Annotated in this window: 41 protein-coding genes; 25 read left to right on the top strand and 16 right to left on the bottom strand. The window is 47.6% G+C overall.

All coding sequences use genetic code 11. From position 1 onward, the window contains the following. Positions 1–411: 411 nt before the first annotated feature. Positions 412–1,452, top strand: a complete 1,041-nt coding sequence (locus AB1797_01790; GenBank protein MEW5766345.1) for a glycosyltransferase family 2 protein — start codon at positions 412–414, stop codon at positions 1,450–1,452. A 272-nt stretch (positions 1,453–1,724) separates the two neighbouring features. Here AB1797_01790 and AB1797_01785 read toward each other — a convergent pair whose 3' ends face one another. After that, on the bottom strand, positions 1,725–3,284 hold the full coding sequence (locus AB1797_01785; GenBank protein MEW5766344.1) for a putative metalloprotease CJM1_0395 family protein: 1,560 nt from the start codon (positions 3,282–3,284) through the stop codon (positions 1,725–1,727). A gap of 322 nt (positions 3,285–3,606) precedes the next feature. Between AB1797_01785 and AB1797_01780 the strand changes: the two genes are divergently transcribed. Further along, positions 3,607–4,509 carry an ATP-binding protein gene (locus AB1797_01780; protein MEW5766343.1) on the top strand — a complete coding sequence of 301 codons (903 nt, stop codon included), beginning with the start codon at positions 3,607–3,609 and terminating at the stop codon, positions 4,507–4,509. A gap of 126 nt (positions 4,510–4,635) precedes the next feature. On the opposite strand, the gene AB1797_01775 is transcribed toward AB1797_01780, so the two are convergent. The 3 genes from AB1797_01775 to speD form a co-directional block, all read right to left on the bottom strand. Next, positions 4,636–4,881, bottom strand: a complete 246-nt coding sequence (locus tag AB1797_01775) for a hypothetical protein (protein MEW5766342.1) — start codon at positions 4,879–4,881, stop codon at positions 4,636–4,638. A 125-nt stretch (positions 4,882–5,006) separates the two neighbouring features. Further along, entirely contained in the window at positions 5,007–5,879 is an 873-nt protein-coding gene (gene speB / locus AB1797_01770; protein MEW5766341.1) for an agmatinase, read from the bottom strand. Between the two features lie 85 nt (positions 5,880–5,964). Further along, positions 5,965–6,393 (bottom strand): adenosylmethionine decarboxylase, encoded by a 429-nt coding sequence (gene speD, locus AB1797_01765; protein ID MEW5766340.1) that lies wholly within the window; start codon positions 6,391–6,393, stop codon positions 5,965–5,967. A gap of 320 nt (positions 6,394–6,713) precedes the next feature. On the opposite strand from speD, the gene AB1797_01760 reads away from it, so the two are divergent. The 11 genes from AB1797_01760 to AB1797_01710 all read left to right on the top strand — a co-directional run bounded on the left by AB1797_01760 (position 6,714) and on the right by AB1797_01710 (position 24,982). Next, positions 6,714–7,904: a glycosyltransferase family 4 protein gene (locus AB1797_01760; protein MEW5766339.1), complete on the top strand. Its 1,191-nt coding sequence runs from the start codon at positions 6,714–6,716 to the stop codon at positions 7,902–7,904. Between the two features lies 1 nt (position 7,905). Next, the gene (locus AB1797_01755; protein MEW5766338.1) at positions 7,906–8,373 is read left to right on the top strand and encodes a hypothetical protein; all 468 of its coding nucleotides are present in this window, start codon (positions 7,906–7,908) and stop codon (positions 8,371–8,373) included. Next, on the top strand, positions 8,366–8,848 hold the full coding sequence (locus AB1797_01750; GenBank protein MEW5766337.1) for a metal-dependent hydrolase: 483 nt from the start codon (positions 8,366–8,368) through the stop codon (positions 8,846–8,848). The genes AB1797_01755 and AB1797_01750 overlap by 8 nt, the downstream gene beginning before the upstream one ends. Next, the gene (locus AB1797_01745; GenBank protein ID MEW5766336.1) at positions 8,832–9,107 is read left to right on the top strand and encodes a hypothetical protein; all 276 of its coding nucleotides are present in this window, start codon (positions 8,832–8,834) and stop codon (positions 9,105–9,107) included. The genes AB1797_01750 and AB1797_01745 overlap by 17 nt, the downstream gene beginning before the upstream one ends. Before the next feature lie 78 nt (positions 9,108–9,185). Continuing rightward, complete coding sequence (locus AB1797_01740; GenBank protein MEW5766335.1) at positions 9,186–9,470, top strand: hypothetical protein; 285 nt, start codon at positions 9,186–9,188, stop codon at positions 9,468–9,470. Between the two features lie 118 nt (positions 9,471–9,588). After that, complete coding sequence (locus AB1797_01735; protein ID MEW5766334.1) at positions 9,589–11,028, top strand: radical SAM protein; 1,440 nt, start codon at positions 9,589–9,591, stop codon at positions 11,026–11,028. Between the two features lie 156 nt (positions 11,029–11,184). After that, complete coding sequence (locus AB1797_01730) at positions 11,185–12,309, top strand: NAD-dependent epimerase/dehydratase family protein (protein ID MEW5766333.1); 1,125 nt, start codon at positions 11,185–11,187, stop codon at positions 12,307–12,309. Between the two features lie 706 nt (positions 12,310–13,015). Further along, complete coding sequence (locus tag AB1797_01725; protein MEW5766332.1) at positions 13,016–13,225, top strand: hypothetical protein; 210 nt, start codon at positions 13,016–13,018, stop codon at positions 13,223–13,225. Between the two features lie 233 nt (positions 13,226–13,458). Further along, the gene (locus AB1797_01720; protein ID MEW5766331.1) at positions 13,459–13,584 is read left to right on the top strand and encodes a hypothetical protein; all 126 of its coding nucleotides are present in this window, start codon (positions 13,459–13,461) and stop codon (positions 13,582–13,584) included. Positions 13,585–13,882: 298 nt separating this feature from the next. After that, positions 13,883–23,236, top strand: coding sequence for a right-handed parallel beta-helix repeat-containing protein (locus AB1797_01715; protein ID MEW5766330.1), 9,354 nt, complete (start codon positions 13,883–13,885; stop codon positions 23,234–23,236). Between the two features lie 702 nt (positions 23,237–23,938). After that, positions 23,939–24,982 (top strand): phosphatase PAP2 family protein, encoded by a 1,044-nt coding sequence (locus AB1797_01710; GenBank protein MEW5766329.1) that lies wholly within the window; start codon positions 23,939–23,941, stop codon positions 24,980–24,982. Positions 24,983–25,007: 25 nt separating this feature from the next. Here AB1797_01710 and AB1797_01705 read toward each other — a convergent pair whose 3' ends face one another. Beyond that, positions 25,008–25,910, bottom strand: coding sequence for a LysR substrate-binding domain-containing protein (locus AB1797_01705; GenBank protein MEW5766328.1), 903 nt, complete (start codon positions 25,908–25,910; stop codon positions 25,008–25,010). 415 nt (positions 25,911–26,325) lie between these two features. On the opposite strand from AB1797_01705, the gene AB1797_01700 reads away from it, so the two are divergent. Beyond that, positions 26,326–26,481: a hypothetical protein gene (locus tag AB1797_01700; GenBank protein ID MEW5766327.1), complete on the top strand. Its 156-nt coding sequence runs from the start codon at positions 26,326–26,328 to the stop codon at positions 26,479–26,481. 148 nt (positions 26,482–26,629) lie between these two features. On the opposite strand, the gene cobS is transcribed toward AB1797_01700, so the two are convergent. The 5 genes from cobS to AB1797_01675 all read right to left on the bottom strand — a co-directional run bounded on the left by cobS (position 26,630) and on the right by AB1797_01675 (position 30,959). Next, the gene (gene cobS / locus AB1797_01695; GenBank protein ID MEW5766326.1) at positions 26,630–27,361 is read right to left on the bottom strand and encodes an adenosylcobinamide-GDP ribazoletransferase; all 732 of its coding nucleotides are present in this window, start codon (positions 27,359–27,361) and stop codon (positions 26,630–26,632) included. A gap of 474 nt (positions 27,362–27,835) precedes the next feature. Further along, complete coding sequence (gene cobT / locus AB1797_01690) at positions 27,836–28,903, bottom strand: nicotinate-nucleotide--dimethylbenzimidazole phosphoribosyltransferase (GenBank protein ID MEW5766325.1); 1,068 nt, start codon at positions 28,901–28,903, stop codon at positions 27,836–27,838. A gap of 36 nt (positions 28,904–28,939) precedes the next feature. Further along, positions 28,940–29,200, bottom strand: coding sequence for a hypothetical protein (locus AB1797_01685; protein ID MEW5766324.1), 261 nt, complete (start codon positions 29,198–29,200; stop codon positions 28,940–28,942). 126 nt (positions 29,201–29,326) lie between these two features. Next, complete coding sequence (gene cobU, locus AB1797_01680) at positions 29,327–29,965, bottom strand: bifunctional adenosylcobinamide kinase/adenosylcobinamide-phosphate guanylyltransferase (GenBank protein ID MEW5766323.1); 639 nt, start codon at positions 29,963–29,965, stop codon at positions 29,327–29,329. A 121-nt stretch (positions 29,966–30,086) separates the two neighbouring features. Next, positions 30,087–30,959 carry an ARMT1-like domain-containing protein gene (locus AB1797_01675; protein MEW5766322.1) on the bottom strand — a complete coding sequence of 291 codons (873 nt, stop codon included), beginning with the start codon at positions 30,957–30,959 and terminating at the stop codon, positions 30,087–30,089. A gap of 413 nt (positions 30,960–31,372) precedes the next feature. On the opposite strand from AB1797_01675, the gene AB1797_01670 reads away from it, so the two are divergent. The 5 genes from AB1797_01670 (at position 31,373) to acpS (ending at position 35,124) form a co-directional block, all read left to right on the top strand. Next, a complete protein-coding gene (locus AB1797_01670) occupies positions 31,373–31,579 on the top strand; it encodes a hypothetical protein (GenBank protein ID MEW5766321.1) in 207 nt (68 codons plus the stop codon). A gap of 260 nt (positions 31,580–31,839) precedes the next feature. Next, positions 31,840–32,253 (top strand): response regulator, encoded by a 414-nt coding sequence (locus AB1797_01665; GenBank protein ID MEW5766320.1) that lies wholly within the window; start codon positions 31,840–31,842, stop codon positions 32,251–32,253. Then, positions 32,226–33,827, top strand: coding sequence for an HD domain-containing phosphohydrolase (locus tag AB1797_01660; protein MEW5766319.1), 1,602 nt, complete (start codon positions 32,226–32,228; stop codon positions 33,825–33,827). The genes AB1797_01665 and AB1797_01660 overlap by 28 nt, the downstream gene beginning before the upstream one ends. Before the next feature lie 5 nt (positions 33,828–33,832). Then, positions 33,833–34,702 (top strand): energy transducer TonB, encoded by an 870-nt coding sequence (locus AB1797_01655; protein MEW5766318.1) that lies wholly within the window; start codon positions 33,833–33,835, stop codon positions 34,700–34,702. Then, positions 34,699–35,124 (top strand): holo-ACP synthase, encoded by a 426-nt coding sequence (acpS, locus tag AB1797_01650; protein MEW5766317.1) that lies wholly within the window; start codon positions 34,699–34,701, stop codon positions 35,122–35,124. Before AB1797_01655 ends, acpS begins: the two co-directional genes overlap by 4 nt. Here the strand turns inward: acpS and AB1797_01645 are convergent. Next, entirely contained in the window at positions 35,121–35,264 is a 144-nt protein-coding gene (locus AB1797_01645; GenBank protein ID MEW5766316.1) for a hypothetical protein, read from the bottom strand. The genes acpS and AB1797_01645 overlap by 4 nt on opposite strands. 64 nt (positions 35,265–35,328) lie before the next feature. Between AB1797_01645 and rfaE1 the strand changes: the two genes are divergently transcribed. The 4 genes from rfaE1 (at position 35,329) to AB1797_01625 (ending at position 44,847) form a co-directional block, all read left to right on the top strand. Next, on the top strand, positions 35,329–36,309 hold the full coding sequence (gene rfaE1 / locus AB1797_01640; GenBank protein MEW5766315.1) for a D-glycero-beta-D-manno-heptose-7-phosphate kinase: 981 nt from the start codon (positions 35,329–35,331) through the stop codon (positions 36,307–36,309). A 68-nt stretch (positions 36,310–36,377) separates the two neighbouring features. Next, the gene (locus AB1797_01635) at positions 36,378–37,487 is read left to right on the top strand and encodes an MraY family glycosyltransferase (GenBank protein MEW5766314.1); all 1,110 of its coding nucleotides are present in this window, start codon (positions 36,378–36,380) and stop codon (positions 37,485–37,487) included. A gap of 33 nt (positions 37,488–37,520) precedes the next feature. Further along, entirely contained in the window at positions 37,521–39,860 is a 2,340-nt protein-coding gene (locus AB1797_01630) for a tetratricopeptide repeat protein (protein ID MEW5766313.1), read from the top strand. 715 nt (positions 39,861–40,575) lie between these two features. Beyond that, positions 40,576–44,847: a right-handed parallel beta-helix repeat-containing protein gene (locus AB1797_01625; protein ID MEW5766312.1), complete on the top strand. Its 4,272-nt coding sequence runs from the start codon at positions 40,576–40,578 to the stop codon at positions 44,845–44,847. A 229-nt stretch (positions 44,848–45,076) separates the two neighbouring features. Here AB1797_01625 and AB1797_01620 read toward each other — a convergent pair whose 3' ends face one another. Next, a complete protein-coding gene (locus tag AB1797_01620) occupies positions 45,077–45,328 on the bottom strand; it encodes a hypothetical protein (protein ID MEW5766311.1) in 252 nt (83 codons plus the stop codon). A gap of 26 nt (positions 45,329–45,354) precedes the next feature. On the opposite strand from AB1797_01620, the gene AB1797_01615 reads away from it, so the two are divergent. Next, a complete protein-coding gene (locus tag AB1797_01615; protein ID MEW5766310.1) occupies positions 45,355–47,154 on the top strand; it encodes a histone-lysine N-methyltransferase in 1,800 nt (599 codons plus the stop codon). A gap of 19 nt (positions 47,155–47,173) precedes the next feature. Then, a complete protein-coding gene (locus tag AB1797_01610) occupies positions 47,174–48,436 on the top strand; it encodes an NYN domain-containing protein (GenBank protein MEW5766309.1) in 1,263 nt (420 codons plus the stop codon). Positions 48,437–48,442: 6 nt separating this feature from the next. Here AB1797_01610 and AB1797_01605 read toward each other — a convergent pair whose 3' ends face one another. The 4 genes from AB1797_01605 to AB1797_01590 form a co-directional block, all read right to left on the bottom strand. Further along, entirely contained in the window at positions 48,443–51,088 is a 2,646-nt protein-coding gene (locus AB1797_01605; GenBank protein MEW5766308.1) for a glutamate synthase, read from the bottom strand. Positions 51,089–51,291: 203 nt separating this feature from the next. Further along, positions 51,292–52,737 carry a glutamate synthase-related protein gene (locus tag AB1797_01600; protein ID MEW5766307.1) on the bottom strand — a complete coding sequence of 482 codons (1,446 nt, stop codon included), beginning with the start codon at positions 52,735–52,737 and terminating at the stop codon, positions 51,292–51,294. Position 52,738: 1 nt separating this feature from the next. Beyond that, the gene (locus AB1797_01595) at positions 52,739–54,118 is read right to left on the bottom strand and encodes a glutamate synthase-related protein (protein ID MEW5766306.1); all 1,380 of its coding nucleotides are present in this window, start codon (positions 54,116–54,118) and stop codon (positions 52,739–52,741) included. Between the two features lie 18 nt (positions 54,119–54,136). Further along, the gene (locus tag AB1797_01590; protein ID MEW5766305.1) at positions 54,137–54,568 is read right to left on the bottom strand and encodes a hydrogenase iron-sulfur subunit; all 432 of its coding nucleotides are present in this window, start codon (positions 54,566–54,568) and stop codon (positions 54,137–54,139) included. Between the last annotated feature and the right edge of the window lie 194 nt (positions 54,569–54,762).

Below are 54,762 nucleotides of genomic sequence, written 5' to 3'. Positions count from 1 at the left end.
AGACAAGGAAAAGACTTTTACCCCCCATAGTTGTGGAGATAATAACGTGATTGAGGCGAGGCATAATGTTCTCCAAACTGTTACCAGTTTTTCAGCCCTTTTTTAGGGGATTTGGGACAATGCCGGACTTTGTTCTCTGGTAGGTTTCATGCTTCTTTGCCTCCTGCTGTTTTTGGGGTTGTGGTTATTGCTTTTAATCCAATTATACCACAGGAGGCAGGAATTTGCAAGTAATTTATTTGCAGTTAATTACATCTCTTGTTTTGGCTGGCCGAGCATTTTCATGAAGGATAACTTTTAACTCTAATTAATCAAGGCTGTTTTGCAGATTCTGGAATTATCAGCAAATGAATTAGATAGAAATTAATAGAGAAGTGATATCCAAGCTGGCAGATATGGAGGACTATCTATATGGCATATTATAAGTTACCGTCTGTTTCCATCATCATCCCCTGTCGAAATGAGGAAAGGTTCATCGGCAAATGCCTTGACTCCATTATTGCCCAGGATTATCCAAAGGACAAACTTGAGGTCTTGGTTGTTGATGGGATGAGTGAGGATGAGACGAAAAAGGGTGTGAGTGAATACTCTCAAAAATATCCCTTCATCAGATTGCTGGAAAACCAGAAGAGAGTTACTCCTGTGGCAATGAATATAGGAATAAAAAATGCAAAGGGTGATCTAATCGTGATGATTAACTCCCATGCCGTTATTGATAGCGATTTTTTAATAAATGGAGTCAAATACCTAAATAAAACCAATGCAGATGCTGTAGGTGGAATGTTGAACACAATAAATGAAGGGGATGATATCGTATCCCGAGCAATTCCTTTTGCGGCAGATTCGATTTTTGGTGCTGGAGGTAAAAGATACAGAAGTAGAACAAATGAAGGTTTTGTTTCGGACACTCTCCCATATTGTCTCTATAAGAAAGAAGTGTTTTCCAAAATCGGATTAATTGATGAAGAACTTATCCGTGATCAGGACGAAGAGTTTAACTATCGGTTGATTAAGAACGGTGGAAGGATTTATTTTTCACCATTGATTAAATCGCACCTTCACTTAAGACCTTCATTAAAAAAATTATGGTGTCAGCATTACCAATACGGGTACTTTAAACCCCTTGTAGCTCAAAAAGTAGGAGCAGTACTTACCTGGCGACAGTTAATTCCTAGTGTCTTTGTAGGTAGTTTAATTATGTGTGGAATACTTTCGTTTCTGATAAAACCATTTTTGTGGATATTTCTTTTAATTATCTTAAGTTATTTAACTGCAAATCTGGGGTTTTCCCTTTTGTTATCAGTTAAGAGAGGCTTAAAGCATTTAATGGTTTTACCGATAGCTTTTGTGACGCTTCATCTTAGCTATGGTGTGGGATATTTGAAAGGTATAGTGGATTTTATTGTATTAAAGAAGCATAAAAAGATAGAAGATGTCCCCTTGACAAGGTGAGGAGATAATGCAATACGAAAGTAAAATAAATCGCTCGATGTTCGAGTTTTTTTCTAATGAAGTTGGCATACTTTTGACAATAATTTGATATTAGTTTTTTAAGTAGTTAATAGTAAATAATTTTCTGCCATTAGTTAAAATATCGTAGGGTTTTTCTCCTTCTGTTCTCTGACCTCTGTTCTCTATCTTCTGTCCTCTGCTATCTACTATTTATCCGTGCTAATCCGTGTTAATCCGTGGCTGAATAGTTACAAAAAAACTTGAACATCGAGTTATACGTAAAGGTTAATGTTGCCACCTACTTCTGGTCGAGTCAGCCGGGCATAAGGGGCAAAGCCGCCGTACCCATTATTGGCGTCCTTTGTTTCTGAGGAATTATCAGACTCTTTCTCCTCCGTTATTTGAGACAGAGGCCCATCTTCTTTTTCGTTGTTTGTTATTTCAGTTAGGGGGTTCTCCTCCACTCCTATTTGCAATAAAGAACCGTCTTCTTTTTTGCTTACTATTTCGTTTACAAGGCTTTCAACTCCGGCTGATGTCCTGGTATTCGAAGATTCTTCATCCTCTCTGGAGTTAGAGGTTTTTTTATTGTCTGTTTCCGGCTGAGCAATCTTTTCATTATCATCTTTCTGTTCGATCTGGTGGTTATCATCTACCTTCTGAGTATTCTTGCTCTCTTCTGATTTACTCTCTTCTCCTGCCTCTTTAACTTCCTCTCGCGCCTCTTCGGCCATCTCCCTCCGGGCCTGCATTTCCATTTTGGAAGCCTGAGCGGCTACACTTCTGTCCTGGGATGAAGGGTCTTTTGGGGCTAAAGCCGCCCGCCGGATTACCTGGGCCTTTCGGGCGGTGGCCTCAGGCGTGGATTCAGAAGAGGTGTCGATTGAAACCTCGCCCCCCACCGCATAGCGTTTATTATCCGGCCCCGTTTCATATTCATATTTTGCCCCCCCGCGGATATACTGTCCGCCTGCCGCTATATGGGCTTGCTCATGCTGGAGGACTTCCCGGTCTCTTTGCTTTAACTCCTGAACTTCTTCTTGCTCTTCCTCGGATAAGTCTTGCTCAGATGTTGTCCCTACCTTTTTCTCTTTCTCCTCCTCTTCTTCCTCCTCAGTTTCAGCTTCTTCTGAAGCGGATTCTGATTCTTCAGCCGTGGCTTCAGTCTCATTTCCAATTGCGGATTGCGGATTGCGGATTGCGGATTGCGCACCCACTTCGTGGGTACCCGGGATGGCGGATGGTGAATTGGTCTCTACCCCAGGTTCTTTCCCTGCTAATTCAGGCTCAAAATCATCGCCCGGCAGTTCTTCGATTGCGGATTGCGGATTGCGGATTGCGGATTGTGAATCGGTCTCTACCTCAGGTTCTCTTCCTGCCAATTCAGGCTCAAAATCATCGCCCGGCAGTTCTTCGATTGCGGATTGCGCACCCACTTCGTGGGTACCCGGGATGGCGGATTGCGAATCGGTCTCTACCCCAGGTTTTTTTCCTGCTAATTCAGGCTCAAGATCATCGCCTGGCAGTTCTTCGATTGCGGATTGCGCACCCACTTCGTGGGTACCCGGGATTGCGGATTGCGCACCCACTTCGTGGGTATCCCGGATAGCAGAAGTGTTTGCTTCAGTCTCTTCACCTGGCAACGGCGGTTTGAAATCGGAAGGATGATAGGTGCCTTTCTCTGTCGGCTCTTTAGGACCTTTTTCCCAGCGGTCGATTATTTCTTCTCCTCTGGGAGAAGCATAAGGCTGCGGGATATTTTCTAGAAATGCTTCCCTGCCTAGGAAGGGGGATATTTCATAGTTAGTAGGGTTAATCCCATTTAATGCCATTGACCTACTCCTTTAGATGCGGAAATCCATTTATCTGGTCACTTTTCAAGTTATCGATTTGATATATATTTCGGCAATTTAGAGGCTAATATTTAGCTCTATATTCGATGCTACAGGATGATTGATAGGCATAATCCTGGATTATCTCTCCTTCTTAGCTAAATTTAACTCATTATCTCTGTTTTTCGAGAAACATTCTTCTGAGGCTCCGGCAAAAAGTCCCAAGGGAACAAAAGCCTGGCAATCTCTTGACACCCTGCCTGAATTATGGTATCATCACGTAAATCAGCGTTAATCTGTGTCCTTATTGGGGGTATTTTCGATGAAGAGAAGGCGTAAAATAAAGGTAATGGTAAGATCACGGCTGGCCATACTTCCCGAGTTGATATTATTTATAGTCTTTGGGGTGTGGCTCTTTATCCTCTTCAGTCAGACTAAATCTATATTTACCTTTGTCGGCAGTATTTTCTTAACGGGCGGGCTTTTCGCCTACTTCTGGTATCTTTTGTTCAAGACCAGGCAGGAGGAAGCTGAAGCTCAAGATGATGAGCGAATCAACTATATTAGTCTCATGGGAGGCGGCCTGGTGCATGAGATAAAAAATCCGTTAAACTCTCTCAATATAAATCTTCAGCTGCTCAGGGAAGCACTGAAAAGAACCGGAAGAGAAGAGGGGGAGGCACATAATTTGATTTCTGAAATCCAAGAAGAGCTAATTCGCCTGGATGAAATTCTAACAGAGTTTTTGAGGCTTGCCCGACCACCGGAACTTAGCTTGAAGGAGGAAAACTTGAACTACGTTTTAGAAGAAGTTATCCGATTCGTAGAGCCCGAATGCCTTTGGGCTAAGATTCAAATAAATAAAGCCTTTCAGAATCCACTGCCCCCTGTTCTCCTGGATAAACGACAATTCAAAGGGGCCATCCTCAATCTTATTCTTAACGCCAAAACAGCTATGGATAAGGGAGGGACACTAAGCATGTCTACGGGGAGCAAAAGAAGGGAGGTTTCTCTTACTATATCAGATACTGGTTCTGGTATCCCCAAGGAAAAACAGGCGAGAATATTTGACCTCTTTTATTCCACTAAAGAGGCTGGAACCGGCCTTGGATTACCTATTGTCCAGCGAATCATCCATGACCATAATGGAAAAATCGAGTATCAAAGTGAAGGAGGTAAAGGAACTACCTTTACCATTATTTTACCTGTAGCAGATAAAACCTAAAACTCAAAAAGGGAGTAGAAAGGGGTAACCTTTCTTCCTCCCTTTTTTATGGGTGACACAGGCATCCTGCCTGTGATTTTCATAGACTGGAAGTCTGTGTTACTTGAAGTTTACCTGAAGGGCAGATTATTCGGGGGCTTTTTCTGTTGGTTGGGCTCCCATCTCACCACCCTCAGGGGCATGTTCCACTTCCCCTGCCGGGGCTTCCTCTACGGCCGGGGCCTCCTCTACGGCCGGGGCCTCCTCTACGGCCGGAGTAGTCTCCTCTATGGCCTGTTCTTCAGGGGCGGCAGTTTCTTCAGGCTTAGGCGTGCAGCTAATCAACACACCCACCAGGAAAAAAAGACCTATCCCTAATATGAAACGTTTCATCGTTTCACCTCCTTTATGGTTTTGGTAATATATAACTCCTTATCTTCCCCTATTTTTCTCTCTATCACCTCCTCTCAAATTAGTGGATAGACTGAAGGCTGATCAGGTGAATAGGCTGAAGGCTTTTAGGGACAAAGGCTATATCCTAACACCCGATAAACTAATTTAGCCGCCAGGAAATCCGGAGAAATATCCCCTGGTTGGGGACATAACTCCATTACATCTAATCCAACTATTTCACGGCGGCAGGCTACATCTCTGACTAAATCAATAAGTTGATACCAGGAAAGACCTCCTGGCTCCGGTGTCCCCACCGCTGGCATAACAGAAGGATCCAGGATATCTAAATCAATGCTCAAATAAACCCGCCCTGAAAGAGCGTCAATCAGTTGATTTACCCAGGAAGAGCGTTCCATCATCATTCTTGCCCGATAGGTTTCTATCCCCGACCGGCTGATGTAATCCGCTTCTTCTTTAGATAAACTTCTAAGACCGGCCTGAATAAGAAAAACGCCTTCTTCCCTAATCCTTCTTCCCACACAAGCGTGGCTGTATGGAGTGCCCTGGTAATTATCTCTAAGATCAGCGTGGGCATCTAAAAAGAGAACCGATAAATCATCATATCGCTTTTTAAAGGCCCGAACGGCGCCTAAAGTAATGGAATGTTCTCCCCCAATCATTACCAGGAATTTTCCCGCCTTTAGGTGGCCATCAACCTCTTCTTCTACTACCTTGATCATTGCCGGCGGCCCACTTATTATCGGAATAAGTTCATCCAAGGTAGCAATACCTGCCTGGTAAGTTTCCCTCTCCAGTTCTTCATCAAATAACTCCAGGTTTCTTGAAGCCGTTATGATAGCCCTGGGACCATCTCTTGTCCCTGCCAGGTAAGAAGTCGTTTGATCATAAGGAACAGGGAGAATCACCACCCTCGAAGTCTCATAAGAGGAAAACTGTTTCGGTAGAGCCCCAAAGTTATACGGAAGTTGACACGCCATTAATTAATGAAATAATGAAATCGGTAATCGGTGAGGGGGAAGCAGTAATTGATTACCGATCACTGATCACCCCTTACCTAAACAGTTACTTGGATGCTATCGCCCTTCGTTCTTCTAAATTAATTATCTGAGCCTTTGTTAGATCAAAAGGATAATCACGACCCCGCTCTATAAGGTTCGTCTCCAGACGCTTAATCCCAAAGGTTTCCTTAATAAAAGAAGTCGCTTCCTCCGGATTAAATCGAGTGCAGGAAAATATATCCACACTCAAAAATTTACCTTCCGGAAAAGTATGAATGCTAATATGGCTTTCCGCAATGAGAACAAAACCAGAAAGTCCCCACTTTTCAGGGATCTTACCATAGTACCGAAAAACATAAGGAGGCATAATCTTGGTCATCCCTATTTTGGCTGGAAATTCATCCAAAACTTGATAAATAAGTTCGAGGTCCTCCAGCTTGGAACGAGGACAATCATAACCATCAATCGTAAGATGTGGGCCCAAAACAGACATCCGAGTCTATCCTCCTTAAGTCGATAGAATTACACCACCACCCCCTGCGTGGATTTAACCAAAGGCCTTCTTTTTTATTAAATGTTAATATACTCATAATATCCCCTCTTGTCAAGAAAAATATGTTTGACAGGAAAAGAATTTTGTGATAAAATATATATATAACGGTAGGAAACTTATTAGAGCCCGTTTCAGGACGGTCAGTTAAGGCCAGGAGACGGGCTATTTTTTATGGGTGGCTGGTTATGGGTAGTCTCGGGTAGTCTAATCGGCTTTTATTATCCACCAAACAACCAGACACCAGATACCCATTATAAGATATGCAGAAGATCTTGGTGCTGGCTCCTTTTGATATATTCCCGCCTGTTCATGGTGGAAGCACTATAGTTTACAGTTATGCTAAGTATTCCTCAAAACGAAATAAACTCTGCCTTGTTATTACGCACCTTCACTCTCAGGGTGGAGCAGTGGATATTAAAAACGAAAATATTAAGGTCAGTTATTGTCCTTCTTCTTTCTTTGATCGCCTGAGGGTTTTCTCTGTCTTATTTAACCCCTTTTATCTATGGACGGCTTATCAGGCTATGCTTGAACTCAAGGCTGACCTTATTCAATGTGAACCCCTCTGGTCGGCTATATCGGGGATATTTTTGAAGACCATATTTAATCGCCCTCTGGTGCTGATTGAACAAAATGTCGAGTACCTTAAATTCAAAGAGATGGGAGGGCCAATTCATTTTTTATTGGGACGAATAATAAAGGTAGTCGAACATCTGGCTTGTTGGAAGGCTGACAAGATTATTGTTTTATCTGAAGTAGATAAAGATCAGTTAGGCCGGCTTTATCACCTCCCAGAAGATAAATTAAAAGTCATTAGTCCGTGTATTGATCTGGATAATATTAAATGTCGGGAGGGCGCCCCGGAAAAAGTAAGGATAAAATACGGACTTGAGCCTCATACGCCTCTTTTGGCTTTTATGGGTAACCTTAAATACGGACCCAATATTGAGGCGGTGGAACATATTGCCAACACTATATCTCCTCAGGTCATTAAAAAATACCCGGAGGCAAAATTCATCATTATTGGTCAGGGGGGGGACAACCTCAAGAAATATCAAAGACCGGGCTTAATATTTGCTGGTTATTTGGAAAGACCCGATCTATTGGCCCATCTGGCTGCTTCTGATATTGTGCTTGTCCCTATTACTACGGGCTCAGGCGTGAGGATCAAGATATTTGAAGCGGCTGCCTCCGGCAAATCTATTGTCTCCACCCAAAAAGGGGTAGAAGGACTATCTTTTATTCATGGAGAAGAAATATACATCAGCCAAGGGGTAGACAGTGATTTTATCCAGGGCATTTTTGAGTTACTGGAAAACGATGATCTGAGAAAGTCAATGGGGGAAAAAGCCAGGGCGCGAACTGAATCTGATTATGGCTGGGAGAGAAGAATGCAGGACTTTGAAGAGGTGTATGAGGAATTGCGGAGGGCGGATTCTCTGGAGCACTAAAGTGTTTTCGAATAAAAATCGAGGGTTGAAAATTTCTTTTCTTAGCGGACTCATCGTGCTGGGTTGTTTATATGGATGGCAAGCCCGTCCTAAATGTGAAACATGGTTCCAGGACGGTTTAGCCGAACCAGAACGGTTTGACGGAAAAGAGGTAGTGGCTTTTACTAAGAAGGTCAAATTTTTAAGGAAAGATGGCTTTCAATTAAAGGATGGGAAAGATGAAATACCGGTAAGGGGTCAAATACCAGGCCTTAAAGAGGGAGATTACCTCAGCCTTACCGCTATCTTTCATCGTGAGGGATATCTGGAGCTTAAGCGCTTCCATATCCATCACGGCCGGCAACTCAAACGGGTAGTTTCCCTGCCCCCCTTTTTATTGATCCTGATTCTCTTTTTCAAGCAATACCACTTCGATTGGAAACGAAAGGTCTTTGTCCCACGAAATCGAAATAAATCTGAAGATGCCTGATCTGGTCACCCACAGCGGGGTAGCTTATCTTATTTATAGATTATTGGTGAAGAGAGGATACTTGATTATCTTCCTGGTAGGGACAATCTTGCCTGATGTTATTACCCGTATTCCTTTCTTTCTGCTTGAATCCAAATTTTATTGGCTGTTTCATCCCCTTCATACCCCTGGTGGAATCACTTTAGTCTGCCTGTGGTTAAGCTATTTCTTTGAGGAGGACGAGCGTAAAACAATTTTTATTAGCCTGTGGTTAGGAAGTATCTTACACCTGGGGATGGATCTTCTCCAGTATGGAATTATATCCCAACATCTTTTACTTTTCCCCTTTTCTCTAAGAAGGTATGAAATCGGTCTTTTTTCATCGGAGGCGAGTATGTATACTATCCCACTCTGGGTGGGCCTGATAGTGGTGGTGGAATGGGCTCTCCGAAACCCAGGACGGTTAAGGAGGATTGAGCATGCCAGTCATAACTGATCAGGCTATTGTTTTGGAGCATATCAATGTTATTGAGAGAAAGCTGGAAGATATCCATTCTGATCTCAAAACCCAGAATATATTTATCTCGAGCTTAGGAAACGAGCGATTGATTTTAAAGCAACCCCTCTTAGTCCAGGTAGCGGAAGATGAAGGTGGTTATATAGCTCATTATCACGACGTTGAAACAGTTGGTTTTGGCGATAACGTTTCTGAGGCCTTAAATAACTTAAGAGAATATAGTAGAATTATATTTTGATCTAAAGGAAGATCCTGACAATCTGGGGCCACTACCTAAAAAATGGCTTATTAGCCTAAAGGAGTTAATCGCTGAAAGATGAGTAGAATTTACCTTAAGCAGGAGGTGGTAGCCGTCCTTGAAAACAAGTTGGCTATAAACTTTCGGGTTACAAAAGAGGTAAATGGATGGTTTGTCTACGAAGGGAAAAAGATAGGGAGAGTAACTATCCCAAAGGGACAAGGAGAGCTAAGAAAAGGCACTCAATCTTCAATTGTTAATCAACTTAAGCTGACAAACAAGCTATTTTCTCAGTTAATAGAATGCCCCTTGGGTTGCGAAGAATATATGCAGATTCTGAAAGAAAAACAGTTACTCCCTTGAACTTGCAATTAAACAAAAAGTAGGGGGAGGTAAGCTAAATCGTAGATAACTGCTTTAACTATAAATAGTTAAGAAAAAAATTTTGATAATACCATTAATTATACGAGGAGGATAAGAAATGAAGGTTTTAGTAACCAATCCACCCTGGCCAGGGCCTGGCTATGGGCTTAGATCAGATGTGCGGTGGCCGCATCGGAGAAAAGATAAGTTTATTGAGTATCCGACTTATCTGGCTTATGTCTGTGCTATTCTTAAGAAGGTCGGCATAGATGTGGTCTTTGTCGACGGAATCGTGGAGGAGCTTTCCATTGACGATTTTGCCGAACGGGTTCAACAGATAAGGCCGGATATGATGGTGATGGAGTGTTCCACGCCTTCTATTGATTACGATCTATTAACCGCCAGGACCGTCAAACAAAAATCTCCGAACACCTTTATACTTCTGGTGGGTTCTCATCCGACTGTCTTTCATGAACAAATTATGAAAGATCATGAATCAGTTGGGGGTATTTGTCGAGGTGAATTTGACTACACGGTAAGAGATGCGGCTCTGGCCATAGCCAATAAGGGGGGGTTGGGCAAGGTTCCTGGGTTAACCTATCGAGAGAATGGCCGGATCAAGATAAACGAAAATAGAGCCTTGATCGAAAATTTGGACGAAATTCCCTTTCCTGATCGAAATCTGGTCCGCATCCCTAACTATGTTTCGGCCCATTATTCTGGCAAGAATGCTACCTTTATTATCAGTTCACGTGGCTGTCCTTATGGTTGTATCTTCTGTCTCTGGCCCCGCACCTTATATGGCCGAAAGACACGATTTAGAAGCCCGGAGAATGTAATAGAAGAGATTGCTCAACTGAAAGGTGATTTTGGGGTAGAGGAGCTTTATTTTGACGATGATTGTTTGGTCCAGGATAGAGAGCGGTTGATTAAAATATGTAAGCTCATGATAAATAAGGGATTAACCCTGAAATGGTTCTGTCAGGCCAGGGTTACGGTAGACGAAGAAATGTTGAGGTATATGAAGGAGTCTGGCTGTCATACTATCTTCTTTGGGGTTGAATCCGGTGACCCGGAGATGCTTAAGCGGATGAAAAAGGGAATTACCCTGGATCAGGTGAGAAATGCCTTTAAGCTCGCCAGGAAATTAGGGATAAAGGCTCAGGCCTTCTTTATGTTCGGCCTGCCTGGCGAGACCGAAGAATCCCGGCAGAAAACAATTGAGTTTGCCAAGGAAATTAAGCCTTATTCAGCTCAGTTTGCCACCGCTGTGCCTCATCCGGGGACAGTTTTGTATGATATGTGTATGAAAAAAGGCTGGCTCAAGTTTGATTCCTGGGAAGATTTTGATGCCTGTAATTTCCTGATCGAAACCCCGGAATTCAACCGGAAGGTCATTGAACAAGCCAGAGCAAAGGCCTATCGGAGTTTTTATCTGAGGCCGGGTTACATGCTTCAAACCGCCTTGACTATCAAAGACTGGCCTGAAGCGAAGCGGGTCATAAATAGTGGCCTGAGCATTCTTAATCGGTTGCGCCTTTTTAAAGAGGCCAACTAATCGATGGCAGATGGCGGATGGCGGAATGTAACTACTTAGCCACAAAGCCACTAAGGTTAGTGGCTGAGTAGTTACGGTGGTATTAAATGACCAGCCACGGCACCAAAATCCGAAATCCGCCATCCGAATTCCGAAATCTAAAGGGGGAGGTTGGAGATGAGTTGTAAGATTCTTGTTACTGGCGGGGCAGGCTTTATTGGTTCTCATTTGGTTGATGCTCTTATAGGGACGGGACATCAGGTCAGGATATTTGATAACCTTGACCCTCAAGTTCATGGCCCTGAACAGAAATTGCCGGAATATCTGAACCCTGAAGCCGAATTCATCAGAGGAGATGTGCGAGATCGCCGGGCGTTATTACAAGCTATCGAAGGGTGCGAAATCATTTTCCATGAGGCGGCGGCAGTCGGAGTCGGCCAGTCGATGTATGAAATCCAGCACTATATGGAAGCTAACACCCTGGGCACAGCTATCCTCTGGGATATTTTGGTTAATGAATCCAACTCGGTAAGAAAGGTTTTGATTGCCTCTTCTATGTCAAATTATGGTGAAGGAGAATATCAATGTGACCGTTGTGGAGTGGTCTATCCAAAGTTGAGAACGAAAGACCAATTAAAGAAAAAAGCCTGGGAGATGCAATGCCCTGAGTGCGAAGGCGTAGTGGAAGCCATCCCCACTACTGAAGCTAAACCCCTCTATCCCACCTCGGTTTATGCCATCTCCAAAAAGGACCAGGAGGAACTAAGCCTAATCCTGGGGCGAGCTTATAATATTCCTACTGTCGCCCTTCGTTATTTTAATGTCTACGGTCCCCGGCAGGCCCTATCTAATCCCTATACCGGGGTGGCCGCCATTTTTTCTTCCAGGATACTCAACGGCCATCCACCGGTCATTTTTGAGGATGGTCTACAGAGCAGAGATTTTATTCATGTGAGTGACATAGTCGCCGCTAATCTCCTGGCTATGGAGGCTGAAAAAGCCAATTTTGAGATACTTAATGTGGGGACCGGTAGAAGGTTGACGGTGTTAGATATGGCTAATATCCTGCTAAAAGACCTTAATCGCACCGACTTAAGGCCCGAGATAACCTCTAAATTTCGAGAGGGAGATATTCGGCACTGTTATGCTGATATTACAAAAATTCAAGGCTTGGGCTTTGAGCCTAAAGTGCCTTTTGAAGAAGGGGTAGCCGATTTAACCCGATGGGTTAAAAATCAGACAGCCGTAGATATCTTTGAACACGCCAGGAGCGAGCTAAATAAAAAAGGGTTGGTGAAATAAAGATTGGTCATTAGTCAGTTGTCCGTGGTCAGTCATCCGTGAGTGGGTGCTGAGTTTGGTCTTTTCACCACGGACAGCGGATAACTGACTAATAATTTTTTTACCGTCACAACTACTTACAAAATATAGACTTGGTTCACAACCACCCCCAGTTAAATTTTTTTTTCATTTTTTTAAAGATTTTTCTTGACATTTCAAAGGAAATGTGTTAACCTGACTTCATAGTTGAAATATAGTAGTCAGAAAAAAGAGATTTAGACTATAGACAACATAGTAAAAATCGTAGATATAAGCCAGTTTAATTAAAGCATAATCAAAGCAAATAACCAAGGAAGGTAGTCTGAATTTTAGGTAGGTAAGAAAGGGACCTATTATCAGAGGGTTTACCTCCCGATGGTAATAGGTCTTTTTTGTTTGGGTAGAGTTTCTCTACCCCCCTTAGCAAAGAATTAGTTTAGCATAGAGAATTAAGCATGAGAAGATAAATTTCCTCTAAAAAATTAGTAGAGCCTAAAAATCCAGATCCTTTTACAAGACGCTAATTCAATAAAGCCAAAAAACAGCTTAAACAAAGTAATATCATATCAAATCACCAAGGATGGTTGCCCGAAGTTAGTTACTTTGAAAGTAACCAACTAAGACTTCAGTACAGCCTAAGGAGAAGAGAATAAGGCAGCTTCTCTTTTTCAATATGTGCTGCAAGTTAATGAGACGGCGTGAAAAGACCTATTATCAGGGCATTCCCCTGGGTGATAGGTCTTTTTTTATTTGGGTGGTCTGGTGTCTGGTAGTCGGAACAAGAGGTCACCAGACACTAAGCTCCTATACACCTGGTAACCAGCGTAGGGGCGAAAAATTTTTCACCCCTACTGGCGGAGAAGGCAAATGTTGGGGGGGCAATACTATAACTCTTTAATCTTAGGGAGCAGAGAGAGTCGGTAGATATGCGGCAATAAGACCCATCCCGTTCGTCTCTCTACTCCCTACCCCCAATAATTAATAATTATCGTAACCGTTCAGCCACCAAGGCACGAAGGGGAAATTATTGATGAATTTAGTCTCTTTGTGTTTTCGTGGTAAAAAGGAGGCTGGTTTTTTAATCAATTTTAATGTGCTACTTATTATTAAAAGTATGGAACCGTTCAGCACATGATGCTGGATGCTCGATCCTCGATGCTGGTAAAGGATTCAGTATCCAGGATCGAGCATCCAGAATCGAGGATCGAGGTTGTGTCTTTGTGCCTTAGTGGCTTTGTGGCTGAACAATATATTTAAAGTAACTACTCAGCCACCACATATTGATTTTGAAGCTTACAGAACACAATATATTGTGGTTCGTCTCCTTTTATAGGTTGCATAGAAAGCCGTTTTTTAGGAATTTTAGCTAACTTTTAAACACCTAAACACAATATGTTGTGGTTTCGCTAGGTAAGGCTACTATATAGAGGCTGAGTAGTTACTATTTAAACTACGTAAAGGTAAGGGAATGACCGCGCGTTCTCTTTGACCTGAGTAGTTTATATATTTTTTTCCGGGAGGGGAAACAAATCCTAAATACAGGGAGGTTATTTAAATGAAGAAAGATGTACTAAAAATGGTGATGGTAGTGTTAGCCACCCTGGCTGTGTTGGGGACAGCCATGGTGGGCACGGGGTATGCCCTGTCCTTGACCAGTCCCATTAACGGGATTGACACCTGGGACGCTACCCCATCTTTGACCTGGTACTGGAACGGGCCTGATACGGCTCAACAGTTTATTGTCCAGGTCGATGAGCGGAATGACTTTCTTTATCCGTTAGAATTCGAGGTTAATCTCCTTTTTGACAGCATAGGGGATTATGGTTTAAATGTGTCTGGTGGTGGTTTTGGAGGTCCGGGGGTAACACATTCCTTTAACATACCCGACAGCCTGGCCCTGGACTGTGTACCGGAAGGTGAAATCACCAGGTACTACTGGCGGGTCATTGTGGATGAGGACACCAAGAGCAACCTGGGCTGGTTTGACATAGTCCCACCGGTGCTGCAGTATCCTTTAAATGGGTTTGATGTTTACAGCGCCACGCCTGACCTAGTATTCGGCGCGGCCGAGAACCTGTCCGACAGCAGCGCCAATGATGTGATTGACAGTTGGGCCATTTGGATAGATAAAGATCCAGGTTTTGCGGAGCGGACAGAATTCAATCCGGATGGCTCCACGGAACAATGGCCGAAGATTGTCACTACCGCCGACAGTCAGGCCATCTGGGGACTTGATCCCACCCAGGGGTTCTATGCCGTTGACACCGGCTCCTTTAACCTCAAGAACGGAACTTACTACTGGCGGGTGATGGGTTATTCTGATGAGGGGGCGGGTGGTTCTGGGAGGCCTTACACCAACTGGAGCACCACCTGGTCCTTCACTATCCGGCCGGTGGACCTGCGGTCTCTTATCGACGGCCTCACTACCAATTCACCTCAGCCTACCTTCTGCTGGGATGCCAGGGTGGGCATTCCTTATGAGGGTGTGCTGAATGCGCTGGATTTAGCCGCTGGGGGACCCGGCATTACTCAGACAGGTGGCGGAGACGATGCCAGTGACTCTTACATCTTCCAGTTCGGCTGGTTCAATAATGATAACTTTGAGGATGAAAATGAGAGAGAAGGGTCGGGGGTAGATACAGCCGCCCTAAACGCCAATAATCTCCTCATTCAGGCCTGGATACCCGGCACCATAACGTGCTTTACCATTGGGGACACCTATCCGGGCTTAGTCTATGATCAACAGTCCACTGATCTCTTCCAGGCTCTCAACGCCGGTCGTCTACCCGAAGGCACCTACTGGTGGCGGGTTATGTCGGTCAACGCCCATTCCTGGAGTGACTCCACTAACTGGAGTGTCAAGTGGCGGGTCATCGTAGACTTGGAAGACTGTATCCCGCCTGAGGCGCCTATCCTCCAGTCACCGGGCCAGTGCACCACCACCGGCACTAATGGAGGAGACCGGATCAATACGGGTACGCCTACCTTCACCTGGACCGAGGTGGCTGATCCTTCAGGGAGTCAGCCCAGTGACCTGTGGTATGAAATCCAGCTTGATCATGACGAGTCTTTCTCGATTGCTGATTCGGAAGATGTGGAGTACGACCTCTGGATCAGAAATGGTAATGATGCTGCGGCGGCGCCTTCAGAGGTTAGCAGCTTTTTGTTTTCTAATGGTCAGGATGCTAACGGCAATCAGGTAGCTTGGCTTTCTGACCGGACGACTGCCTGGACCGGGGCCGTCTTACCGGACGGCATCTGGTTCTGGCGGGTGAGGGCCCTGGATCCTTCCTGTAACGAGGTGGTAGGCAACTGGAGTGAAATCTGTTACTTTACGGTGGATACCACGGCGCCCGTGGCCAGACTGATCTATCCTGGGGCTGACTCAGAGTTCTGCAGCCGGCAGTTCCATATCAATGACTGCACCCCGACTCTGGAGTGGGTTGACCTGCCGCCTTACGGGGCCAGGCCCAATGGTCTGGATGAGCCGCCAGCCGTGACCTATCAAGTTCGAATCGTCAATAGAAATCTGGGCGTCTATGATAGCACGAATGTGGTTAATCTTCCTAGTAGTGATGCTAATGGGTGGGTCGACGTCGGTGGCGGCGGGACCCAGCATAGCTTTATCACCACGGTCTGTCTGGAGGATTCGGATACCGACGGTGATTTTTATTGGTGGGAGCTGCAGGTAACCGATGATGCGGGCAATACCTGGTCTGACTCCTTTGCCTTTATCGTGGACACCAAAGCGCCGACCACTCCCCAGGACCTGTCTGACACTCCGGATAACGGCGCCTATGTGGCCGATCCGACCCCGACCTTTATCTGGAATGAGGGGGATACCACTTCTCAGACGCACTGGGTAGATTGGAGCGCTACGGCGGCTACATATCTTACCAGTACCGATGACGGCAATCCACCTGAGACCTACGCCTGGGTGATCAGTCACGGCGAGGAGCTTCGCTATGACCTGCAGATTGCGCCCATGGAGACAGGCTGGAGCTCACCCATAGTTGACGTGACTGAGCTGACCCAGCCGACTTATACGGCAGCCTTAGCCGATGGCAACTATATGTGGCGGGTGCGGGCCAGGGACTGTGCCGGCAACATCAGTCCATGGAAGACGCAGGTCTTTATCATTGACACCATCCCGCCCTGCACACCTGAGCTGCTCTCTCCATCCAACGGGATCGCCCTGCCCGATACGACTCCCTTATTTGACTGGGCTGATGTGACCGACCCCAATATTATCAGCTACAATATTCAGGTTGATACCGAATCAAGCTTTACGGCTCCCCTGGTTATTGATCAGTGGAACACCGGGACGCCGCCGGTCTCCAGCTATCAAACGGCTGATTCAGAGGCCCTGGATAACCGGGTAATCTATTACTGGCGGGTAACTGCCTATGATAAGGCCGGCAACCAGTGCGCCAGCCAGGTCTGGAGCTTCAATCCGGAAATGGAGGCCCCAGCCGATCCGGTTCTCTTATCGCCTTTTGGCTGTGTCAGCTACCGGGACGAGGGATATGCGGTGGAGCCGGATATTTCACCCAGCGTCTTTTCAGGCACCGGCGGTCCACTCAGCCGGCCCTTCAGCCGAACCAGGCCGACCTTCTATTGGGAGGATACCGATACCCAGCAGCGGACCATATCTTACATCTTCGAGTTGGTCAAGGCCAAAGATGCCGGGGACCCGGACTTTATCGACCCGGACGTCTCTGTCTCTGGTCTGACCGAGTCCCAGTATACCCTGCCACCGGCTTATGAGCTGAATGAGGGGCACTACTACTGGCGGGTCATTGCCGTTGACGATGCCGGCAACAGAAGTAACGGCGGGAATATGATGGTCTTTACCGTGGACCTGACGCCGCCGGATATGCCCAACTATTCCTCACCGGATGACGCCATCATCTTCAACGATGACACCCCCACCTTAGACTGGGATGAGCCAGAGGCTTACGACCTGAGGTATCAGCTCCAGATCGATGATGATGCTGATTTCTCTTCACCTATTCTGGACATAAACGACTTTGAGTCACAATTGGTAGGCGGAGATAACCCCTTAGACGGCAGCACGACCGGTTATATCCACGGCAGTCAAATGACGGTCACGCCGGCCCTGCCGGAAGGAACCTATTATTGGCGAGTGCGGGCGATGGACTGTGCCGGCAACATCTCCGAGTGGAGCCATACCAGTCCTTACCGGAGATTCACCATTGACACCACGGCCCCGGACGCCCCTAATCTGATCTCACCAGAAGATTTCTACATTACCAATGATATTACGCCCACGATGACCTGGGAGCAGGTGGTTGATTCCAAGACTTACCACTCTTCAGAGCTGTCAGGCAACTTCCTTAACTCAGACTACTGCGATAAGGTTTACTACCTCATCCAGATCGAGAGCGATAATGACCTGACCACAGCGGATCATTCCAATAATGGCGACATCTTTGATGAGACCATTGAATATTCCAATGATCCGAGAGACCCTCACGATGTCTATCATCCGGAGATGTTCCAGGTCTTAGATGGCCGTATGACCTTTACGCCAACTATTCTGCCTAGTATCGGGGCCGGCAAGACCTTCTACTGGCGGGTGACGGCCATTGACTGTGCCGAGAATGAGTCCACCTGGTCAGAGATCCGGGCCATCAGGATCGATCCGCACGTAGATTCATGTCCGAGCCTGGTTTCACCGGATGACGGCACCTATACCAACGATGACACCCCCTTCTTTGACTGGTCGGATGAGGGGTCAGCCTACGAGGATGAGGGCACCGGGCCGAGCATAGACAAAATCACCTATAATATTCAGATTGACAACAACATCGACTTTGCCTCACCCGAGGTAGATGAGTGGACCAAGGTCTCCAGCTATGTGCCGACCGTGGCCCTAAGAGACGGCACTTACTATTGGAGAGTCGGTGGTGTGGATGAGGCCGGCAACCGCTGCTGCAAGACCGGCTGGTCGACCGATGTCTGGGAGATTCATATTGATACTCGGATTGCCGACTGTTTTGTGAGCTGCAAGTCAGTGAGACTGGTCACACCGGCGGACGGTCAGTGCGTCAATGATGCCACCCCTATCTTTGACTGGGATCCAATGGGCGATCCTTCCGCCCCCATCGTCTACACCCTGCAGGTAAGCGACGACATCAAGTTCACTGATCCTCTGGAGATAAACATCAGCGAGCTACCCTTTGAGCCGCTGATGGAATTCCGGACCAACGGGGTTCCCAGCATTCAGAATATCGCCAACAGCCGCTGGCCGATTGATCAGGATGGCAACGGCCGATTCAACATCACCGAAGCCGACTATCAGGCCTACAATGGCCAATTTGGCGGCCGGTTTGAGGGGGCCCTGGCCGGCTTGAACGCCTTCCCTGAAGGTATCTACTACTGGCGGGTCAAGGCCTTTGATCAGGCGACTAATTCCACCAACTGGAGCACCCCCAATCGATTTGAGGTCGACCTCAAATCGCCGGCCACGCCGACCCTGATCCACCCGGCTAAGGTAAGTAAGGTAGTGGGTGATATGACGCCCAGTCCGGTGACGGATTCGACCCCCATCTTCGAGTGGACGGCCACGCCGGATGCGACTTACTATATCTTCCAGATGGACCGTGATTCTGATTTCTCCTCGCCTGAGGTAAACGTAAAGGTTCTGGATCAAGGTTATTCCACGGTAGAATACACCCTGCCCAATGAGTATGCCATGCTGATGGGTGAGGTCTACTACTGGCGAGTAGCGGCCGTTGACTGCGGCGGCAACCAGTCGGCCTTCACCGGCGCCTGGTCGGTCAAAAAGTCAGCCACCTATGTCAACCGCATCCTGGACGATGTGCCGCCTTATGATGACCGCATCTATCAAGAAGATACGGTCTGGTCTCTCTCCAATTCACCTTACATCATTGAGGACCTGGTTCAGGTTCAGCCGGGCGTGACCCTGACGGTGGAGCCGGGCGTAGAAGTTCTCTTCCGACCATTCTCCACTCTGACCGATCCTAACCAGCCGCCTGAGCTGGTCATCCAGGGAACCTTAGTAGCGGCCGGGCGGGCGCCGTCTCCGGAAGGCACCATCCCCGAGCTGCGGATCACCTTCAGCACCTGGACCAGACCAGACGGCCAGGTCTATTACCCGCAGGCCGGTGATTGGCAGCGGATCAAATTTGAAGAGACCTCGGAGGGCTCCATCATAAGCTATGCGGATATCCGCTACGGCGGCTGGTATGCTGACGGCCTGGGCGAGTATCACCGGGGCAACATCGAGGTCTACGGCAGTGATGTGGTCATCGACCATATCAGGAGCACTAACTCGGCTGCCTACGGCATACTTTACAGCGGTGACAAGACGGCCGATATGACCAATGATCCTGAGCCGGCCATGAATCCGACCTTGACTAATTCAGAATTCACCGACAACCGGTTGGACGGGGCCGACTTCAAGCTGGATGACGGCCGCATCACCATTGACAACTGCGAATTTGCTCGCAACGGCCGTTGGGGCATCCTCAATGAGGGCAACTACTACGTGGGCAACCACACCGACTTAGTGGTGACCAACTGTGATATACACGACAATGGAGTTAGGCCGACTGATGTGGATGGAGCCGGCGGCGGTATCTACTCCACCGCCACCGCCTCTGAGACCATCACCGACAACCTCATCCAGGACAATGACGGCTGGGCCATCATCAAAGGACAGAACCGACTGGGAGATTGTGTGGGCGGTTACATCATCAAGGACAACCTGATCAAGGGCAACAACCATAATGCCATCTGGATCGATGCCACCAACCACTGCACGGATACGGTCTGGTATGCCAACTACGCCGTGGCTGGCACCAGTTGGAACTATAATGACTTAGTGCCCTATTTTGTCCAGCGGGTTATCGTAGAGGAAGACGTCACCCTGACCATTATGCCTGGTAACGTCATCAAGTTCGATGAGACCAAGCCCAAGTCCGAAGGGGCCGGTCTGGAGATCAGAGGCAGACTGATTGCCGACGGCGATCCGGGCGGCGACCTGCATGCCTTTGACATCATTGAGCCGGGCCAGAACTGCTGCCCGCCCTTTGAGCGGACCATCCGCCCCTCCGACTGGAGCGAAAACTTCATCGTCTTCACTTCCTATTTTGACGATGACTTTGGCGGAAACACCAACTGCGATGGTCAATCCGAGGCCAGGGTAGCCGATGACGGCGATTGGCAGGGCATCCTCTTTAGGGATCAATCCCGAGATGATTCCCTCATCAACCGGTCTATCATCCTCTACTCTGAGGATGGGGTAGAGCTGCACAATGCCTCACCGACCATCACCAGCAACAAGATCGCTTACAACACCTACCGGGCTATTGCGGTGAGAAATAACTCTGATCCGCTGATCGAGTGGAACCATCTGACTTACAATGATTCCTACTCCCCGGACGATGACTTCACCTACACCGATGATCCGACGGGCCACATAGCCGGGACTATTGCCACCTTCTGTTGGGAGGAAGCCGAGCCGATTATCAGGCATAACCTGATTAACTACAATCGCAACTATGCCATCGGCATTACGGCCAATAATGCCTATCTGATTACGGACAACGAGATCTTCGGCAATCAGTATGATGCCATTAAGGTCTGCGGCGATATTACTAGGCCGGCGGTTGAAGCTGAAGTAGTGGAAGCCGGCCCGGCTTTAGCCCCGAGCGCTCAGGGGACGCCGTCGGTTACCTGGCATGAAACAGATGCTCCTTTCTATATCCCTGATGGACTGACCGTAACCAACGGCGCCTTCTGGGCCATTGACCCCGGTGTTACCATCAAGGTGAGGGGTTCTATTTACCTGAATGATAATGCTAGGATCAGGGCGGTCGGCACCACCGGCCAGGGGCAGATCATCTTCACCTCTTACCGGGATGACAACTATGGCGGAGACACTAACGCTGATGAGGATTATATGGAAGCCACGATCGGTGACTGGGGCGGCATCGCCTTTAACGACGCTACCACCAGCGGCGAGCTGGAGGAGGTAGTGATTAAGTATGCGGCGGTCGGGGTTGACTGTGCGGCTAATGCGCCGAGTATCAAGCGGGCCAATTTCATCTGGAACGGCATTGGCGTAAAATGCACCCTGGGCGCCTCGCCGGCTATTACCCAATCAGTCTTCACGGAAAACGCCGAATACGGCATTTACACCAGCACCGGTTCCAATCCTCTTATCGGCGGGAGTGAAGAAGATATGAATGAGTTCCTGAGTAATGCCAACTACGCCGTTTACAACTCGGATGAAGATGTGCTGATCAACGCCAAATATAACTGGTGGGGAGACGCCACTGGTCCGGCGGATAAATCCAAGACCAGACCTTATTACAACCTCAATGGTCTGGGAGATAGGGTAAGCGACTATGTTGACTACAAGCCCTGGAGCAAAGAGGGACATACGCCGATAGCCGAGGCCGGAGCCGACATGACGGTGGAGGCCAACACCACGGTCATCCTGGACGGCTCCAAGAGCTATGACCTGGATAAGAACGATGTCCTGGCCTATGTCTGGACCCAGACAGCCGGTCCGGAGACGGTTATCCTTGACCAGGTGGAGCATCCGACCTTTGTGCCCAACTATGTAGGTGATTATACCTTCCAACTGGTGGTGATTGATCCCAGCGGGAGGACCTCGCATCCTGATGCAGTCACTATCCACGTGGTCTCCTCTACTACCCAAGTGAAGCTTAGACTGGGTAAGGAGGTCTATGAGCAGCGTCCTGGCCAGACCTTTGAGCTTAACGTATATGTGGGCGATGACTTCCATAAGGGCAAAGATATTTACGGTGTGGCCTTTACCCTGAACTTCACCCGGTCAGACATCCTGGATTACGTGTCGGCTACGCCTGGCAAATACCTCGATTCTGATCCGAACAAGCTGGTCTTGATTGAGAATCACGAAGATGTGGCCAAGGTAGACGAGGCGGCCGGCAAGATCGAGATCGGTATCAGCCGCAAGAAAGGGATACACGGCACAGGCGTGACAGGTTATGATGAGAGCGAGGCCCTGGTGAAGATAACCTTCAAGCTGGCTGAAGAGCCGGCCTGTCAGGTGGGCGACCTGATCGACCTGAGCTTCTCTGATGTAGAAGTCAGAAACAGCGCCAATGAACCCGTAGGCGTGAAGATGACCTCGGCCCAGATCAGGGTCATTGCAGGCAACATCTACAACCTGGTTATCTGGCCTGGTGATACCAACAACGATGGTTATGTGGATGCCAAGGACATCCTGCCGATAGGCATGTATTGGAAGGTGTCGGGCAAACCGAGAGCCAGCGCCACCACCCAGTGGATTGGCCAGTCAATGATCGGCTGGTCTACGGTAGCGGCCACTTATGCCGATGCCAATGGTGACGGCGTAGTGGATGCCAAAGACGTGCTCTCGGTGGGTCTCAACTGGCACCAGAGCCATACCGTAATCACGGCGGCGCCGATAGCGGCGGCTTCAGAAGAAAGAATAGATTACGCCGCCTATTTAGAGGCCTTCCGGGATATGTACGAAGCCCTGGGAGATGGCAACAGCGAACTGAAGCAAGTCCTGGCGGATTATATCAGCCTGGGTATGGGGGCGATGGTACCGACTAAGACCATGCTGGGTCAGAACTATCCTAACCCGATGAATCCGGAGACCTTCCTGCCCTTCAGTCTGAGCCAGGAGGCCGGGGTAACGGTCAACATCTTTGACCTCTCTGGCCGGTTGGTTCGGAGCCTGGACTTAGGTGTGCTTACAGCCGGAAGCTATATCTCTAAAGACCGGGCTGCTTACTGGGATGGCAAAGATAACAGCGGTCAGGAAGTAGCCAGCGGTATCTACTTCTACCAGCTCAAGGCCGGTTCCTTCGAGGCTACCAGAAAGATGATTGTAGTAAAATAGGTGAACGGGAAGAGGCAACGCACAAGGCGGGAGAGAAAAAAGCCGGTTAAAACGGAGGCGGAAGAAAGCAGGTAGAAGTTAAGATAAGGGTCGGATGGATGGTTCTCTGGCGCTCCATCCGACCCGGAAAAATAAACGGGTAGTCGGGGTCTGGTGTGTCTGATAGTCGGAACATTAGGTCACCAGACACTAAACTCCCAGACACCCGGTAGCCAGAGTAGGGGCGAAAAATTTTTCGCCCCTACCGGGTCGGTATTCGCAGTCACAAGGCCAATGTATCTACGGTAATAGAGACCTTAGGAGGGTCTTTATGTAGCCATCACTCTTTTATTAAAAAGGGTGGTGGCTATCTTTTTACCGTTGGCTCTCGATAAGAAAGGTAGGGGCGAATGATTATTCGCCCCTACCTGTTGGACTTAGCCAGTTTCTCTTTCAATTCAGCTATTCTGATCATATCTGAACGTATAGAAGCCATAATAAACCGTAACCGTTCAGCCACTGATTGACACGGATTAGCACGGATAAATAATAGAGGACAGAAGGCGGAGTTGTAAGGACAGAGCTTATCCCTGTCCGTTCCATAGGCGGACAACCACAAGGGTTGTCCCTACAACCTAATCACGGACACGACTCCCGGACACGGTTCACGGAAATCCGTGTTTCATCTGTGTGCATCCGTGACTGAACGGTTACAATAAACCGATGATCGTTCCATTCTTTTTTAAAACAGGATTCTGGCGGGGTAACTCGGTCGGGCTGTGGAATATAGGGGCCTTTATGGGGGCCTTTCTGCTCTGCAAGGTCAGCGGACTCAATTTCGAGGCCTTGCCGGAGAGCCTCTTCCAGACTCTTCTGTTTGTAATCATCTTGTACTTATTGTATTTAGCTCTCCCCATAGTTCTCCTTGAATTTAGCCTCGTTAAGAACGTTGGCTTGCATTATCTAAAAGGAGATATCCTCCCTGATATTCGTCGGTTCATCAAGGAGAGACTATCAAGATACTATAGTTTCAGCTCTATTATCAGCCTCCTACCCATTATCTTGCAGGCCTTTTTGTGTTTTATAGTATATTCCAACCTTAAACCGGCCTCTTTCGTGCTGGCCCAGAGATCTTTTGACCCAGAGCTTTGGGAATTAGACAATATCCTCTTTTTAGGCCACAACCTCCCTGGTTGGGTTTCACAACATAACTGGTCGCTATTGACCGGGTTCCTGACTATTGTCTATTGCTCCCATTTCTTTCTTCTTCTTTTCACCCTTTTTTTCTTAGCCACCATGAAGAGGGACTTGAATCTTTCCTGGCATTATGCGACTTCTCTTATTGCGGCCCACTATCTTTCCCTTATCGGCTATCTCTTGTTTCCTTCATGGGGCCCGTGCTATTTCAGACCAGATTTCTACACCTTTCTGGAAGGGACAGAGATAGCAGAAATCCAGAAATCTCTCCTGTGGGCTCAACAGGCCTACCTATCTGATCCGCAGCACTTCAGGATCATGTTAGGCAACGGCGTCGGGGCTATGCCCAGTCTGCATGTCACCATGATGTTTAATCACGCTTACTATTTTTTCCGGGCTTCAAGCCGGCTTTGGATACCTATGTTCATCTGGGCCGTGCTTAACTTTGTGTCTACCCTTTATTTTGGATGGCATTACCTCAGCGATGGGTTAGTCGGCATACTCATCACTGTCCTTTCTATTGCCATCGCTTCCAGGCTCTATCGGGGTAAGAAGCCAGATATCTCCTGACATACTCCCTTATTCTATTGATATACTACACCCCCGCCTGCTTAGACAATCTCTCCTTCAAGCACTCTATAAATTCGAGGGTTAAAGAGGTAAGCCCTCTTTCCCGGTTGTAGATAAGGTTGAAGTCAAACCGAAGATACATGTTAGTTAGGGGGACGATTACTATATTTCCCGGCTTTTTAATAAGGGTAGATTTGGAGACAAAGGAGACACCAAGGTTTTCTCCTACAGCGTTCTTGACTGCCTCTGTTAAGTCAAGCTCCATTTTGATGTTTAAATCAGAAAGCTCTGCCCCCAATTTAGCCAGCGCTTCCTCCAGCACCTTCCTTGTTCCTGACCCTTCTTCTCTTATTATCAGCGGCTCCGTTCTTAATTCACTAAAATTTATACCCGGATTCTTAGCCCATCGATGCTCATTGGAAACAATGAGCACTAATTCATCTTCCATGGCCTTCTCAACTATAAAAGAAGAATTATCAAATCGCCCTTCAAGCAAGGCTAAATTAAAGGCATTAGCCGATAGTTGTTTTAATATCTCCTTTGTATTGGCTACTCTTAAGTAGATATCCGCTTCAGGGTGTTTTTTCCCAAAATAGCTAATTATCCTGGGCAGCACATATTCACCTAAGGTAGTACTGGCGCCTATGATTAGTTTATCCAGACTGGTATGCCTGAAGTGGTCTATCTCCTTAGTCGCTTTTTCATAAAGAGCCAATATTTTTTTCACATAACCCAGCAAGATTCTGCCTTCCTGGGTGAGTGAAATTCCCTCCTTTTCCCTAAGGCACAATTTTACGGCCAGGTTGTCTTCTAAATTCTTAATCTGGCGGCTGACCGCAGACTGGGTGATGTATAATTCCTCGGCTACCTTTGAGAAACTTTTTAATTGGGCTAACTTGTAAAATACCTTCAGGGTAAAATCTTCCATTATATTTTTAGTTTATAGTATCCAAGCAATTCTGTCAACCATTAATTCGACCTGTATGGTTAGAGATTATAAACAATGGGTTGAAATCTTTCCTACGCCCTGTCAGGGCTTGACCTTAGGGGATACCATTATTCCGTAGATTGAAATCTGTGGCTAAATTTCTTTACGCCTTCGGCGTATAATAGGATATATTAATAAAACCTGTTCCCTGATTTTCATCAGGGCAAGTTCTGACAGAACCTGCTCCTGACAGGCTCTGGAGTTCAGGAATCATTATTAAAGCCCGAAGGGCTGTAGTATGTTAGCCGTAGGTTTGAACCTACGGAACATTAGATTGAAAATTAATTAAGCCCCGCAGGGGCGAAGGAGAAAATACAGTAGTATAGACCTAACCATGTCAAAAGTGACGAGAGAAATGATTGCTAAAATGGATGAGACCATTGTCAAAATGGAGGAAGGCTTAAAAGAAACCCTAAAAGAAATAGCCCATCTAATTCAGAAAACCCAAGAAGAGACAGCTCGTTTGATTGTTGCCGAAGGCGAAAGAACAAGAAGGGAAATAAAAGGATGAAGTAGTGGCTTTGTGGCTGAATAGTTACAAAGTTTCAATGTCAGGTATCCGTCGATCAGATATCGTCAAAATAGCTCAACTGCTAAAATCAAACGTCGTGAAGCAGTAGTCTCCAGGGTGAATTTTGGTGGGCAGAGGTCGAATAATTTCAGGCCACCATAAGTAGTCCAATGACCAGGCTGACCACTTCAATCGTCTCGCTTACGGCCCCAAGAGAATCACCAGTTAGCCCACCGATTCTGCGACTGATAAGCCAAAAGAGGACCAGGGCTGCCCCAAAATTTATTAGACAGAAAAGGAGACCCTGGAACAGGCCCAAAAGAAGGCAAAAAGGGAGGATCATCAAGGTCGTCCAGATTAATTCCTTGATGCCTACTACCTTAACAAAAATGCTGCCCATCCCTGGTCGGGCTGAGGGGAAAAGGCCGGCTCCCATTACCTGACTCCATCTGCCCATAGCCGGCATAAGCAAGAGAAGGATATTTCGGTGATCCCCGGAAAGGCTGCAGAGGAGTTCATATTTAGCTAACAGAAGGAGAATAAGGGCCAGGGCGCCCAAGGCGCCGATACGGCTGTCTCGCATAATAGCCAGCCGCTGCTCCTTTTCTCTCCCGCCGGCCAGGCCATCAATGGTATCCGCCAGTCCATCCAGATGAAGACCGCCTGTTAATCCTGCCAGGAGAATGAGTAAGGCCAAATTGACTACTCTTATCGGTAAGAGAGGCGAGAGGATAAGATTAAGTAAAACAAGCAGGGAACCAAGGAAAAATCCAATAAGGGGAAAGTAGACCATTGACCCGGCCAGATCACGTTCGTCAGGTGGTCTCCTTAGCCTAACTGGCAGACAGGTGAGGAAGCTAAGGGCGGTTAGAATCTGCAACGTTACACCTTTCGCAACTGCTTAGGTAATCGGTAACTGCTCAAAACTAAGTTAAGCAGTTAGTTGGGAGACAAAGCAAAATTCCCTCTCCCTTGATGGGAGAGGGATAGGGTGAGGGTGAAATTGGCGGGCAATATTATTACTCTTGTTTATTTCACCCTCCCCTAACCCCTCCCATCAAGCTTATCCTTACCCACATCTTTTAAAACCACGAAGAACACGAAGAGCACGAAGAATTATAAAACAAATATTTTTTTCTTCGTGTCCTTCGTGCTCTTCGTGGTTTATCCTTGTTTCCCCCATCCTTTTATCCAATTTGTGGGTAAGGATAAGCATCAAGGGAGGGGAAGCTTTTATGCCAACGCTGTCGTCGGTACAAAAGGAGATGAAACTTAACCCATAGCACTATAATCTGTAATGAGCTTACTTTTTTAACTTGATTTTGAGTAGATACGGTAATCGGTAATCAGGTTATCACCGATTTCCTTCGGTGACCGCGGCTTCTTCAAAGGTCAACACCCGGTTCAATATCTTGATGGACGCCTCTAACAGGCTTATCCCCAGAGCCGCGCCGGTTCCCTCCCCCAGGCGAAGGTCAAGATCAAGAAGCGGCCTAAGTCCCATTCGTTCCAGCATAACCTTGTGTCCTGGTTCCACTGAGTTGTGGCCGGCAAAGATGTATTTCTTGACCGTCGAAGAAAGTTCAGTGGCAATTAAGGCCCCGCCGCCGGCAATGAGGCCGTCGATAACTACCGGAATCCTTAAAGCCGCCGCTCCAATTATCGCCCCGGCTAACCCGCCGATTTCAAACCCGCCTACCTTAGCTAACACATCGAGGGGATCCCTCGGATCAGGTTGATTGACGGCCAGACCACGCTTTATTACTTCAATCTTTCTCTTCAGTGTCTCGTCATTTACCCCGGTGCCTCGTCCGGTAACTTCTTCTACCTTCCGGCCGGTTAAGGCGGCCGCAATAGCGCTGCTGGGAGTAGTATTGCCAATCCCCATATCCCCAAGGCCCAGAAGGTGAAGCCCGGTTTTAGCCAGATCATTAACTACTTCTATGCCGGCTTCAATAGAGGCCACTGCCTGATCATAATTCATGGCCGGGCCTTTGGTAAAATTTCTTGTCCCATAATCGACCTTTTTAGAAATAATCCGGGAGGTCTCCCTCAGATCAGTCAGGTCAGCGGCCACCCCCATATCTACCACCACTACTTCAGCCCCCACGTGTCCGGCCAGGACGTTTATCCCTGCCCCACCCCTGACAAAGTTGTAAACCATCTGGGGTGTCACCTCTGGTGGAAAGGCGCTTACGCCTTCTTCCACCACTCCGTGGTCTCCGGCCATGGTGGTAATGACCTTTCTTTCGTAAGGAGGGTTGATCTGGCCGGTTATTCCGGCTATTTGTTGGGCCATTGTCTGAAGCCGTCCCAGGCTGTTCCTGGGAATAGCCAACTGATCAGACCTGGCTCTGGCCTTAGCTATAACCTCGGTATCAAGGGGCCGAATTCGCTTTAAGGTTTCTTGAAGTAGTAGCACACCTCTCTCCTTAGTTCCAGGGTTCTCTCTCTGTTCTTAACCCCAATAAAGGTTGCGAACAATCCTGTTAATAAGACTCAAGTAATCATCAATTTCCTCATATAGATCAAACTCTTCTCTTTCTTTCCTCGATAATCCAGCTTCCTGCTGTTTCTTTAATAATGTTTCAATCCGGTCATGCACGTATGAAGACGCCCGTATAATGGGTATTCCTTCTTGCAATTCAATGCGTAGAGCGCCTTCCCTCGGCAAAGTATCAGGTAAGCTATGTAGCTTGGGAAGCGGATGTGCAAACATTGCTTCCATCTTCAATCACCTCCATAAGTTTAGTATGTCTAATCTTTGACAGTTATAAGAATACTTCCTTCGGGGTGTTATGTCAGGTCGGCGGATACGCCTGGCTGAGTTATTCGCCCTCAACGCTTACTCCTCCCGCTTACCGCCCTTTATCTTCACCGGTATCCCTGAAACCATAAGATAGGCCAGCCTGGCCGCCCGGGCAAATCGCTGATTTACCTCGCCATTTATATCCCTGAACTGTCTGGCCAGGGCATTTTCAGGCACTATGGCTGAACCAACTTCGTTACCAACCACTACTATAGCCACATCTTCCAGTTTAAAGCATTCTTTAATTAATTCATCCGTCCGTTTAAGGATCTCAGCCCTTATTTCGTCATATTCCCCACTTAGCGTTTCCATCATATTGGATATCCAGACCGTGACACAGTCGATAATGACCATTTCAATCAATGTCCCTTTAACTTCAGAAAGAACAGAAACTAAGTCAACGGGTTCCTCCACCGTATACCAACCCTTTGGTCTTTTCTGTTTATGTTGTTCGATCCTGGCCTTCATCTCCTCATCCACTGGTCTGGCTGTAGCCAAATAACAGACCCTGGCGGCCGGACTTTCTTTAATCTTCTTACCTTGTTTAGCAAATTTACTCTTGCCGCCGAGGACTCCCTTAAGGGGGGAATCTTCGACCCACATCTTAGCGAACTCCTGAGCCAGCCAGCTCTTTCCGCTTCTGGCTCCACCAGCAATAAAGACAATTGCGCTCATAAGAATTATCAATTAGCCAATAGGCAATAGGGCGTTCTCCCCTATTGCCTATTGGCTCTTTAACCCAAAGGGACCAAAGGGACTAAAGGGACCAAAGAGAGTATTGGCTATTGACTATTGACTATTGGATAGCCAACACCGCCTGCCCCAAATCTACTCCCAAGGCCTTAGCCACTATATCACACTTGGCTTGAAGGAAGAAAAATATCTTACCTCGGTTATTTTGATTCAGTGTTTCGTAATTTCCCTGGCCTTTACTGATAATAAGGTCAGCTTGATCAAAGAGGCGTCTAACTTCAGGGGAAGCTGTATCCAGAGGGGTTCCCACATCAGCCGTATTGGTCACCACTGGAACGAGACCCTCTAAGCCAATAAAACGGGCGTCTTCCATAGTAACATCGTTTATAATCGGGGCGCTTTTTACTACCACCCGGAGAATAGCCCGCCCCTCTTTTAAGGGTTCCTCGCTTAACAGTTCCTCAATAAATATCTTATCAAAAACCAGCTCTCCGGCATTATCAGCTAAGTAAAGAATCTGTCCGGCCTCTGGCAGGGCCTTCTTGAAGGCCTGATAGTCATCCCTGCCCAGGGGGAAATTCAGAATCTGCTCAATGGTTCCCTCCAGATCAAATCCATCTCCCACTCCAAAGTCTATACAGTTACCGGCAATAGCTAATTTAGCCGCGGTATAAAGCGGGTCAGCCGATCTTTTAACTCGAGATTGAAGGTCAGCATAAAGATTCAACCCGATTTGGTTATACTTAAGCTTAACTTCGCGATAAGGATCCGGATGGTTAAGTATCCTTTTAAGCAAGCCGTGATGAAGATATGAGGTAATTCCAGGGGGATTATGGGCCTCAAAGGAGATGGTCTTCAGGTAGTCCATAGTCTCATTTAACAACCTTTGTTGAACGGACTTATCTACCTGGATCAGCTTTGCCCCACGGAGGGCCTGTTTTAAAATGCAGGGGATACATTCGGGTTCAACTTGCATATCTCTTTTCTCCGGTGATGGTCATCGTTTCGGCTACTCTAAGACGGTCGATGGTTAATAGGCGGCGATGGACGATGGACTGGGTGGACTCAGTGGACTCAGTGGACTGAGTGGACTCAGTGGACTGAGTGGACTCAGTGGACGGGGTGGACAGTGGACTCTATCCCCCATTGGCCGAAACGATTATCTAGGCCTTTGCTCCATATTTGTTTGCTAGGCCCAGAGCTGTCGAAAAAATCTACTGACTCCTGACTAAGTACCCATCCCCAAACCTCGCCTCGTTTCTTTTGCCCCGGTTTTGGGATAGCGTCTAAGTAACTATTCGGGCAGATAGGCTGAAGACTGAAGGCTTTTAGGGACGGGCTACTCAGGGGAATAGACTGAAGGCTTTTAGGGACAAATGCGGTGAGTAGATGATTGAACTTCAGCCTTCAGTCTTCAGCCTTCAGCCTTCAGCCTTCAGTCTTCAGTCTTCAGCCTTCAGCCTTCAGTCTTCAGTCTTCAGCCTTCAGTCTTCAGCCTTCAGCCTTCAGTCTTCAGCCTTCAGTCTTCAGCCTTCAGCCTTCAGTCTTCAGTCTTCAGTCTTCGGTCTTCAGTCTTCAGCCTATCTACCTGAGTAGTTACGGCTCTAATTATATCTCATCTCAGAATAAATGTCAACCCATGAGGGAAAATTTTATTTGAAAATACTCAGATTTTGTGGTAGAATATTACAATCTGGCCTTTGGCCGCAACCAAACGATGCTCGATGCTCGAGGCTCGAGGCTCGAGGCTCGAGGCTCGAGGCTCGAGGCTCGAGGCTCGAGGCTCGAGGCTCGAGGCTGGATGCTGGCAAAGGATCTAGTGTCGAGTATCGAGCATCGAGAAGGAGTGACATTAATTGGAAAAGATTCTTGTAGTTGATGATGAGAAGGATGTGAGGGATTTCCTTTCCGAGATCTTAATGGTAGAGGGCTTCCAGGTCATATTTGCGGCTGATGGTCAAGAAGCCCTGGAAATAGTTAGAGAAAGAAAACCGGATCTGGTCCTCCTCGATATAAAGATACCTAAATTGGATGGCTGGGCCGTCCTTCAGATCATAAAAAGTAATCATGAGACTAAATCTATACCGGTTATTATGCTTACCGGCATGAATGAAGTGATAGATCGAATGACCTCCTATTATCTTAGGGCCGATGGATATATTAGTAAGCCTTTTACTAACGAAGAGCTAATAAAGGTAATTAATGAGACGCTTTCTGATTACAAAAGGCTGAGGGAATTAAGTTGTCAAAAAAAGAGCACGTCCCTTTAAAAGAGATATATTCTATATGTCAATGGATGGGCGCAAGGGTAGAGCTTAAGGAGCTTCTAAGACGGATTATGGACTCTGCCCTCAAATTGGTTCAAGCTGACCATGGGTCATTGATGCTCCTGAATGAAGAAACAGGGGAACTCTCTATAGAGGTTTCCTCCGGGTTGAGCCAGGCGATTGCCAATTCCTTCAAGATTCGAATAGGCGAGCCTATCGCCGGCCTGGTAGCCAAAGAGGGGAAGCCCCTTCTTTTAAACCATCTCACCGATGATCCCCGGCTGACTGATTACCTCCAAAGAAAAGAAATAAGGTCCGCCATCTCTGTGCCTTTAAAAATCCGAGAGCGAGTAATTGGGATGCTTAATCTGAATTTAGTCCAAGGAGGTTTATCTCCAAAAGATATTTTTACCCAAGAAGACGCTGAGTCTGTGTTTATTATGGGGGCGCAGGCGGCTGGCGCTATCGAAAATGCCAGATTATACAAGACGGTCGAACAAAGACTCCAGGAATTATTTACCCTAAACGAGGTGGGCCGGGCCATTGCTTCTACCACTGATCCGGAGCAAATCATCAAGCTCACTTTCAGTAATCTAAAAAAGCTGGTCTGCTTTGAAATTGGAAGTATTTTTCTGGCGGCTGACAAGCAATTCAAATTCGCCTTTACTTCAAGTATCTCCATTCCCCAGACCCTTATTTTAAATCTTAAAGACAATTTAATCCAGATATTCAGCCGGCTGATTGAACAGACTATTGAAACTGAGCAAATCTTGACCGAACCGATTGAGGTTAAAGAGGCAGAGGGAACAGACCCCCGGCCGATAAAATCTCAATTGACCGTGCCTCTCATTTGTGGGGAAAAGGTCATTGGTCTTTTAAATATCAACAGTTTATCTGAAGATATCTTTCACCGGGATAACCTGAGAATTATGACTACCTTTGCCTCTCAGGTCTCTGTGGCTTTAGAAAACGCCAGGCGCTTTCGTGAGATAAAAGAATATTATACGGGAACAATTAAGGCCCTGGCGGCGGAAATAGAGACAAGAAATCCTTACACTCAAAGGCATTCAGAGAGAGTAACCGAGTATGCTGTTCTTCTGGCCCAGCGTTTAAGTTTATCAGAAGACCGGATAGAAGAGATCAAGACGGCCGGACTTCTTCATGATTTAGGTAAAATAGGGATAAGTGACGATATCCTTCTAAAACCTGACAAACTGACTTCCGATGAAATGGATATTATGAAAACCCATCCAGTCAAGAGTGGGAAGATCGTGGGCTCCTTGAAGTTCCTTCAATCTACCCTGCCTATCATTGTTCACCATCATGAACGTTACGACGGCGGTGGGTATCCTGATCAGTTGGCTGGAGATAACATCCCCCTGGGGGCGAGGATCCTTGCGGTGGCTGACACCTTTGATGCTATGACCAGTAGCCGCCCTTACCGGGGGCCTATGTCTCCTGAAGAGGCCAAAAATGAGATAATTAAGCAATCGGGGAGGCAGTTTGATCCCAGGGTAGTGGAGGTTTTTCTGAAGGAATATCCCCAAATAAAGGCGATGAAAGAAAGGGAGGGGTGAATTCAATGTATCAACGTCAAACCTTAGATACATCTCTATTGATTTCAATGATTATTCATTCGTGCTTAGCCTTGATCTTCTCTTTTATTTCCATTCAATATGGGGTTATCTCACCACCCCGAATTTTCGAGGTGGCCATGATCGAGATACCTCAAAGAACATTAACGGAAGAGGCGGCTTCTTTATCAGCCAGAGAGAAAATTAGCCCACCGACGGTTATACAGACCTTAGCTCCCTCTCTGGAAAAGGGAGACAGGGCAAGAGGCCACGAGATAGTGGAGCTTCCCAGGGGAGAGGCTGTCCCTGGAAAGATTGATGAAAGGATCGTGGTAAGAGAAAAGGTAATTGAGCCAAAGGCTAACTTATCTCCTTTAAAGGGCCCCCGCTCTCTCGGACTTTCGATGGAGCCGGCCATTCAACCGACATCTCCTTTAGAAAAGGATGCGGGTGAACTTTTACCTGAAGAACCACAATGGGATAAGACCTCTGTCTCCAGGCGAATATTTATCCCGGAAGAAGTGGGCCTGAAAACATCTCCCTCTTATGAGGGTCAAAGGGAATCAGATAAAAGGGGCGCCGTGACGCCTTTCCCTATTACTAAAGGGCCCCTGAAAGGGCGCGGCATCCGCTACAGAGAGCCGATTAATTTGCCTGAGGAGAAGGAAAAAGAGGCTATCCCCCGGGCGGGAGAGTTTAAACTTTGGGTTATTCCGGACGGATCCGTGGAAAAAGTGGAAATAGAACGAACCACCGGAGATAGTGAGATAGATATCCTGGTGAAGAAGGCCTTTTTGAAATGGAGATTTGAAGCCCTACCTCCCTCTGAGAATAGAACAGATTGGGGATTGGTGTCGGTTAAGATAAGCTTTAAATGAACTCGAAACTCCGGGTACCCACGAAGTGGGTGCGAAACTCAGAACTAAAAGGTTTGGGAGTGGATCTGGTTGAGGTCGAAAGGATAGAGAGCGCCGTAACCAAATGGGGCCAGCGATTTCTGGAGAAGGTCTTTACCCCGGCGGAGCTAAATTACTGCTTGAGCCGGGCCAGGCCGGCTGAGCATCTGGCGGCCAGGTTCGCCGGCAAGGAGGCGGTTATAAAGGCCCTGGGGCTTCGATGCCCCTGGAAGGATATTGAGATAAGAAGGGGTAACACCGGAAAACCGGCGGTTCATCTTGAAGGCAAGGCCAAAGAGCTGGCCGGTCAGGGACATATCCTGATTACCCTCACTCATACCGCCCAATTGGCTCTGGCCCAGGCGGTCTACATTGCGGATTGCGGATTGCGGATTGCGGATTAGAAAAATTGTAAGCGTTCAGCCACTAAGGCACAACCTCGATCCTGGATGCTCGATCCTGGATGCTCGATCCTGGATACTGAATCCTTTACCAGCATCGAAGATCGAGCATCGAGGATCGAGGATCGAGCATCCAGCATCATGTGCTGAACGGTTACGAAAAATAAATCCGAAATCCGAAATCCGAAATCCGAAATCCGAAATCCGATGATGACTAATCTCCTAAATATCATAGACCGGTTTGAAAATTCAAGGCTGTTGGTGGTGGGCGATATTATGGCGGATGAATTTGTCTGGGGTCGGGTAAATCGAATCTCGCCTGAGGCGCCGGTGCCGGTGGTGGAGGTAGTCGATGAGACCATCCTTCCGGGGGGGGCAGCCAATGTGGCCAACAATATTATCTCCCTGGAAGGGAAGGCAGAACTGGTCGGCGTCATTGGCCAGGATAAAATAGGTGAAGACTTAACGGCTGACCTGAAGCAAAGGAAGATTGGCACAGAGGGGATCTTGGCCGTCCAGGAGCGGCCGACTATACAAAAAACAAGAATCATTGCCCATTCACAACAGGTGGTTCGGGTGGATCGGGAAAACAGAAAAGAGATAGACCCGGCCTTGACGGAGACCATACTTGATTATTGTGGCGGCCTTATCTCTGACATAGACGCGGTTATTATTTCTGACTATGGCAAGGGGGTCATTATCCCACCCCTTATTGAAAAGCTGGTGGCTCTATCCAGAGAGTTTGATCGACCCGTGGTGGTCGATCCCAAGATAGGACATTTGAAATCATATAAGCGTATCTCTGTGCTCACCCCCAATCATCACGAGGCCGGTCTTCTATCAGGCAAGCCTATTACTGATGAAGAGAGCCTAATCGAAGTCGGTTGGTTTCTTCTTAACCTTTTGGAATGCGAGGCGGTCTTGATCACCAGGGGAGAAAAAGGAATGTCCCTCTTTCCCCGGCAAGGGGAAGTAACTCATATCCCCACCGTAGCCAGAGAAGTCTATGATGTTACCGGGGCCGGAGATACAGTAGTCGCTGTCTTTACGCTGGCCTTAGCCTCCGGCGCCGGTTTGTTGGAAGCAGCCACTTTGGCCAATTATGCGGCCGGAATTGTGGTCGGTAAAGTGGGGACAGCGACCGTTACCAGAGGCGAACTAAAGAAGGAATTGTCTCTTAAATCTTGAAAAAATTGTAACTACTTGGTTACAAAAAATCCTTGACTTTTGGAGTAGTATCATATAAGCTAACCTCGATGAGCATTTATCCTTATCTTTTCGTGCTTTTTTCTTCATTCCTTCTTTCCCTCATCCTTGTGCCGGTGGTTAAGAAGATAAGCCTGGCCTTTGGTATCCTTGATCACCCGGGTGAGAGAAAAGTTCATTCTACCCCTAAACCCCTGATGGGAGGGCTGGCCATCTACCTGGCCTTGATGGTAGTTATCTGGGGAAATATCGGGGCTTTGTGGCTGCTTAAGGACCATGCCTTAGTTCTCAAGACCTTCCCATCTATGGTTGAACAGATCCCAAAATTGGCCGAAGTCTTACCCAATCTGGGTGTGGTGCTGGCGGCCGGGACCTTGATTATGTTGATGGGGATGATTGATGATATCCGAGGGGTAGATTTTTCTTTCAAACTGAAATTTATGGGACAAATCCTGGCCAGCCTGATCCTTGTTTGGGGGGGAATAAGTATCGAATTTATGTCCAACCCTTATCTCAATATTCCACTCACTATACTATGGGTGGTCGGCATTACTAACTCTTTTAACCTCCTGGACAATATGGACGGCTTGAGTAGTGGGGTGGCCATCATTGCCTCTATTATCTTTTTTATTGTGGCGGTCAGCCAGGGACAGTTTTTTACCGCCCTCATCCTCTTGGCCCTGGCCGGAAGTATTCTGGGTTTCCTTTGGTACAATTTTCCTCCCTCAAGTATCTTTATGGGTGATACCGGCAGTCTCTTTATCGGCTTTATGCTCGGCAGTCTAACGGTGACCAGTTCTTATGTCGTTTCCGAATCCACTTCCCTTCTGCCGGTAATTATGCCGGTTATTATCTTAAGCGTCCCTATCTTCGACACCTTATCCGTTATCTATATTCGCTGGAGAGTCGGAAAGCCTATCTATCGAGGGGATAAAAACCATTTCTCTCATCGCCTGGTTGACCTGGGGATGACCAAAAAACAGGCCGTGCTTTTTATTTACCTGGTAACCTTTTGTGTCGGTCTGGCCGCTATCTTGCTTCCCAGCCTCGACCGGATAGAGAGTTTGATAGTTTTTGTCCAGGCGGTGATTATATTTATCCTTATTGTTATTCTAATGATAGTGGGAAAGAAAGATGCGGCCAGATGGGGACACGATTAAGTTTCGAGTGGCTGCCTTAGCAAAGGAGTTAAAATGAAACCATCTACGGAAGTAAAAATCTACGACACCATCATTGAGTGGGGGATATATCTTAATGCCTTTCTCATACCTCTTCTGTTTACTACCCAGAATCAAAGTATCTTGATGATAAAGACGGTGGTAAATCACGCCATCGTCTACGGTCTGGTCGGAATCTGGTTTTTGAAGGGGATAGTAGAGAGGCGATTTGTCCTTAAACCTACTCCCTTAAATATTCCTCTGCTCGTTTTTTGGTGGATTGGAATTATATCTGGGGCCTTCTTTTCTGAACAGCCCTGGGCCAGTGTAGAAGAACTGGGTCTCTTTACCAGTTATATCTTGTATTTCTTCTTAATCGTCAACCATATCCAGACCCTGACCCAGATGAAGAGACTGCTTTGGGCTATCCTCATCCCGGCTGTTATGACTACCCTCTATGGCATTATCCAGGCCTACTATCCTACCCTGGATCCTGTGGAGTGGGGAGTAACGGTTTTTATCTCTACCTTTGGCAACAAAAACTTCTTTGCCGGCTACCTGGTTATGCTTATGCCGGTAGTAGCCAGTTTGATCTTAATGGGCCGCTCCATAGAAAGTAAGGTGCTCGCCGCCGTGCTCTTTATCCTTATGCTCCTTTGTGTCTTATATAGCCAAACGAGGGGGGTCTGGCTCGGAGCGATCGCCGCTTTTCTATGTTTTGCCGGGCTTTCCCTGAAGCTGGGTTTATTAACTCACTACCTGCGTAAGAGGTTTGTCCAAATAGGCCTGGTGGTAGTCCTGGTGGGTGTTACCACCCTTCCCCCCCTCCTGGCCCCTAATTATGTGGCCCGGATGAAAGATACCTTTAAGTCTATTTTTCAGACCCAAACCGGTACCAACGTGGTCCGGATCATAATGTGGCGGGGTGTACTTAGCGCCTTTAAAGAACATCCAATCATCGGCCATGGGATTGGAACCTTCCAGCTTATCTTTCCTGCCCACCGTCCTTCCGAATATCATCATAGAAGTGTTTCTCATAACACCCTGCATGCCCATAATGAATATCTTGAGTATCTGGCTGAGGAAGGCATTTTGGGATTCCTGAGTTTTTTAGTGATAATGGGGGCTTATTTTTATGGGGCCTTTGGTTTATTTAAACTCACCTCTTCAGAAGGCGCGGCTTCCTTAAACCCGAAATCCGAAACCCGAAACTCTATTATCTCCCCCTGGGTGATCCTTCAGATAGGCTTGATCTCCGCCCTCGTGGGAGCTTGGACCGATAATCTGACCGGTGTTAACCTGAGGTGGATACCCACGGCCGTTTATACCTGGCTAATGATGGGCGTGACCATAGCCAATCGATTGGCCTGTGAGCGGGAGCTGTCTGAAGCTCAGATAAGCGCCAACCAGAAAAGAAAAAAACGGCAGACCGTCAAAAAAGCCGAGTCTCTCCTGGCGCCGGCTAATCCCTTCTTTAAATGGGGGATAGTAGTCCTTATGCTTATTGCCTATATTGGGCTTAATCGTGTCATGTGGAAGGCCTTCTTATCCGATAGGGAACTGAAGAAAGGGATAGATATGATCTCCATAAATAGATGGCCGGAGGCTATCCAGTTTTTGAATAAGTCTCTCGAGCTGAATCCTTATAATCTTTCGTCTTACTATAAGATCGGTCATGCTTATGCCATGAGTGGGGAAAATGATAAGGCCATGGAGACCTATCGGACCCTTTCCAAATTAGCCCCCAATTATTCCCAGATCCATTACAACTTTGGGGTGGTCTATGGCAAGAAACAGTTATATGATGAGGCCATTGGCGAGTTTAAGCAGGCCATAAAGATAGATCGCTACTGTATGGATGCTTACTACAATCTGGCTCATGTTTATGCGGCCAAGGGGCAGATGGACGAGGCTATTAAGGTCTATGAAGACGCCCTATCGGTTCAGCCCATGACGGATAATTTTGAATATCCATCTAAAGAAGATTATGCCAAGATGTACTATACCCTGGGCTTAATTCGTGGACAGAAGCAAGAATATGACACGGCGGCTTTATACCTGAACAACGCCCTGGGGTTTGTCCCTGACTATAAGGATACTAACTATAAACTGGCCCTTATCTATCGCCAAAAAGGAGATTTTCCCAAGGCCAAAATTCAAGCTGATTCGGCGATAGCTCAAGACCCAAATAATGCCCAAGCCCGGACCTTGATGGCTTCCCTTTATGAGACAGAGCGAAACTTTATGAAGGCCTTAGCCGAGTGGCGGGAGGTCTTAAGGTTAGATAAGAATAACAGCCTGGCTCAAAGACGGGTGTCTGAATTAGAGGCCTTCTTTAAGATCCCCTCCGCGGTTACCGTAGACAGGAGTCAGTAGTGGGTAGGGGCAATCCCCTGTGGTTGCCCGTCAGTTTTCGTTACTGCAATCCGCATTTCGCATTCCGCAATCCGCATTCCGCAATCTGCATTCCGCAATCCGTAAGATCATCGCCATAAAAAAGTCTAAAGTTTTTGGAGCTGGTTGCCGATAAAGGTAACAAGCTGATAAAAGGATTTAGAAGGCTTACCTGAGACATGGAGGGGGAAAATAATCTGTCGGGGTAAGCCTTTTTTGTATCTTATTTATCGGCAGTGATAAAGCAAATCCTAACGGCGTAAAGATCTCACCATAATCCCATCATTCAATCCAGTCCTAATGCAGCTCCAAAGATTTCACCCTTCATTGTCCGCAAGAATCATAGCCGAAAGGTGATCGGTCATCGGTAGTCAATAAGAAGTGGAGTGACTGACGACCGATAACCAATTACTGATTACCTGATTATGGAGAGATCCCTTAGAGGCTGTCTGAAAAGTCCCGTTAGGGACGTAATGTTTATAGACATGAACGCCCACCGTTATTTTTAGCCCCGTTAGGGGCGACATGTTCGCTTTGCTAAGTTTACTTCTTGAACATTTCGCTCCTAACGGAGCTTGGGTTTATGAGAAAAACGGCTACTATAAACATTTTGCCCCTACGGGGCTGATTAACGCATCAACTTTTCAGACACGCTTTTAGCTTAGGGGCAGATAAATTAAACCAAAGGAGATGATTTATGATGAGTAAAAAAGGAATGATTCTGAGCAGCTTGATTATATTGGGCCTGGGGGTATTAAAGGTCAATCCGGCCGAGGCGGCCAGCCTCAAGTATTTAGCCTTCATCACCCCTGCCCAGGAGATTGCGACCGGCCTGGCTTCAGATGTAATGACCATTCAGGCCCTGGATGAGGATAGCAATGCCTACACCGTGACGGGAGATGTTACTATCAGCCTCAGTGTAAAAGATGCCAATACCGGCGCATCTATCAGCACTGGTCAGTTTTCTAAAACTCAAGACCCCTGGAGCGCCGTCACCCAGGTAACCATAAGTTCCGGTTCCAATTCGACCAGTTTTTATTATAAAGATTCGAGCACGACCTTGAGGCAGATAACCATCACGGCTACCTTCGGAACTATTTCCACGACGCAGAGCCACGAGATGGAAGACGGTATCTTTGTCAATCGGGTCTACGATCGAATCGATGGGGTTCATTATCATTATGAGACTTATAATATAAGCTCCAGCGAGACATGGACTACCTACGGGAGTCCTTATATTATTGAGGGGAATGTCACTATTGCCTCTGGCCAGACCCTTCAGATTAATGCCGGTGTCCAGGTTAAATTTGCTTCAGGGAAAAATATTACTTTGACCTGTTCCGGGATCCTGAGCGCGGTGGGCACTTCTTCTAATGGCATCACTTTCACCTCTAATGCCGGCTCTCCGGCGGCCGGAGACTGGCGGGGGATTATCTTTAGCGGCTCAGGAAGCAGTGGGAGTTCTCTTAGGTACTGCACCCTGTCGTATGGAGGAAGCCCCAGCCTAACGACCACCAGGGGAATGATCGAGTGTAACAACACCGGCGATACGGCCGGCCCTACTATCTCTAACTGCACTATTCAATACAGCGACGGGTACGGCATCTATACCTCCGGGACATCATCTCCTATCATCACTGTTAACACCTTTTCAAACTGCGACGACGCAGCTATTTGTAGTGAAGCCGGAACAACCACCACTAATTTTGAAACAATCACCGGCAATACCATCATCACGAAGGATGGTGGTTGGGCCATTATCAAAGGCGGCCCGGATACTGGAGTCGGAGGTTATAATATCAGCAGTAATACCATTAGCACCCCCGCCGGGGCAAACTATGGCTATAATGCGATCTATATTCGTCAGGCCAATCATACCGCCAACACGACCTTCTATTCTAATGTTCCTTATGTCTTTGAGGATATCTCGGTTGCTTCCGGCAGAACTTTGACTCTCCAGGCGGGAACAATCTTAAAAGCTAAATCAGATACCTCCGGCATCACTATTACCGGCACTATTAACGCCGCCGGGAGCAGCAGCAGTCCTATTATTTTCACCGCTTTTAATGATGACACCTACGGAGGAGATACCAATGACAGCACCGTCAGCGCGTCTGCCGGCGATTGGGGGGGAATTACTTTCAGCTCTACGGTTACGGTTACGGCCTTTAGAAATTGTATCGAAAGGTATGCCGCCGGAATCGTAATAGATGGCAGCAGTCCGACTATTACTGACAATACCTTTGAAAACGATGTGATTGGTGTTGAGTGTAAAAACGGGGCCAAGCCAAGTCTGCAAAGGTGTATTATCAAAAACAATACCACCGGGATTTATTCCAAAACCGGCTCTGAGCCAACCGTGAGGGATTGCTACATTACCTTAAACGATTACGGGGTCACAGTGGATAGCAGTTCTAAGGCCAACATCCAAAACAGTTGCATCTGGAATAATGACAGCTACGGGGTTTATAGTGATAATACCTCGGACTCAACTATAGCTACTAATAACTGGTGGGGGAACAGAGAGGATCCCAACGTCGGGACGTGGCTTTCAGATGCAACCCTGACTTATCTTTATACCAGCGATACCATCAACATAAATGTCGCTTATTCGCCGGCCGTGGACGAAGTCCCTAACATCAACAATCCGCCTACCGCCGATGCGGGTGAGTATGGCTTTTCCTACGGTGGGTCTTCGGAAACCATCCAGGCTGATACAGACAACTACATTATTCTGTCCGGGGGTGGAAGCCATGATCCTGATTGGGATTACCTTACCTATACCTGGTCTCAACTCTCAGGGACGGCCGTTACTCTCTCGCCTAACACTTCCTCCCAGCAGGTCTATTTTAATGCTGTCTCCACCGGGACCTACGTCTTTCAACTAATCGTTAATGATGTCACGACAACAAACTCACCGGGTTATAATTCAGCCCCTGATATTATCACTATATCAGTAGCTGAGGGCCAGACATCTGATAAGGCGCCGGTTTATCTGGCCGATGACAGTGGCAATACATTTTCAACCCTGACGAAGGGCCCTGGAGATACAATAACTGTCAGGGTTTATGCGGGGACAGCCTCAGGCATTCCCGGCCTAGATGTAGGTCATGCCGGGACCGGAAAAGACGGCAAGTTGGTTGGTATGGCCGGGACAATAAATTATACCAAACCCAGTATTATTGAGCCGACTACCGTAACCGTCCGCACCGCCTTCTTTGACGATAATTCAAGCAATGTGACGAGCACCACCAACCTCGATGGGGCCAATGGTGAGATAGAGTTTGCGGTGAGCACTACCTCAGATACCGGGCCTCAGAGCGCTAATGACTATGTCCTGGAAGCCCTCTTTACTATTTCATCGGCGGCCATAAATGGAGATACTATCTACATGACGATCGATGACCTCCATGGTAATACCGGAACACTCGGTAGCAGCCAGGATATGTATGCCTATGCCGGGTCACCCCAGATTGAAATTGGAATAGATGCTGTTCCACCGGCGTTTGCCAGCGCCGTAGCTGAGGCAGGCGACGCCAATAGCTGTGATAACAGTTGGAGTGGTGATACAGTGACCATCACCTTTGATGAAGCCATAGGAAACACCACCGCCTTGACTACCTCAAATATCGGGACTGTTTTTAGTATTTCCAGCGGAAATAGCTGGGACGCTTCTACTATTAGTTGGGATGAGGCCTCTACTGGGGTGACGATTGTCCTGAACGCGGCCTCATCTTTAGTGGTGGGCGATATCATTACGGCTGATGGGAGCACCTTGACCGATACCCCGGCTGAGAATCCACTCAGCGGGACAGTGACTATCACCGGAAGTTTCGGGAATGACTGTGACAGCCCTACGATCATCAGCGCCACGGCCTATGATGGCGTAGGCGATAACCGGGCCGGTATCCAGGCCGGAGACTATGTCATCATTAAGTTCTCCGAATCCATTGACACGACTACTTCTATTGCCTTGAGCGCTTCTTCGGGTCAAATAGGCGGCGTGGATATCGATACGGTGCTGGCGCCAAGCAGCGGCACCTGGAAGGATGGCGCCGGAGCCTTTAGCGCCTCCTCCCTGTGGTATAGCACCACCTCTGATAGTGATACCCTGAAGATCATCTTTACCACGGCTACCCGTGCCCCCACTATTACGGCGGGTATTACTATTACCGCTGACGGAGCTACCTTAGCCGATGATCAGGGAAATACCGTGGATAATTCGGTCACCTTAGGCGGCCACTTCGGCACCGACGCCTATGTCTGGCCGGGAGATACAGACAACGACGGCGATGTGGACGCCGCCGATGTCTTGCCCATAGGTATCTATTGGGGACAAACCGGGTCAGCCCGTGTCGGGGCGTCGACTTCCTGGAAGGTGCAAACCGTCTATATCTGGTCGACAGAAGCCGCGAGCTATGCTGATGCCAACGGCAACGGCACAGTTAATGCCTCTGATGTCCTGGTGATCGGCCTTAACTGGGGCAAAACCCACAACCCCAATGCCGCGCCCAACCGGTCGCCTCAGTTTGATCCGGCCTATTACGCCGAACATCTGGAGGCCTTCAGGGCAATGTATCAGGCCATAAAGAATAGTCCCCATACCGAAGGTAACCAGGCGATCAAAGAGTTCCTGGCCCACATTATCACCCAGGGAGTAGCCGCCCAGATACCGGCCAGATCAAGCCTCTCCCAGAATTACCCCAATCCGTTTAATCCAGAGACCTGGCTCCCCTTCGCCCTGTCTACAGACACCAGGGTGAATATCAATATCTACAACCTCTCTGGACAACTAATTAGAACCCTGGACCTGGGGAAACTTTCGGCCGGAACATATGTCGATAAGGAGCGAGCCGCTTACTGGGATGGTCGAGACAATTCAGGCCAGGAAGCCGCCAGTGGTATCTATCTTTATCAATTGGTCACCAAAGATGTCGTCTCAACTCGCAAGATGATTGTCCTTAAATAGCTCCGGACCTAATCAGAAACCTCCCGCCGGTTTATAGCCGGCGGGAGGTTTTTTTATGGCAAAAAAGACTTGACTTTTAGCTCTATTCAGGATAAATTTAATGTAACTATTCAGCCGCGGATTTACACGGATGAAACACTGATTTTTTGTATCTGTTTAGCGTATGCCCAAGCACGAACAAGGCAATCGTCTTAAAAATTCGGTAACTACTCAAAACTAAGTTAAGCAGTTAGTTGGGAGATAAAGCAAAATTCCCTCTCCCTTGATGGGAGAGGGATAGGGTGAGGGTGAAATGGGCGGGCAATATTATTACCCTTGAAGAGGCTGTGTCGTAATGCGAGGACTGCAAGCCGAAGGCGAAACAGGACGGATTGTTCCCTCCCCTCACTCCGTTCGGGCTCGCAATTGACAAGTTCTCAACTTGATTTTGAGTAGATACCGAGTATCGAACATCGAGGATCGAGCATCGAGCATCGAGCATCGAAATTTACAGAGGAGGTGAAATCAATGACTAAATTAAAGGAAGTCTTAGCCAGACCAGCGGCTACATATCCCTTATTAGAACGTGACGAACCAGAGCTTCTGCGTGACATCTTTCCTTACTATAAGGTTCCCCGCATCCCTTTTGATTACAAGATCATCCCTATGGAGCCGCCTGAAGAGATATGGATTACCGACACTACCTTCAGGGATGGACAGCAAGCTCAGCCACCTTATACGCCGGATCAAATAGTGACTCTGTTTGATTTTCTTCATCGGATGGGCGGTGAAAGGGGGGTAATAAGACAGAGTGAATTTTTCCTTTATAGTGACAAAGACCGGGAGGCAGTGGAGAAATGCCTGGAAAGGGGGTATAAATATCCGGAAGTAACCGGCTGGATAAGAGCGGTGAAAGAAGACTTTCAACTGGTCAAGCAGATGGGTCTTTCCGAAACAGGGATTCTTACCTCGTGTTCAGATTATCATATCTTTCTAAAATTGAAAAAAGACAGGAAAAAGGCCATGGAAGGATATCTGGATTTGGTTAAGACCGCCCTGGAGGCCGGAATTACTCCCAGATGTCATTTAGAGGATATCACTCGGGCTGACTTCTACGGATTTGTCATTCCTTTTGTTCAGGAACTGAGGAAGCTCTCTGAAGAAAGCGGGCTTCCGGTCAAGGTGCGGGTCTGTGATACCCTGGGATATGGCGTGAGCTATCCGGGAGCGGCCTTGCCCAGAAGCGTGCCCAAATTGATCTATGGTCTTATTCACGAAGGCGGCGTTCCCTCAGCTCAACTGGAATGGCATGGACATAATGACTTCCACCACGTTCTCATCAATGCAACTACCGCCTGGCTTTATGGATGCTCAGCCGCCAACGGGACATTATTGGGCCTGGGAGAACGCACCGGCAATCCCCCCATTGAAGGTTTGCTCATAGAATACCTTGGCCTCAAAGGAGAAACAGAGGGGGTGGATACAACCGCTATTACTGAGATGGCTGAATATTTCCGCCGTGAACTCAAAACCCGGATACCAGCCAATTATCCCTTTGTCGGAACTAATTTTAATACCACCTGGGCCGGCATTCATGCCGATGGCGCCCTGAAGGATGAGGAGATCTACAATATCTTTGATACCAAGCTGCTTCTTAATCGTCCCTTAGAGGTGGCCATAAGTGATAAATCCGGGATTGCCGGGATTGCCCACTGGATTAACCGGCATCTGGAATTGACCGGTGACAGGATGATCGATAAGCGGCATCCCGAGGTAATCAAGATCCAGAAATGGGTGGAAGAACAGTATAAGACCGGACGGGTGACCTCTATCGCAGAAAGGGAGATGTATGCCCAGGTCAAGAAGCATCTGCCTCAACTATTCCACTCCAATCTGGAAGAACTTAAATTGAGGGCCGGTCGGATAGGTCGAGAATTGGTTATATCTATGGTTGAGGATCCGGAGATTAGATCTATGGACGTTAACCGCTGTCTGCCGGTTATGATCCGAACCGTAGAGGATAATCATTTTATCCAGCTCATCTATATCGTTGATGCGGAAGGAAACAGGGTAACCCGGAATGTGACCCAACGGGCTGACCGGGCTAAGTATGAAAATCTCCTTCGGGATGAAAATTTTTCCGACCGGAATTGGTTTATTCATCCCATAGAAGACGGCAACCCCTATGTGACTGATTTCTATACTTCTCGCATAACCGGGGCCCTTTGTATCACCGTCTCTGCCCCTATTCGGGATGAAAATGAAGAGATTGTCGGTATCCTGGAAATAGATATGAAGTTTGAAGACCTGGTCAAGATGGAGCTGTAAATAACAATTGTCTTCTTCCTTGATTGTTGATGGTTATAATATACTTAATGCCTGGCCGGAACTAAGAAAGCTTATCAGGAAGGCAGGCTTGCAAGGGGCGAGAGCCGAGCTTATCCGGTATCTTTCCGAGTATCAGGACTGCACCGGCGTAGAGGTAACCGTTGTCTTTGACGGCCAAAAGGGAACTCAAAGCCCAGGAGATATTTCAGGGGATGAATCCATAAAGGTCATCTACTCGAAGCCGGGAGAGACAGCCGATACCTACATCGAAAGACAGGTTTACCAGAGTCCTGAACCCGGTTCCATTAAAGTAGCCACCTCAGATCGTCAATTAAAGCTGATTGTCCTGGGTAGGGGGGCAAGGCACATCCCGGCCAGGGGTCTGGAGAAAGAAGTGCTTAGCGCCATCGAGAAATTCAAGCAAGAATATATCCAACCGGATCACAGACAAAAACTCGAAGAGAGGATTGACTTCCCTTCGTTACCTCGTGTTCTAAGGCAAAAAGAAGAAAGCCAGAAGGAAAAGAGCGGCTTTGTGGCCTCACCTCTCCCGGCGGCCTTCGATCTCTCTCCCATCCGCGGCAGTAAATTAGAAGACATTGATCTTAATAAGGTAGATTCTTATCTTCAGAAGGTATACGACCGTTCGATAGATGATCTCGATATCTCTCTGATCGATCTTTTAAGGAATATGGAGATACTGACTGATTATAAGCCGGAGGCAGTCCCTACGGTAGGGGGTCTGCTTTGCTTTGGTAGAAAGCCCCAGCGATATCTGCCTCAGGCAGTGGTTAAGGTAATCTGCGGCGAAGGAGAAGAGATAACCGATCGGATGGAGATAAAGGGAACCCTGACGGCTCAAATAGAAGGAGGGGTAAGGTTTATCAAAGATAATAACCGCTTTTCCCTGAGCAGTGAATTCGGCTGGTATCCGGAGGAAGTTCTAAAAGAGATCATCACCAATGCCGTGGCTCACCGGGATTATTCCCGGACTGATTCCTCCGTAAAGGTTCTATTATTTGATGACCGCTTTGAGTTCTACTCCCCGGGTATTCTTCCCAGAGGGATGAGAGTAGAAGAGGTAGTAAATCGTCGCTTTTCAAGAAACCCACTGGTTACCCATTTCTTATTCCTTCAAGGCCTTATGACCTGCTTAGGCTTAGGGATAGCCAACAGCAAAAGAGAACTGAAAGAACAGGGTTATCCGGAGCCGGAATTCTTCCAAACCGAAACAGAGTTTGCCGTCCGATTACCTTTGGTGACTGGAGCCAGAAGACACTAATGACTTCTATTCCTCAGCACTGGCCACCTCGGTCAGGACCGAAAGCTTTACGGCCCGCACCTTACGGTAGACCTCTTCCGGCCTTCTCTTTTCCCCATCTACCCTCAAAAGATCATCCTCGATGGATATCCCAAAAATCCTTTCATTCTCCTTAAGATAAGGAAGGATGACCTCCCAGTCTTCTTTGGTTAAAGGCACAAATTCCCCACCATTTAACTGTTCTTTCACTACTTTTCTGTGGGGGTCTCTAAGATAGATGGCCCCACCAGATGCCAGGGAGAAGAGATTGCTGCCGGGATAGGGGGTGGGTTGCTCACGGATTCGGCCTTTATCATCGCGCATAACCCCATTCAGGATAACAAACCCTCCGCCCTTAAGAGAGTCTCCGGCCATAAATGACTCGGCCAGATAATCAAGGCAGGTGCCGTTTATGACTACCCTCGGCTTGCCCACGGCATTAATGAGGGGCCTTCCGGCCGCATTACCCAGGACGTATACTTGGCCGCCTTTGGCTCCATACATGAAGGTTTGCCCTACATCGCCGTAAACCACCAGCTTTCCCGCCTTCATAATCTGTCCCAACTGATCCTGAGCATTGTTATGGACATATATTTCCAGCCCATCTATTCCTGAAGCCAGGTAATCACCGGAAGAACCATAAACATCTATCCTTACACCTTTTGTCTCAGGACCTAACCCGCAGCCACAGAATCTCTGTCCTTTATATCCATAAGCCATAAAACGCTTCCATCCAAGAGCATACGCCTCAACAATCACTCGAGCGTCACAATCATCCCCCTCCGGAGGAAAGGAGGAGGCATTTATAATCAGCACTTCTTCTCTTTCTTTTGGCTTTCTTAAACTCTCTCTTCTTTCCCAATCAATCAGCCGGTAAAGAGAGTCGCCTTTTTCATTCAGATATGGTGTGCGAGAGAAAATCTGATGGAGCGCCTCTCTAATTATCTGCAGGATTAAGCTTCTCTTCTTATCGGTGGTATCGTACGGCAAGTCGTTAAGCAAGGTCAAGGCCTCAATCATGGTCCCTTTAACTGAATCTTCCTTAAAAGAGGCCTTTACCATCTCATCACACGCCCATCTAAAACAGTTATAATCCCAATGGGAAATCTCTCCTTTAATATATTCAAATAATCCGAAGGCCTCTGCCGACTCCTTTATTCTCTCTTTGATGGACGTCGCCGATGGAGGGGTATTGATCTCTAAGGTTAGATCAGTATACTTCTGATCCGGCGGCGCTGAAATTCTCCGGCCGAATTTATCGGTGCAGATTAACCCCCCATCCTTAAGGGTAAATATAAAAGCGCCCCCATCAGTATGGCTTCCGCCCCTGGCATTCCAGTATTTATCCGCCACCAGAGAGAATCTGGGATCCTCCTTGGCCAGAGAATGTAGGGTGGCATCAATGGCCTGCTTTTCCGAGCAGATGAGGCCAATTTGAATTTGCTCGCCAGGCCGGCTCGGCCCGCCAGGCCGGCTCGGCTCGCCAGGCCGGCTCGGCCCTTCATATAAGGCAAAGACCTGTGGCCTAAGCATTGCGGTATCCGTAATGCCGATTAACTGGAGATAATCCTCATAAGGATTATTCCTGGCAATAATAAAGAACCAGGGGCCATCAGGGGAGCCGTGGATATGATGAGCCTGAATTAGGCGGTATATTCTCTGTTTTTCCTCGGGTAAGTGGTCAAAATCAAGCTCTGTGGTAGGAGCCAAGGCCTCAATGATGTATTCTAAGGGATAACCATAGACCCGGTTCAGTAAATCAAAGACAAGGATACTCACTTCCGTATCGGTCAAAAAGAGGGGGTGGTAGCCTCTTTGTTTCAGGTATTCTGTGACCGAGTGGTAATTGGCGAAATCGCCATTATGAACCAGGGCCTCATTCATACCGCAGAAGGGATGAGCCCCGCCAGGATGCCAGACTCTGCCCTTAGTAGGATAACGTTGATGGGCGATCCAGATGTGGGCCTTAAAGTTTTCCAATTGGTAGTATTTAACCGCATCCTCGGCGTAACCAACAATCTTTAAGATCATCATATTCCGCCCTTGGGAAAGGACAAAAGCGGCCTTTTCCCCCAGAGAGGCATAGAACTTTTGATTGAGCTTAAAGCTGTTCTGATAGATAAATTCATCTTCCGCCCGTCTAAGGTCCATATTTTCGAGGTTGTTCCGGGTGATAAAATCACGCAGGACATCCGGTTTCACCCTGACAAAGTATCGCTGCACATCTGGCGGCTTTACCTCTAAGCTGGGGAGATCGCGAAAATCTTTGATTGTAGGAATTCGTTCCGCTTTATCCACCTTAAAGAAAGGCGTGATAAATTTATCTTCTATATCTTGGCCAGCTCCAGGCTCAAGTAAAGCGATCTGCAGCAGATAATCCTCTTTCAGAATTTTTTGAGACACACCCATCTCATCCGGTGAAAATCCTACGGCGGCAATCCCTCCGCCTTTGCCATTACCCCGGTTGTGCATCTGGATGGATGGCTCAAAGATGTGTTTGCCACTTACCGGAATAGAGCACGCAAAGCCCGTTACCCCGCAGCCGCCTTCCTCTTCGGATTTTTTGGCCCTGGGAGGGGGGAAGGCCTTGATCAAATTCTGTCTGGAAGTAATAATTTTTTTAGCCCAGTTCATATCTTGTCCTCATCGTAACTATTCAGCCACTAAGACACTAAGGCACGAAAAGAATGATGGAATAGCACACGGATGACACAGATTTTGGCGGATTCTCACGGATTTTTTCTAATAAATTTTTATCCGTGTCAATCCGTCTCATCCGTGTAATCCGTGTGCTATTATTGGTAATCTTTGTGTCTTAGGGACTGAGTAGTTACAAATCAGCCATAATCTAAATAGGCCAGACAATCGGTTCTGCCCACCAATTCCTTGACACTCTTCATACCCAGTTTACTGAGAATATCCTTAAGCTGTGTCTGCCAGGCAGAATAGAGATTATAAATCCTCTGCGTCCCCCAATCAACCGTGATCATAGAAGACAATTTCGGGTCTGTGGTGGCAATCCCCCGGACACACCCCCGGCCGGATTCACAATTCCCGCATCTGACACATTCTAAAGCCACTAACTCGGCGGTGCCGATCACACATCCGTCGGCCCCTAAGGCAATGGCCTTGGCCACATCGTAGGCTGTCCGGAGACCCCCTGAGGCCATAAAGGTTATTTTATCCCGAACCCCCTCGTCAGTCAAGAACTTATGCACAAAGGGGATGGCATATTCAATCGGCATGGCGATGTTTTTCTTGGCAATATCCGGGGCTGCCCCTGTGCCGCCATAGCTTCCATCTAAATGGATGATATGGGCGCCGGCATAATAACTGCCTACGGCCACCATATCCACATCAGTGGGAGTTGAAACCTTGACCGAAACCAGGGCCTTTGGGTTTATCTCCTTTATCCAGTCCACATGCTTTTTGTGGTCCTCAATGGAATAGACCGAGTGGAAAGGAAAAGGTGAAAAAAGGGAAGAACCGGCTACGGCTTCCCTCATCTTGGCTACTTCCGGGGTGACTTTGTCACCTAAGAGATGGCCTCCCAAACCCGGCTTTGCCCCCTGGGCATACTTGAATTCTACCATTCTTACCCGTTGAATGGTTTCTTCCCTGACCCCGAAGAGTCCGGTAGCTACCTGGGTGATGACGTAGTCATCATAGGCTGAAAGGGCCTCAGGATAACCGCCTTCCCCGGTGCAGGTAAAGGTATTGAGCATAGAGGCGGCTTTAGCCCTGGCCGTCATTACTGAAAGAGCGGTTGACCCATAAGACATTCCGCCGCCATAGATAGGCATCCCGATCTCTACCGTAGGACGATTATCGCCACTCCTGTTTAAGGCTATGGAGAGGGAAATCTCCTCTAAAGGGATATCACCCTTTTTCTGCGGGAATTTGAATCTCAAACGATCGAAGCCACCGCCTGACGCCCCAATCTTGTATTCCAGATAGGGCGGAGGTATCTGGCCTGTTTCTGCCTGATACCAGGTGGAAAGGAGCAAATCAGGTGTCCAGCGATAATCACCCAGGGCTTCAAAGAGAGGATTATTCTCTACCCTCAAGGCGCCGGTCGGACAATACTTCACACAGGGGTTATCACAAAAATCCCCCCAACATAGGTGTTCCTTTGGTCTTGAGGGCGCAGTGGGTATAATCTTATGGACATCTGCCTGACACTTCTCGGCACAAGTGCCGCATTTGATGCATTGTGGCCCCCGTTTTACCATATATTTAGAAATAGGGTTCCTGTATCTGGAAGGGGTAGATATTACCTCCATATTAACGGCTCCTCTTTCCAAACAGCTCTCCAAACCTCTCCCGTTCCATATCCTCATAAAACATAGCTCGACCAGTCTCACCTCTTAATCTTCTTGCCTCTCGAATTCCCATTGCTCCCATTACCTCTATTAATTGAGAATGCCAGGCGCCCATTAAGTTTACAATCCTTCTCGCCCCCCAGTCAGGATTTATAGAATCAATCTCTACAGGACAGGACAAGCCCTTGACGCACCTCTTGCAAAGTCTGCATTCCAGGGCAATGAGAAGAGGCAGATCAATGGCGCAGCCATCCGCCCCACAAAGCATAATTTTAGCCAGATGTTCGGCTTGAGCAATACCGCCTGAGACAATCAAGGTCACTTCATCCCGGATACCTTCTTCTACTAACTGGGTATGAATCTTACGGATGGCATCTTTGATAAAGGAGGGGTTTTCTTCAAACTCATGGCCGTTTATATCAGCAGAGAGGTGAATTATCTCTGCCCCGGTTTTAGTCAGTTCCAATACTGTCCTCTTTGCTTCTTTATTTAAGATGACTTTGATCAGGGCCACCGCTTCCGGATTTTTGGCCTTAAGTTCTTTAACCTTGGATAGGCAGCCTTTCCGGTAGGGAAACTCTACCGCCTTTGATCCCTTTATCTCCTTTCCTTCACCGTTAAGGCAAGGGATAAGGTGTTCCCGGTAGGGAATAAGGGAAGGAGATAACTCCCGGTCATTAACCACCATCATAATACCCAGGGTTTTAGCGGCCTTAGCCATAGCCAGGGTTACATTTTCGCTCAATGCCCCAAAGGGAAGGGGATTGAATATGATGGGCATAGGCAGGTCAATGGAAGGGAAGGGAGTAGAGAGAAGCCCTCCCTCAGGGTCAAATCTAAGGGAAGGGAGTTTGCGGCCTAAGTCAATATTGGTGGCGATATATTCTCGGCCGTGAATGCCATCCCTGGTCGGCCTTACTATCTCACTCATGTCGGTCCACATTTCATCAAATCCAGGACCAACAAAAGGGCCTCGGTAACCGGCTCCAGAGACAGGGATCTTGCCTGTCTCGGCCTGATACCAGAGAGAAGTAATTATGCCTGGCTTCCAATAGTCATCCCCAAGCTGAAGATACTCGGGATTTTTAGTTTTGCTTATCGCCTTTGCCTTGCATTCCTGAATACAGCGAAAGCAGTTTTTACACAGATAATCAATGGTATCCTTCCATTCTTTTGAATCAAACCTTCGCTCTTTGTAGACGCCATAGGCACAGTTATACTTAACACAAGAATTAGTGGGACAGTGCAGGCAATACTGGTCCTGTTCTATGATGTAAAATCTACCTATGGAGGGAAACCTACCCGGCGTGGGTTTTATGGGAATGTGATATTTTTTGGGCATCCTCTTTTACCTCAGAAGTCAGATTTCTCTGTCATCTGGGTTCTGGGCTTTGTGTTCTGTCAATAGTGGGCTTTGCCCCATCTCTTTTATTTTATTTAAGAAATCGGCCAATACTTCAGACAAATCACCCTTTTTGGCAGGGTTCAGATGATGCATTCTGAGCCGTTCTTCTTCTAATCCAATCTCAGCCAGCATCTTCTTAAGATAAGCCACCCTTCCTCCGGCCAATAGATTCCCATCTACAAACTGGCATTCTCCTTCCGGACATCCAGCCACTATCACCCCATCAAGGCCGGATTCAAAGGTGCTCAACAAATGGGCCACTTCAATCTTACTGGAACAGGGAAGCAGTCTTATTTTTACACCCAATTTGGCCTCGCAATCCACCACTTCTTCTAAGTCGGCTAAACCGCGAGAGCAGCAAAAGGCAATGATACTTAGTTCTTTCATTGTCTTAATTTACTCTGTAGGGGCAGACCTGTTCAAAAAAGGGCGTAACCGTTCAGCCACAGATGCGCACAGATGAAACACGGAAAATCCGTGAGCCGTGTCCGTGATTAGGGTCTGTCCTTAGGCTGTAGGGACAACCCTTGTGGTTGTCCGTCTACGGAACGGACATGGACAAGCACGGACAGGGACAAGCC

This window comes from bacterium, assembly GCA_040753085.1.
Lineage (GTDB): Bacteria > UBA9089 > JASEGY01 > JASEGY01 > JASEGY01 > JASEGY01.
Note: the sequence above shows the minus strand (reverse complement) of the source record. Positions and strands in the feature narration are given on the sequence as shown.

Coding starts and splice junctions, on each gene's coding strand:
- AB1797_01790 (MEW5766345.1), top strand. CDS start 412: ATGGCATATTATAAGTTACCGTCTGTTTCCATCATCATCCCCTGTCGA.
- AB1797_01785 (MEW5766344.1), bottom strand. CDS start 3,284: ATGGCATTAAATGGGATTAACCCTACTAACTATGAAATATCCCCCTTC.
- AB1797_01780 (MEW5766343.1), top strand. CDS start 3,607: ATGAAGAGAAGGCGTAAAATAAAGGTAATGGTAAGATCACGGCTGGCC.
- AB1797_01775 (MEW5766342.1), bottom strand. CDS start 4,881: ATGAAACGTTTCATATTAGGGATAGGTCTTTTTTTCCTGGTGGGTGTG.
- speB (MEW5766341.1), bottom strand. CDS start 5,879: ATGGCGTGTCAACTTCCGTATAACTTTGGGGCTCTACCGAAACAGTTT.
- speD (MEW5766340.1), bottom strand. CDS start 6,393: ATGTCTGTTTTGGGCCCACATCTTACGATTGATGGTTATGATTGTCCT.
- AB1797_01760 (MEW5766339.1), top strand. CDS start 6,714: ATGCAGAAGATCTTGGTGCTGGCTCCTTTTGATATATTCCCGCCTGTT.
- AB1797_01750 (MEW5766337.1), top strand. CDS start 8,366: ATGCCTGATCTGGTCACCCACAGCGGGGTAGCTTATCTTATTTATAGA.
- AB1797_01745 (MEW5766336.1), top strand. CDS start 8,832: ATGCCAGTCATAACTGATCAGGCTATTGTTTTGGAGCATATCAATGTT.
- AB1797_01740 (MEW5766335.1), top strand. CDS start 9,186: ATGAGTAGAATTTACCTTAAGCAGGAGGTGGTAGCCGTCCTTGAAAAC.
- AB1797_01735 (MEW5766334.1), top strand. CDS start 9,589: ATGAAGGTTTTAGTAACCAATCCACCCTGGCCAGGGCCTGGCTATGGG.
- AB1797_01730 (MEW5766333.1), top strand. CDS start 11,185: ATGAGTTGTAAGATTCTTGTTACTGGCGGGGCAGGCTTTATTGGTTCT.
- AB1797_01725 (MEW5766332.1), top strand. CDS start 13,016: ATGAGACGGCGTGAAAAGACCTATTATCAGGGCATTCCCCTGGGTGAT.
- AB1797_01720 (MEW5766331.1), top strand. CDS start 13,459: ATGATGCTGGATGCTCGATCCTCGATGCTGGTAAAGGATTCAGTATCC.
- AB1797_01715 (MEW5766330.1), top strand. CDS start 13,883: ATGAAGAAAGATGTACTAAAAATGGTGATGGTAGTGTTAGCCACCCTG.
- AB1797_01710 (MEW5766329.1), top strand. CDS start 23,939: ATGATCGTTCCATTCTTTTTTAAAACAGGATTCTGGCGGGGTAACTCG.
- AB1797_01705 (MEW5766328.1), bottom strand. CDS start 25,910: ATGGAAGATTTTACCCTGAAGGTATTTTACAAGTTAGCCCAATTAAAA.
- AB1797_01700 (MEW5766327.1), top strand. CDS start 26,326: ATGATTGCTAAAATGGATGAGACCATTGTCAAAATGGAGGAAGGCTTA.
- AB1797_01685 (MEW5766324.1), bottom strand. CDS start 29,200: ATGTTTGCACATCCGCTTCCCAAGCTACATAGCTTACCTGATACTTTG.
- cobU (MEW5766323.1), bottom strand. CDS start 29,965: ATGAGCGCAATTGTCTTTATTGCTGGTGGAGCCAGAAGCGGAAAGAGC.
- AB1797_01675 (MEW5766322.1), bottom strand. CDS start 30,959: ATGCAAGTTGAACCCGAATGTATCCCCTGCATTTTAAAACAGGCCCTC.
- AB1797_01670 (MEW5766321.1), top strand. CDS start 31,373: ATGATTGAACTTCAGCCTTCAGTCTTCAGCCTTCAGCCTTCAGCCTTC.
- AB1797_01655 (MEW5766318.1), top strand. CDS start 33,833: ATGTATCAACGTCAAACCTTAGATACATCTCTATTGATTTCAATGATT.
- acpS (MEW5766317.1), top strand. CDS start 34,699: ATGAACTCGAAACTCCGGGTACCCACGAAGTGGGTGCGAAACTCAGAA.
- AB1797_01645 (MEW5766316.1), bottom strand. CDS start 35,264: ATGATGCTGGATGCTCGATCCTCGATCCTCGATGCTCGATCTTCGATG.
- rfaE1 (MEW5766315.1), top strand. CDS start 35,329: ATGATGACTAATCTCCTAAATATCATAGACCGGTTTGAAAATTCAAGG.
- AB1797_01635 (MEW5766314.1), top strand. CDS start 36,378: ATGAGCATTTATCCTTATCTTTTCGTGCTTTTTTCTTCATTCCTTCTT.
- AB1797_01630 (MEW5766313.1), top strand. CDS start 37,521: ATGAAACCATCTACGGAAGTAAAAATCTACGACACCATCATTGAGTGG.
- AB1797_01625 (MEW5766312.1), top strand. CDS start 40,576: ATGATGAGTAAAAAAGGAATGATTCTGAGCAGCTTGATTATATTGGGC.
- AB1797_01620 (MEW5766311.1), bottom strand. CDS start 45,328: ATGCTCGATGCTCGATGCTCGATCCTCGATGTTCGATACTCGGTATCT.
- AB1797_01615 (MEW5766310.1), top strand. CDS start 45,355: ATGACTAAATTAAAGGAAGTCTTAGCCAGACCAGCGGCTACATATCCC.
- AB1797_01605 (MEW5766308.1), bottom strand. CDS start 51,088: ATGAACTGGGCTAAAAAAATTATTACTTCCAGACAGAATTTGATCAAG.
- AB1797_01600 (MEW5766307.1), bottom strand. CDS start 52,737: ATGGAGGTAATATCTACCCCTTCCAGATACAGGAACCCTATTTCTAAA.
- AB1797_01595 (MEW5766306.1), bottom strand. CDS start 54,118: ATGCCCAAAAAATATCACATTCCCATAAAACCCACGCCGGGTAGGTTT.
- AB1797_01590 (MEW5766305.1), bottom strand. CDS start 54,568: ATGAAAGAACTAAGTATCATTGCCTTTTGCTGCTCTCGCGGTTTAGCC.